The 57,671-nt window shown below is 42.0% G+C and carries 42 protein-coding genes, 1 tRNA gene and 1 other RNA gene (1 of these 44 running past the window's edge); 22 read left to right on the top strand and 22 right to left on the bottom strand.

Annotated features, from left to right (window positions below; genetic code table 11):
* Positions 1 to 148: 148 nt before the first annotated feature.
* The 5 genes from B5X60_RS04225 to B5X60_RS04205 all read right to left on the bottom strand — a co-directional run bounded on the left by B5X60_RS04225 (position 149) and on the right by B5X60_RS04205 (position 5,343).
* On the bottom strand, positions 149 to 1,063 hold the full coding sequence (locus B5X60_RS04225; RefSeq protein ID WP_079701399.1) for a sugar phosphate isomerase/epimerase family protein: 915 nt from the start codon (positions 1,061 to 1,063) through the stop codon (positions 149 to 151).
* Position 1,064: 1 nt separating this feature from the next.
* Positions 1,065 to 2,021, bottom strand: coding sequence for a hypothetical protein (locus tag B5X60_RS04220; RefSeq protein ID WP_221406196.1), 957 nt, complete (start codon positions 2,019 to 2,021; stop codon positions 1,065 to 1,067).
* A 113-nt stretch (positions 2,022 to 2,134) separates the two neighbouring features.
* The gene (locus B5X60_RS04215) at positions 2,135 to 2,563 is read right to left on the bottom strand and encodes a DUF6526 family protein (RefSeq protein WP_079701398.1); all 429 of its coding nucleotides are present in this window, start codon (positions 2,561 to 2,563) and stop codon (positions 2,135 to 2,137) included.
* A gap of 1 nt (position 2,564) precedes the next feature.
* Positions 2,565 to 4,475 carry an OmpA family protein gene (locus B5X60_RS04210; protein WP_079701397.1) on the bottom strand — a complete coding sequence of 637 codons (1,911 nt, stop codon included), beginning with the start codon at positions 4,473 to 4,475 and terminating at the stop codon, positions 2,565 to 2,567.
* A gap of 244 nt (positions 4,476 to 4,719) precedes the next feature.
* Positions 4,720 to 5,343: a 7-carboxy-7-deazaguanine synthase QueE gene (locus tag B5X60_RS04205; RefSeq protein WP_079701396.1), complete on the bottom strand. Its 624-nt coding sequence runs from the start codon at positions 5,341 to 5,343 to the stop codon at positions 4,720 to 4,722.
* Between the two features lie 85 nt (positions 5,344 to 5,428).
* Between B5X60_RS04205 and B5X60_RS04200 the strand changes: the two genes are divergently transcribed.
* Positions 5,429 to 5,758 carry a Rieske (2Fe-2S) protein gene (locus B5X60_RS04200; protein ID WP_079701395.1) on the top strand — a complete coding sequence of 110 codons (330 nt, stop codon included), beginning with the start codon at positions 5,429 to 5,431 and terminating at the stop codon, positions 5,756 to 5,758.
* Position 5,759: 1 nt separating this feature from the next.
* Here the strand turns inward: B5X60_RS04200 and B5X60_RS04195 are convergent, their stop codons facing one another.
* A complete protein-coding gene (locus B5X60_RS04195; RefSeq protein ID WP_079701394.1) occupies positions 5,760 to 6,638 on the bottom strand; it encodes a bifunctional 5,10-methylenetetrahydrofolate dehydrogenase/5,10-methenyltetrahydrofolate cyclohydrolase in 879 nt (292 codons plus the stop codon).
* Between the two features lie 91 nt (positions 6,639 to 6,729).
* Positions 6,730 to 8,517 carry a translation elongation factor 4 gene (gene lepA / locus B5X60_RS04190; RefSeq protein ID WP_079701393.1) on the bottom strand — a complete coding sequence of 596 codons (1,788 nt, stop codon included), beginning with the start codon at positions 8,515 to 8,517 and terminating at the stop codon, positions 6,730 to 6,732.
* 182 nt (positions 8,518 to 8,699) lie between these two features.
* On the opposite strand from lepA, the gene B5X60_RS04185 reads away from it, so the two are divergent.
* The 3 genes from B5X60_RS04185 to B5X60_RS04175 all read left to right on the top strand — a co-directional run bounded on the left by B5X60_RS04185 (position 8,700) and on the right by B5X60_RS04175 (position 11,646).
* The gene (locus B5X60_RS04185) at positions 8,700 to 9,827 is read left to right on the top strand and encodes a Re/Si-specific NAD(P)(+) transhydrogenase subunit alpha (RefSeq protein ID WP_079701392.1); all 1,128 of its coding nucleotides are present in this window, start codon (positions 8,700 to 8,702) and stop codon (positions 9,825 to 9,827) included.
* Positions 9,828 to 9,896: 69 nt separating this feature from the next.
* Entirely contained in the window at positions 9,897 to 10,205 is a 309-nt protein-coding gene (locus B5X60_RS04180) for an NAD(P) transhydrogenase subunit alpha (RefSeq protein ID WP_079701391.1), read from the top strand.
* 31 nt (positions 10,206 to 10,236) lie between these two features.
* Positions 10,237 to 11,646 carry an NAD(P)(+) transhydrogenase (Re/Si-specific) subunit beta gene (locus tag B5X60_RS04175; protein WP_079701390.1) on the top strand — a complete coding sequence of 470 codons (1,410 nt, stop codon included), beginning with the start codon at positions 10,237 to 10,239 and terminating at the stop codon, positions 11,644 to 11,646.
* A gap of 80 nt (positions 11,647 to 11,726) precedes the next feature.
* On the opposite strand, the gene B5X60_RS04170 is transcribed toward B5X60_RS04175, so the two are convergent.
* The 4 genes from B5X60_RS04170 to smc all read right to left on the bottom strand — a co-directional run bounded on the left by B5X60_RS04170 (position 11,727) and on the right by smc (position 18,281).
* Positions 11,727 to 13,106, bottom strand: coding sequence for a sigma-54-dependent transcriptional regulator (locus B5X60_RS04170; protein WP_079701389.1), 1,380 nt, complete (start codon positions 13,104 to 13,106; stop codon positions 11,727 to 11,729).
* A gap of 116 nt (positions 13,107 to 13,222) precedes the next feature.
* An RNA gene (rnpB, locus tag B5X60_RS04165) (RNase P RNA component class A) lies at positions 13,223 to 13,601 on the bottom strand.
* Between the two features lie 126 nt (positions 13,602 to 13,727).
* Positions 13,728 to 14,615, bottom strand: a complete 888-nt coding sequence (locus tag B5X60_RS04160; RefSeq protein ID WP_079701388.1) for a M20/M25/M40 family metallo-hydrolase — start codon at positions 14,613 to 14,615, stop codon at positions 13,728 to 13,730.
* Between the two features lie 114 nt (positions 14,616 to 14,729).
* Positions 14,730 to 18,281, bottom strand: a complete 3,552-nt coding sequence (smc, locus tag B5X60_RS04155) for a chromosome segregation protein SMC (RefSeq protein WP_079701387.1) — start codon at positions 18,279 to 18,281, stop codon at positions 14,730 to 14,732.
* A gap of 168 nt (positions 18,282 to 18,449) precedes the next feature.
* Between smc and B5X60_RS04150 the strand changes: the two genes are divergently transcribed.
* Positions 18,450 to 19,433, top strand: coding sequence for a potassium channel beta subunit family protein (locus tag B5X60_RS04150; protein ID WP_079701386.1), 984 nt, complete (start codon positions 18,450 to 18,452; stop codon positions 19,431 to 19,433).
* 156 nt (positions 19,434 to 19,589) lie between these two features.
* Here the strand turns inward: B5X60_RS04150 and B5X60_RS04145 are convergent, their stop codons facing one another.
* The 3 genes from B5X60_RS04145 to lpdA form a co-directional block, all read right to left on the bottom strand.
* Complete coding sequence (locus B5X60_RS04145; RefSeq protein ID WP_079701385.1) at positions 19,590 to 20,432, bottom strand: MBL fold metallo-hydrolase; 843 nt, start codon at positions 20,430 to 20,432, stop codon at positions 19,590 to 19,592.
* 1 nt (position 20,433) lies between these two features.
* Positions 20,434 to 20,763, bottom strand: a complete 330-nt coding sequence (locus B5X60_RS04140; protein WP_079701384.1) for a DMT family transporter — start codon at positions 20,761 to 20,763, stop codon at positions 20,434 to 20,436.
* Positions 20,764 to 20,848: 85 nt separating this feature from the next.
* A complete protein-coding gene (lpdA, locus tag B5X60_RS04135) occupies positions 20,849 to 22,237 on the bottom strand; it encodes a dihydrolipoyl dehydrogenase (RefSeq protein ID WP_079701383.1) in 1,389 nt (462 codons plus the stop codon).
* 379 nt (positions 22,238 to 22,616) lie between these two features.
* Here lpdA and B5X60_RS04130 point away from each other — a divergent pair, with 379 nt between their 5' ends.
* Positions 22,617 to 25,910: an outer membrane beta-barrel protein gene (locus tag B5X60_RS04130; RefSeq protein ID WP_079701382.1), complete on the top strand. Its 3,294-nt coding sequence runs from the start codon at positions 22,617 to 22,619 to the stop codon at positions 25,908 to 25,910.
* 132 nt (positions 25,911 to 26,042) lie between these two features.
* Positions 26,043 to 28,256 carry a S46 family peptidase gene (locus B5X60_RS04125; protein WP_079701381.1) on the top strand — a complete coding sequence of 738 codons (2,214 nt, stop codon included), beginning with the start codon at positions 26,043 to 26,045 and terminating at the stop codon, positions 28,254 to 28,256.
* Positions 28,257 to 28,380: 124 nt separating this feature from the next.
* On the opposite strand, the gene B5X60_RS04120 is transcribed toward B5X60_RS04125, so the two are convergent.
* Positions 28,381 to 29,559: an AIR synthase related protein gene (locus B5X60_RS04120; protein WP_079701380.1), complete on the bottom strand. Its 1,179-nt coding sequence runs from the start codon at positions 29,557 to 29,559 to the stop codon at positions 28,381 to 28,383.
* 685 nt (positions 29,560 to 30,244) lie between these two features.
* Positions 30,245 to 32,419: a glutamine synthetase III family protein gene (locus B5X60_RS04110; RefSeq protein ID WP_079701378.1), complete on the bottom strand. Its 2,175-nt coding sequence runs from the start codon at positions 32,417 to 32,419 to the stop codon at positions 30,245 to 30,247.
* A gap of 316 nt (positions 32,420 to 32,735) precedes the next feature.
* Between B5X60_RS04110 and purL the strand changes: the two genes are divergently transcribed.
* Genes purL through fbp form a run of 5 tightly spaced genes read left to right on the top strand, consistent with a single transcriptional unit; the run spans position 32,736 to position 37,650 of the window.
* Positions 32,736 to 34,958: a phosphoribosylformylglycinamidine synthase subunit PurL gene (purL, locus tag B5X60_RS04105; RefSeq protein ID WP_079701377.1), complete on the top strand. Its 2,223-nt coding sequence runs from the start codon at positions 32,736 to 32,738 to the stop codon at positions 34,956 to 34,958.
* A gap of 1 nt (position 34,959) precedes the next feature.
* The gene (gene gloA2 / locus B5X60_RS04100) at positions 34,960 to 35,349 is read left to right on the top strand and encodes an SMU1112c/YaeR family gloxylase I-like metalloprotein (protein WP_079701376.1); all 390 of its coding nucleotides are present in this window, start codon (positions 34,960 to 34,962) and stop codon (positions 35,347 to 35,349) included.
* Positions 35,346 to 36,056, top strand: coding sequence for a tRNA1(Val) (adenine(37)-N6)-methyltransferase (locus B5X60_RS04095; RefSeq protein WP_079701375.1), 711 nt, complete (start codon positions 35,346 to 35,348; stop codon positions 36,054 to 36,056). The genes gloA2 and B5X60_RS04095 overlap by 4 nt, the downstream gene beginning before the upstream one ends.
* Before the next feature lie 9 nt (positions 36,057 to 36,065).
* A complete protein-coding gene (locus B5X60_RS04090; protein ID WP_079701374.1) occupies positions 36,066 to 36,560 on the top strand; it encodes a metallophosphoesterase family protein in 495 nt (164 codons plus the stop codon).
* A 19-nt stretch (positions 36,561 to 36,579) separates the two neighbouring features.
* Positions 36,580 to 37,650 carry a class 1 fructose-bisphosphatase gene (gene fbp / locus B5X60_RS04085; protein WP_079701373.1) on the top strand — a complete coding sequence of 357 codons (1,071 nt, stop codon included), beginning with the start codon at positions 36,580 to 36,582 and terminating at the stop codon, positions 37,648 to 37,650.
* A gap of 153 nt (positions 37,651 to 37,803) precedes the next feature.
* On the opposite strand, the gene rnhA is transcribed toward fbp, so the two are convergent.
* Entirely contained in the window at positions 37,804 to 38,271 is a 468-nt protein-coding gene (gene rnhA, locus B5X60_RS04080; RefSeq protein WP_079701372.1) for a ribonuclease HI, read from the bottom strand.
* A gap of 165 nt (positions 38,272 to 38,436) precedes the next feature.
* Between rnhA and B5X60_RS04075 the strand changes: the two genes are divergently transcribed.
* Positions 38,437 to 38,510 (top strand) — tRNA-His (locus B5X60_RS04075).
* A gap of 56 nt (positions 38,511 to 38,566) precedes the next feature.
* Here the strand turns inward: B5X60_RS04075 and B5X60_RS04070 are convergent.
* The 3 genes from B5X60_RS04070 to B5X60_RS04060 all read right to left on the bottom strand — a co-directional run bounded on the left by B5X60_RS04070 (position 38,567) and on the right by B5X60_RS04060 (position 40,940).
* Positions 38,567 to 39,451 (bottom strand): EamA family transporter, encoded by an 885-nt coding sequence (locus B5X60_RS04070; RefSeq protein ID WP_079701371.1) that lies wholly within the window; start codon positions 39,449 to 39,451, stop codon positions 38,567 to 38,569.
* A gap of 47 nt (positions 39,452 to 39,498) precedes the next feature.
* Positions 39,499 to 40,263, bottom strand: coding sequence for a type I methionyl aminopeptidase (map, locus tag B5X60_RS04065; RefSeq protein WP_079701370.1), 765 nt, complete (start codon positions 40,261 to 40,263; stop codon positions 39,499 to 39,501).
* A 179-nt stretch (positions 40,264 to 40,442) separates the two neighbouring features.
* Positions 40,443 to 40,940, bottom strand: coding sequence for a hypothetical protein (locus B5X60_RS04060; protein ID WP_079701369.1), 498 nt, complete (start codon positions 40,938 to 40,940; stop codon positions 40,443 to 40,445).
* 446 nt (positions 40,941 to 41,386) lie between these two features.
* On the opposite strand from B5X60_RS04060, the gene B5X60_RS04055 reads away from it, so the two are divergent.
* Positions 41,387 to 43,234 (top strand): glycoside hydrolase family 13 protein, encoded by a 1,848-nt coding sequence (locus B5X60_RS04055; RefSeq protein WP_079702295.1) that lies wholly within the window; start codon positions 41,387 to 41,389, stop codon positions 43,232 to 43,234.
* Positions 43,235 to 43,336: 102 nt separating this feature from the next.
* On the opposite strand, the gene B5X60_RS04050 is transcribed toward B5X60_RS04055, so the two are convergent.
* A complete protein-coding gene (locus tag B5X60_RS04050; protein WP_079701368.1) occupies positions 43,337 to 43,861 on the bottom strand; it encodes a pyridoxamine 5'-phosphate oxidase family protein in 525 nt (174 codons plus the stop codon).
* A gap of 138 nt (positions 43,862 to 43,999) precedes the next feature.
* Here B5X60_RS04050 and B5X60_RS04045 point away from each other — a divergent pair, with 138 nt between their 5' ends.
* The 8 genes from B5X60_RS04045 (at position 44,000) to B5X60_RS04010 (ending at position 55,515) form a co-directional block, all read left to right on the top strand.
* On the top strand, positions 44,000 to 45,613 hold the full coding sequence (locus B5X60_RS04045) for a DUF6377 domain-containing protein (protein WP_079701367.1): 1,614 nt from the start codon (positions 44,000 to 44,002) through the stop codon (positions 45,611 to 45,613).
* A 434-nt stretch (positions 45,614 to 46,047) separates the two neighbouring features.
* Positions 46,048 to 47,394, top strand: coding sequence for an alpha-amylase family glycosyl hydrolase (locus tag B5X60_RS04040; RefSeq protein WP_079701366.1), 1,347 nt, complete (start codon positions 46,048 to 46,050; stop codon positions 47,392 to 47,394).
* Between the two features lie 82 nt (positions 47,395 to 47,476).
* The gene (locus tag B5X60_RS04035) at positions 47,477 to 49,381 is read left to right on the top strand and encodes a helix-turn-helix domain-containing protein (RefSeq protein ID WP_170878378.1); all 1,905 of its coding nucleotides are present in this window, start codon (positions 47,477 to 47,479) and stop codon (positions 49,379 to 49,381) included.
* Between the two features lie 133 nt (positions 49,382 to 49,514).
* Complete coding sequence (locus B5X60_RS04030; RefSeq protein ID WP_079701364.1) at positions 49,515 to 50,345, top strand: 3-keto-disaccharide hydrolase; 831 nt, start codon at positions 49,515 to 49,517, stop codon at positions 50,343 to 50,345.
* A gap of 17 nt (positions 50,346 to 50,362) precedes the next feature.
* Complete coding sequence (locus tag B5X60_RS04025; RefSeq protein ID WP_139377354.1) at positions 50,363 to 51,871, top strand: Gfo/Idh/MocA family protein; 1,509 nt, start codon at positions 50,363 to 50,365, stop codon at positions 51,869 to 51,871.
* A 5-nt stretch (positions 51,872 to 51,876) separates the two neighbouring features.
* Positions 51,877 to 54,612, top strand: a complete 2,736-nt coding sequence (locus B5X60_RS04020) for a PQQ-dependent sugar dehydrogenase (protein WP_079701363.1) — start codon at positions 51,877 to 51,879, stop codon at positions 54,610 to 54,612.
* Positions 54,613 to 54,743: 131 nt separating this feature from the next.
* Positions 54,744 to 55,145 carry a hypothetical protein gene (locus B5X60_RS04015; RefSeq protein ID WP_139377353.1) on the top strand — a complete coding sequence of 134 codons (402 nt, stop codon included), beginning with the start codon at positions 54,744 to 54,746 and terminating at the stop codon, positions 55,143 to 55,145.
* Between the two features lie 19 nt (positions 55,146 to 55,164).
* Positions 55,165 to 55,515, top strand: coding sequence for a hypothetical protein (locus B5X60_RS04010; RefSeq protein ID WP_139377352.1), 351 nt, complete (start codon positions 55,165 to 55,167; stop codon positions 55,513 to 55,515).
* Here the strand turns inward: B5X60_RS04010 and B5X60_RS04005 are convergent, their stop codons facing one another.
* Positions 55,516 to 57,671, bottom strand: partial view of a beta-galactosidase gene (locus B5X60_RS04005; protein WP_170878377.1) — the 3' portion only. Its footprint extends 433 nt past the window's final position; 2,156 of the gene's 2,589 nt are visible here — the last part of the coding sequence; the start codon falls outside the window, past its right edge — the gene reads right to left on this strand; the stop codon is at positions 55,516 to 55,518.

Genomic DNA, 57,671 nt, shown 5'->3' with positions numbered 1-57,671 from the left:
TAAAATGCAGGCAATGCCAGTGACTTAATCGGTAGTTATAACGTCATTGAACCTCGAGACCTTCAATGATGTGAACACAATCGAACAAAATCCCAATAAATTAGACGAGGTATTGAGAATTTGTGCCGATTTGCCGTTTGGCATTTTCCTATTTATAGATGTTGTTTTTTAGCCATTGAACACTTGACGCCGGATCATCAATGTTTTTTGCGCCGTCCTGTTCAATAAAAGTGTGCTCGACTCCCGAAAGTTTAGAATTTGTAAAGATGTGTTTAAAATCAACTTTTCCGGTGCCAACAGGGCAGGGCCTGCCGGTTGTTTTATCTAAGTCTTTTACATGCCAAAGCGGGAACCTCCCGGGATATTTTTTGAACAGAGCAACAGGGTCTTGCCCGGCGGCAGTGGCCCAGGCCAAATCCAGCTCCATGAATACCTTTTTCTTATCAGTATTTGTTAGGACGTAATCGAATGCGGTAACACCTTCAATCTGGTCGAATTCTGATTGATGATTATGATATGCAAACCTCATGTTGTTCTGTTCTGCAAGATCACCGGCCTTCACAAACACTTCCGCCGTACGTTTAATTTCATCGAGCGTTGAAATTGCAGAGCTAGAACAAATTACCCAGCTGCAACCTCCCTCTGCCGCGTCATCTACAATTTCCTGAATGTTATCCCTGAGATTGCGGGAACGGGGACGGGCTGCCGTCGAAGTAGCAGATGCCGCAGGTGTGCGCGGAAGCCCCCCAATATGATTTCCTATCCACTTTAATCCCGTGTCTTTGGCCATTTCTGCAAATACCTTTGGTTTTTGTCCATAGTACAAACCATTCCCACCCGTAGCGGTCTCAATTTCTTTTATGCCTATGTCAGCGATTTGCTTCAGGATAGATCGGGTGTCGGCGCCCGGAGCATTTAATAAAAATCCTAGTGTATATACCTGAAGGCCGACGGGGGGATATTTCGGAGCAATGGATGAATCACGAGCGACAATCCAATTAGGTATGCTGCTGCCAATGGCAAGCATAGCTGAGCTCTTTAAGAACGTTCTTCTGTTTGACATATTAATTAATACTGCTAAACTCGTAATTGATATTCCATTTAAATGTTTCGCCCGGTAAGGCTTTTATTTTTATAAAGGGTTCCGGACTGAGTGTTGTGGGCACAGACCAATACATAAAGTTCGATAAGGGCTTATCTGCGGTGATTCTCACACTTGCTCCGGTGCGGGAATTGGCCACGGTAAAGTCGTAATCTTCAACTCTGTCGCCCGTAAAACCTTTTGGATATTCCATTGTGCTCTCACCTTTAGTAAGCACCTTGAGGTAGTTCATTTGTTTGTTTTCAAATTTCATCAAATTCTTACCAGCAGACTGATTATTGATCTCAAAAGGTAGTGTAACTGTGAAGTCTGGTCCGGTTGGTTGTTTATCAATAACAAAGAAGTTGTGATTGAAGGTACTGGTTTCAATGAGGTTTTTTCCAATATTCTTAAGGCTATGTTCGAGCACTAATACAGGTTTATTCTTTAACAGGCGCAACGTCTTGGTATAAATATATGCATAGCCATTTGCATCGTGGAGCTCATGAACGAATGTAACTGCGTTCTTTTTCTTCTTAACCTTCCATTCTCCAGCATTTACGATCTCGAATGGGCTGGAAAATCGATAGGGATTAGCATTAATTTTTTTCAATGACCCAACTCCAATTTTTACGAACGACTCGCCAGGTTTTACAGCGTCATATCCTATCGGATCAAAGGCTTCGACTGGGCCCTGGATCGCATCATGTACTTTGGGGTCATGCTTTGCATACCATTGCCCAAAATATTCATGATTTTTATATTTCAAACTTGAAACTACACCCGCCCAGTCGAACCTGGTGGCACGGTAGAAACCATTGGTTGCATCCGGAAGATAAAGTTTCGCTTCAATAAGTCCGTTAGATATGGTCGTTTCAGGATGCTGAGCAAAGATTTCGAGCGCCGAAAGCAACATGGCCAGAAGGATTTTTATTTTCATACTAGTAAATCTAACAAAAAGACTAGAGTGAAAAGCTATGAAACAAAAAAGTTAGATGGTTACACCCGTTAGCGACATATCGCTGTAATTTCCTGTAAACGAGAAAGATAAATTTAAACACGATGATGATCCGCTTTCCATTTCTGAATAAATTGCTTGATCTCCCTTGGACGTAAATTTTCCTTAACAGCTTTATCCGAGAGATGTGGAAGTTCCTCATCTGATGCAAAACGAAGTGCAATGATCTGTCCCATAGTTAATCCTGATGGCAGTATTTTGCCGGTCAGAATGTAGTGCCTGAAATTCTCTTCAGCCCGAATTGCGCGGTCCTGTGCTTTAAGTGGAAATAGTCTCACATATGCGTACATAATAGCGCAGCAAACGAATAGTAGCATAATTAAACTCGCAGAGTATAGATTGGGGCTGTAAAGAGATTCATACAAGTTAACTCCCGATCCGATTAAACCAGCGACCAATAGGATCAATAGCACTCGATGAAATCCTAAGACGGTACGAGCGTGATTTTGGTAGTTTTGTTCCATGTTATTTTTTTAAGATTTTAAATTCCGTTCTTCGGTTATTTTTCCGATTTTCTTCTGTCGAATTGTCCATAACTGGTGCACTTTCACCATACCCCTTAAAGCTAAGTGTTGGTGCTTTTACCTTATTAAAAATCAGGTAATCATAAACCGTTTTTGCACGATTTTCTGAAAGAAGCTGGTTTGACTTATCATCACCTACATTGTCTGTATGACCTGCAATTTCAATAGTTACAGTTGGATTCTCTCGTAGGAATGTAATTAGATGCCCTAATTCCGTTTTTGATTCTGGAAGTAATTCGAACTTATTTGTCTCAAAAAATATATTATTGAGCACAACCATTCCGCCTACCTCCACTTTTTGTAGAGGCACTTCTATCAAATATGGCTTGACCGCCCCTTTTAAATCCGGAGTGAAATTTTGAGAATAAAACATGTATCCCGGTTTAGAAACATTAAGTGCGAACGAATTGCCTGGAGTCATTGTAGCAAGAAATTCCCCTGCAACACCATCGGTAAAGTCATCGAACGTGAATGAGCTGGTTTTGAGATTGATTATCTGAACTTTTGCCTCCAGGGCCTGTTTATTATTTTTATCGAATACCAGTCCTTTAACATATGTTACGCTTTTCGGACGCAAATTTTCAGGCATCTCAAACGAATAAATATCAAACCCTCCAGAACCTCCCTGTTTATCGGAGGCAAAAAAAGCAAGACAGCCGCTGCTGCTGATGCTCAAACCGCTCTCTTCACCGAAAGTATTGATAGGATAACCCAGGTTTTGTGGTTTCTCCCAAATTATTTTCTGTTCGCCCGGGTTTTTTTTACGCGTGATGAAAAGATCTTTACTACCCAGGCCCGGCCAACCATTTGAGGAAAAGTAAAGGGTTTGATCATCAGGGTGAATAAAAGGGGATTGTTCGTCGTATGCTGTGTTTATTTCAGGACCTAAATTAACTGGCACACTCCATGACCCTTCAGCCATTAGGTCGGATTTCCAAAGATCATAACCACCACGACCACCATTCCGTGTGCTCACGAAGTATAAAGTACGTCCATCGGCACTGATAGAGGGTTGTGATTCCCAGCCGGGCGTATTTATCGGGGCACCGAGGTTAAAAGGACGGCTCCATTCATTTCCTTCCCATTTTGAGACGTAAATATCGCAGCGCCCCAAACCATCCGGCCGGTTACAACCTGTAAAAAAAAGATAATTGCCATCAGGTGAAATACATTGAGCACCTTCATTAAACTCAAATGTGTTGATATTTGCACTGAGCGCTTTTGCCGCTGACCATTTTTCCTGATTTTTTACACTTGTAAAGAAATCTTCATTATTACTGGTTTTCTTGGTAAATATGATCTTACTTTCGTCGGCGGTGATGACAGGAAGATACTCATCCTGGTTCGAATTAATACCTGGACCCATATTCACAGGCTTGAAACTAACTGGTTTTTTAATGGCTTCCAGACTGAAAACACAGTCGGCTATATATTTAGCAGTTCTAATTTTACTTTCGTCACTTAAGCCTGGAAAGGAGGCATACTTTCGGAAATGGAGAAGTGCATTCGCATAGTCGCCTGTGTTTAATTCGCTTTCTCCGAGTCCGAAATATGTGAGATTATGAAATTCCGGATCGATCTCAATAACTTTTCGATAATTACTAACCGCGTTAGGGTAGTCCTCAATACGCCTGTATAAATCCCCTAGCTGCTGAAATGCTGCAGTGAATTTATTATCCTCCGACACAGCTTTTTTAAGTTCAGTAATCGCCATATTGTATGCCTTATCGCCGATATATTTATTGGCTTGCAGGTAGGATTTTTGAGCTAGTTTGTTTTGGGATGTGGTTACTTTTTGTCCAAAACACAGTGCGGAACAGAATAGTAAAGATAATAACAGGATTTTTCTCATTACAAAAGGCAGAAACGTGATGTTAGAAATATACAAATTAAAAGGTTAATAAGTATTTAACGCTTCGTTCGCTGTTTAGGTGCGTTATAATTGTAATGGAAATCTTTGCATCCCAGTCAGGCATGCTGATGTCAGCAAAGTAATTACAAGATTGAAAGCGAAATCCCGTGCTAGGCGACACCACGCAACGTTATATGAACTGAAACGAAGGAGCTTCTAATTCCAGAATTTGCGTAAATATTTATTAAGGAATATTAAGATATTTATGCGTCTGTAGCGAGATCTCCCATTTTGGGTTCTGCATTACATAGTCTATAATTAAGGGAGTCATCTCAGCAGATTTTGACCACTCAGGCTGCAAATAAAGCTTGCAATTTTCTGAAACATGTTGAGCATGTTCCTCGGCCCAGGCAAAATCACTCTTGTTAAATACGATCACTTTCAACTCACCAGCGAAGGGATTGATGTCGGGCCTTGGAGCTTTGAACTTTTTTGGAGAAAGGCAAATCCAGTCCCAGCTTCCCGACAGCGGATAAGCTCCGGAAGTTTCAATGAAGGTTTTGATGCCCCGAGCCTGTAGTTCTGCAGTAAGGTAATCAAGATTATATATTAATGGTTCACCGCCTGTGACAACCACTGCTTTTCCAGGAAATTTTTCTGCGTTTTTTACAATCTGGTCTGCTGCTGTAAGCGGATGCAGTTCGGCGTCCCAGCTTTCCTTAACATCACACCAGTGGCAGCCAACATCGCAACCCCCCAGACGAATGAAATATGCCGCTTTTCCGGAATGAAAACCTTCACCCTGAATAGTATAGAACTCTTCCATTAGGGGTAATAAGGTGCCATCTGCTGGTATTTGGTGTGCCATTTTGTAATTTAGGATGCAAATATAATTAGTTTAGCGGATCGTGAAGTGATTAATACGTATTGCGACACAGCAGTGACACACAAAAATGGAGTGGATTAAAATATTTCAAACTGACATCCTGGATGGCGATGATTTTATAAAACGGATCGAGGCTTCAGGGAGGACATTTTGTGCTGTTAAAACACAGGGTGAGATATTTGTAATCCAAAACAAATGTCCGCATGCGGGTGCCGACCTGAGTCTTGGCTGGTGTAAAAATGGGAATATAGTCTGTCCTTATCACCGGCATGAATTTGATTTAAATACAGGGCGCGGCCTGTTAGGCCAGGGTAACTATGTGCATACATATCCCACCGAAGTACGTGAAGATGGAATATATTTAGGTCTTAAAGAAAGCTGGTGGAAATTCTGGTGATCTAATAGATTTCTTTTTTGGCTGATGCTAGCGTATTTTTAAGAAGACCCACAATCGTCATCAATCCAACTCCGCCAGGTACCGGTGTGATCCAGGATGACTTTGGTGCTACATTGTCGAAATCAACATCGCCATATAATTTATAACCCGACTTCGTTTCGTTTGAGATTTCTCGGTTCATTCCCACATCAATAACTACAACACCTTCTTTTACCATATCCGCGGTGATGAAGTTCTTCTTTCCAATCGCAACTATGAGGATATCGGCATCAAGCGTGAATTTTTTTATATCCGGAGTTCTGCTATGGCAGATCGTTACTGTACAATTACCAGGATTTGTGTTACGTGCCATCAGGATACTCATTGGTGAGCCCACAATATTGCTTCGTCCTACAACGACACAGTGTTTACCGGCTGTATTTATGTTATATTCAGCAAGCATCAACAGTATGCCGTAAGGGGTAGCCGGAAGAAAGGAGGGAAGGTTCCGTTGCATACGCCCAAGATTTATCGGATGAAAACCATCCACATCTTTTTCAGGAGAAATACGCTCAGTTACGTTGTCGGCTGAAATATGTTTGGGTAAGGGAAGCTGAACCAGAATGCCATCTGTATTGGGATCGTTATTTACTTCTTCGATCTTTTGTAAAAGAGCATCTTCAGTGATATCATTTTCAAAACGATAAAGCGTGGAATCAAATCCAACCTTCTCACAATTTTTAATTTTGCTGGCCACATAGGTTTCAGAACCCCCGTCATGCCCGACAAGGATAGCGACAAGATGTGGTTTCCGACCAATTTTTTGCCGGATATCTGCGGCTTCTTCTGCGATTTGTAGTTTTAATTTTTCTGAAACAAATTTTCCGTCAAGTAATTGCATTCGTAATAAAATCTTAGTTTATCCACATTTTGCGGCTTTTCAACACAGTTTTTTCGTTAATCGCGAAAAACGATAATTAGCGCATTCAGCATTAGTCAAGCTTCAAAACAGCCATAAATGCTGTTTGAGGGATTTCTACGTTACCAACCTGGCGCATACGCTTCTTACCTTTCTTCTGCTTCTCCAAAAGTTTCCGTTTACGTGAGATATCTCCTCCATAACACTTGGCAGTTACGTCTTTACGCAGTGCTTTAACGGTTTCGCGTGCGATGATTTTTGCACCGATAGAAGCCTGAATAATAATCTCAAATTGCTGGCGCGGAATAAGCTCTCTTAATTTTTCACAGATCTTCTTACCGAAGTTATATGAATTTGTACGATGGATAAGTGATGACAAAGCATCAACAGGTTCACTGTTCAGAAGGATATCCAATCGAACCAGGTCAGATTGCCGGTAGCCGATTTGATGATAGTCGAATGAAGCGTACCCTTTTGAAATTGTTTTTAACCTGTCATAAAAATCAAATACGATTTCCCCCATTGGCATTTCAAAGATGAGTTCAACCCGGTCTGATGTTAAATATGACTGATTTATAATTGTGCCGCGCTTTTGGATACACAGCGACATAATCGGTCCGACGAACTCAGACTTAGTAATAATGTTAGCTTTTATAAAAGGCTCCTCAACATGTTCCAGCTTACTTGGGTCGGGAAGATCAGAGGGGTTATGTACATCAATTTCAATTCCTTTGGAAGTGAATGCTTTATAAGAAACGTTCGGGACGGTTGTAATGACAGTCATGTCGAACTCACGCTCCAAACGTTCCTGGATGATCTCCATATGAAGCATTCCAAGGAAACCGCAACGGAATCCAAATCCTAATGCAGCCGACGACTCAGGTTCAAAAACAATTGAAGCATCGTTAAGTTGCAGCTTGTGCATTGCTTCACGCAGCTCTTCATATTCATCCGTATCTACCGGATAGATCCCGGCAAAAACCATCGGCTTAACTTCTTCGAAACCTTTGATTGGTTCGCTGCTAGGTCGTTCTTTATGAGTAATCGTATCACCTACCTTTACTTCACGCGCTTCTTTTATTCCAGAAATGATGTAGCCTACATCTCCGGTCTTAATTACATCCTTAGGTTTCTGTGTGAGTTTCAGGGTTCCCACCTCCTCAGCGATATAATCTTTTTCAGTGGCAACGAATTTTACTTTATCGCCTTTACGGATCTCTCCATTCAAAACTTTGAAGTACGCAATGATACCACGGAAAGAGTTGAAAACAGAATCGAAAATCAGTGCCTGTAGTTCACCATCTGGATTTCCTTTTGGAGCCGGTACACGTTCAACAATAGCTCTTAAAATGTCATGAACACCGAGTCCAGTTTTACCGGAAGCCGGAATAATTTCATCACGTTTACAGCCAATCAGTTCTATAATTTGATCCTTAACCTCCTCTGGCATTGCACCGGGCAAGTCCATCTTATTAAGGATTGGGATTATTTCAAGGTCATGCTCCAAGGCAAGGTAAAGGTTGGAAATAGTTTGAGCCTGAATTCCCTGAGAAGCATCTACGATTAAAAGAGCACCTTCACATGCAGCAATTGACCTCGAAACTTCATAGGAGAAATCCACGTGCCCTGGGGTGTCGATGAGGTTGAGAACATACGCTTGGCCATCCTGGATATAATCCATTTGGATAGCATGGCTTTTAATTGTAATTCCTCGCTCACGCTCAAGATCCATATCATCGAGCAACTGAGCCTGCGACTCCCGTTGTGTGATCGTATTTGTATACTCAAGGAGACGGTCAGCTAAGGTACTCTTACCGTGATCAATATGTGCTATTATGCAAAAATTACGTATGTGCTTCATTGAGGCGCAAAGATACGGTTTAAGTTGACAGTTGAAAGTGGGCAGTTGTCAATTACGACCGGAAAACTATCCTCTGTCCACCGTCAACTTTCGACTGGTTTATTGTATTTTTTTTGATGTTCTGCCGACCAATAGCTCCTTTTTGCTATTTTAGACAATAACCACTTAACAGCAGAACATTCATGACAATTGGTATTTTGTGTGAGCCTTCGCCCGAAACACGGGTTTCTTTACTTCCTGAACATATCTCGACTCTTAAAAAACAAAAGATCGACGTGTTGATCGAATCTAATGCTGGCTCCAAAGCATTTGCTTCAGATTTATTGTATCAGCAGGAAGGTGCAGAAGTTAAAACCAGAGAAAATGTCCTCAAATCGTCAGATATAATCCTGACGATCCATCACCTATCCGACGATGATCTGAAGGTTGTTAAAAATTCTGCAGTAGTTTTGGGGATGTATAATCCACTGTCGCAAGGTTCAATTATAGACAGTTGGGCTAAAAGTGGATTAACAACATTCAGCATGGATATGCTGCCAAGGACTACACGGGCACAAAGTATGGATGTGCTTAGTTCGCAGGCAAATATTGCCGGGTATAAAGCCGTGCTGCTGGCTGCCATGCAACTACCAAAGTATTTTCCAATGTTTATGACAGCAGCCGGTAGTATCGCACCTGCGAAAGTGATGATATTAGGGGCTGGAGTCGCCGGTCTTCAAGCGATCGCTACCGCAAAACGATTAGGGGCAGTTGTCGAGGTCTTTGACACGCGACCAGCGGTTAAAGAGGAGGTGATGAGTCTTGGAGCCAAATTTATTGAAGTGGAAGGAGCTAAGGACGCATCGGGTGCTGGAGGCTATGCTGTAGAACAGTCAGAAGAGTATAAACAGAAACAGCAGCAAAGAATTGCTGAAGTGGCTGCAAAAGCAGATGTTATAATAACCACTGCGCAGATCCCTGGTAAAAAAGCGCCGATACTTTTGCCAGATAGTGTTCTCGATACAATGAAAACGGGTTCACTGATTATTGATCTTGCTTCGGTCACAGGAGGTAATACAGAACAGACGAAAGACCGGGAAACCGTTACTTATAAAAATGTAACCATCATCGGCAATTCAAACCTGCAGGGAACTATGCCGGCTGATGCGAGCAAGCTCTATGGCAAAAACATCCTGAATTTTCTGCAGCTGATCATAAAAAAAGATGGGGAACTTAATCTCAACTTTGAAGACGACCTGGTGAAGGGAGCATGCATCACCCACGGCGGTGAGATATGTAATGAACGGGTTATGGGAATAATTAATAATTAATAATTACGAATTACGCGATTCCTGCAACTAACAACTCAAAAACTTACAACCAATAACACACAACTAAATATGGAAACAGCATTTGATTGGATCACGCTACATCAGGATATGATATATATTGTGGTATTAAGCGTTTTTTTAGGTATTGAAGTTATTGGCAGGGTGCCAAGTGTATTGCATACCCCACTAATGAGCGGTGCCAATGCAATTCATGGCGTGGTAATTATAGGGGCCATAATTGTTATGGGCAAAGCTGATTCAGGAAATTATACGGCATTAATCCTGGGATTTCTAGCTGTTATCTTAGGTACATTAAATGTTGTCGGAGGGTTCGTGGTTACCGACAGAATGCTGGAGATGTTCAAGAAAAAGAAATGATATTATCGTATAATCAAGAAAAAAACTAACGATGGAATTGAATATTCTTACAATCTGTTATTTAATAGGATCAATAACGTTTATAGCCGGTTTGAAGATGCTGAGTCATCCGGAAAGCGCGCGAAAGGGTAACCTGGTAGCGGCTGCTGGGATGTTTGTCGCCATAATAGGAACCATCTTCCTTTATGAAGAAGAAGGTGTTAAATTGGGTAATTATATTTGGATTTTTGTTGCCCTGTCCATTGGTACCCTTCTTGGTACCATGGCAGCCAAGAAGGTGAAAATGACGGCTATGCCCGAGATGGTTAGCTTGTTCAATGGTATGGGAGGAGCGTGTGCCGCGCTCATTTCTATTGTTGAGTTCAATCACTTGATGCACAGAGGTGCTGAAGGTCAGTCCGCGGATGGTGGCACATTATTAATAATTTTTGCTGGCTTAATTATCGGAACAATATCTTTTGCTGGTAGTATGGTTGCCTGGGGTAAGCTCAATGGCAGTATTAAAGATTTTTCATTCAAGGGACAGCACATTGTCAACCTTTTAATCTTTGGGGTGATCATAACCTTATCAGCCTACCTGATCATTTCCGGAGATCCGGCAGCGAGCAGTCTATTCTATGTCATCTTTGTGCTTTCAATCGTATATGGTCTGTTCTTCGTTCTCCCAATTGGGGGAGCTGATATGCCGGTGGTAATTTCCCTGCTAAATTCATTTACGGGCGTGGCGGCTGCTTTTGGCGGCTTTTTATACGATAACCCAGTAATGCTGACTGGTGGAATTTTAGTAGGTTCCGCGGGGACTATCCTCACCATACTGATGTGTAAAGCCATGAACAGACCCCTGAGTAATGTGTTGATCGGCTCATTCGGTGGCGGCGTTTCTGGTGGGTCGGGCAGTAAAGATCAGGGGGCTTACAAAGAGATAAGCATTACTGATTCTGCAGTTGTTATGAGTTACGCAAAAAAGGTAATAATTGTTCCTGGTTATGGTTTGGCGGTTGCCCAGGCACAGCATGTATGCCATGAGCTTGAAAAATTATTACTTGACAAAGGAGTAGAGGTGAGTTACGCTATTCATCCAGTTGCTGGTCGTATGCCGGGGCATATGAACGTACTTCTTGCGGAAGCTGACGTAGATTATGGAAGTCTGCAGGAAATGGAACAGGCAAACGATGAATTCCCATCTACCGATGTTGTTTTGATACTGGGTGCAAATGATGTGGTGAATCCTGCGGCCAAAACCGACCCTTCATCACCGATCTACGGCATGCCGGTACTTGATGTAGAACTGGCAAAACTAGTGATTATCAATAAACGAAGCATGAATCCCGGATATGCTGGAATTGAAAACGAACTTTTCTTCCAGCCGAAATCTTCGATGCTGTTTGGAGACGCGAAATCGGTGTTACAGCAATTGGTAACGGAGATAAAGTCTTTGTAATGTTGAGGTATGAAGTATGAGGTACCAACTCTCAACTCTTAACCTTCCACTTTCCACTCTCAACTCTCAACTCCTCCCACTTACTCAGCTCTCTTCAACCCGTATTTCTCAATTTTCGAATAAAGGTGACTTCTCTGGATATCGATGTCGTCTGCAGTTTTTGAAACGTTCCAGTTGTTTTTCTCCAGCTTATACTTGATATAATCACGCTCAGCGTAGTCTTTATACTCCTGGAAGTTCGTGAACTGGTCGAAGTTGGTAGTTGACCCGTTTGTTGCCGTCTCGCTTACAGGAGCTGCAGCTGAAGGATTAGCAAATGTCTTAACATCCTTATCTGTAATCGTTTTGTCGCTAAGGATGATCAAGCGCTCTATCATATTGCGAAGTTCCCTGATATTACCCGTCCATGGCATTGCCTGTAAAGCTTCCATAGCAGCATCATTGATCTTTTTAACGGGAATTCCATAATCCTGGCAGATTTCATCACAGAAATTCTGCGCGATTAAAGGGATATCATCTTTACGTTCAGTCAGATGAGGAACGTGTATTAGAATAACACTTAAGCGATGGTAAAGGTCCATCCTGAAGTTTCCGGCTTCAATTTCTTTTAGCAGGTCTTTGTTAGTTGCAGCGATAACACGGACATCAACATCTATTTCTTTTTCGCCACCAACACGGGTCACTTTATTTTCCTGTAGTGCACGTAAAACTTTAGCTTGAGCCGACAAACTCATATCACCGATCTCGTCGAGAAAAAGAGTTCCACCGCTGGCCTGTTCAAATTTCCCTATACGTTGTTTTATCGCTGACGTGAACGAACCTTTTTCGTGCCCGAATAGTTCACTCTCTATTAATTCTGAGGGGATCGCTGCACAGTTAACTTCAATAAGCTGAGAATGGGAGCGATTAGATTTCTCATGCAGCCACCTTGCAACCAATTCTTTACCACTACCATTTGCACCGGTAATCAGCACTCTGGCATCAGTAGGGGCCACACGTTCAATAGTATCTTTTATACGATCAATAGCCACAGAGTTACCCAGCATTTCGCGAACCTTGCTTGCCTTCCGTTTTAATACTTTAGTCTCGGTGACAAGGTTTTTACGCTCCAGTGCATTTCTTACAGTAATAAGAAGGCGGTTTAGATCGGGTGGTTTCGAGATAAAATCAAAGGCACCTTTCTTACTTGCTTCAACCGCAGTTTCAACAGTGCCGTGCCCCGATATCATGATAAATGGCAAATCTGGCTGTATATTAAGTCCTTCTGTGAGAACTTCCATACCATCCATTTTATTCATTTTGATATCACAGAGAATCAGGTCGTACTCGTTCTTTTTAATAAGCTCCAGTGCGTCAGGACCATTATCTACATCTTCAACCTGGTATTCTTCATATTCAAGAATTTCCCGCAGTGTATTGCGGATTGCCCTCTCATCATCTATTATCAAAATTTTTGCCATATAGTCTTGTATGATCCTCCTTTATTCTGCGAACATAACCCACGAATATAAGGATTGTTTGAACATTAGTAAATGTTTGAAAAAAACCCCGGATTAAATCCGGGGCCTGATTCGTTTAAAAAAGCAAGCCTGTAAGCCGGGTTCTGTGTCCGCCAACGGCGGTACCTATCATTTATCTAGCCGCGCAATCGCTTGCGAGGTCTAACGACCTACCCATTCCGGATATGCCGCAGATGCGGCATTGTAAGCGGGCAGCCTCACTTCCGGAACCTATTTGGTCTTTCAACTCCTGGGGTTTACCGTAATCCCGGTCGCCCGGGAAGACCGTGAGCTCTTACCTCACGTTTTCACCTTTTCCCGCCTAGGGCGGGTAGTTTGTTTTCTGTAGCACTTTCCGTCTCTGCCAAAGCAGATCCTTCCTGTTAGGAAGCAGAATGCCCTGTGTTGCCCGGACTTTCCTCCCCGATGAATCGGGGCGATAGATCAGCTTGCAGGGCAAAGATAGGCAATAAGTTGAAAATTGAGAGTTAAGAGTTGACAGTTTGCACAACTACAAGGAGTTGTGGCCACGTACCTTAGCTCACAAATCCTAAATATGATCCTTGATTCAAAGTCTTAATTCTAATTGAGCTTCTTATCTACCTTAATAATGCTTTTCAGGATAGCTGTTGATGCACCGTAGTAAAAATCCTGGTTTATGTTTGCGAAGGTGTCTGTGGGCTTGTGATAATCTTTATGATCCTCTACTCCGAAGTAGATGAAAGGAATATTTTCCTTCGCAAACGGACCCTGATCACTCTGCATGGTCCAGTCTTCAGAGCCTGTATTCGGCAAATCGTGGCCAAAAAGGATTTTTATACCTGTATTTTTGTCTTCTCCCTCAATGATCGATTTTAGATAAGGGTTTTTATATGTGCCTGATGCATACAACTCTCCCTTGTCATTATGGGCAATCATATCCATGTTAATGTTCAGTATAATCTTGTCTTTGGAAACGGCGGGCTCTTTAACAAAAGCAGAAGCGCCTCTTAAGCCCGACTCTTCGGCATCAAAAGCAATGAATAATAATGTATGCTGTGGTTCATTCTTTTGAAAATACTCAGCAAATGCCAGCAAGGCGCCTACACCAGAAGCATTGTCATCAGCACCATAATAAATATCATTGCCATTAACTCCCACATGGTCGTAATGAGCGGAAATAACGATCACTTTATCGCTCTTACCCTTGACAAACCCTATAAGATTGTTTCCCTGCCTTTCCTCATTCTGCCTTGTTTTAAAAGTAAATGGATGAGTATAGTTTTTTTCATACGAACTCAACCCAATGTCATTGAGCCGTTTAATAATGTAGTCAGCAGCCAGTTTATTGCCGGGTGTACCGGTTTTCCTTCCCTCATACTTTTCAGAAGAGAGGGTCTGAATATCGCCCATCAACTTTACGCGGTTTATTGTTTGTGATTGCCCTGCAGCAGCAGTCAGGAAGAGTGATAGAAAGATAATTTTTTTCATGTATCGCTTTTTTATTTGTTGTCAGATGTCGGAATCCGGAGGTATGAAGTCGGATGTCCGAAGGCTCCAAGTGTCGGAAATCAGTCATACTCATTCCTAAGACCTCAGTCTCCGCTAAGCCACCTCCCGAATATCCACAGCCACAACCCGCGAAACACCTTGCTCCGCCATCGTCACGCCGTAAATTATGTCAGTGCTGGCAATTGTTCTTTTGTTGTGAGATACGATAATAAACTGCGATTGCCCGGAAAATTCCCTGATTATATTATTGAATTTATCAATATTGGTGTCATCAAGCGGGGCATCAACCTCGTCGAAAATACAAAACGGTGCAGGTTTCAATAAATAGAGAGAGAACAGTATAGCAGTAGCAGTAAGTGTCTTCTCTCCGCCAGATAATTGATTGATGGAAAGAGGCCGTTTGCCTTTTGGCCTGGCCAGGATATCAATATCCGATTCAAGCGGATTATCCGGATCAACTAACACTAGATCACAGCTGTCTTCCTGGTTGAACAAAGACCGGAAAACTTTTATGAAATGCTCTCTAACCTTTATGAATGCATCCATGAATTTCTCCTTCGCAGTATCATCAATCTCCTTAATGGTCTGCAATAGCGAAGCTTTCGCTTCAGAAAGATCTTTCTTTTGATTTTGAATAAAGGTGTAACGCTCATCCATTTCCTGGTACGCCTCCATTGCCATAGGATTGATTGCGCCGAAATCATCAAGCTGCCGCTTTATCCGCTCAGTTTTATCCCGCAGATCCTGTTCGCTGTCGTTTTGATGTTCAGTGGTATTTTCCTCATCAAGTAAATTAGCGATATCGATAGAAAACTCAACCGCCAGTCGTTCCTTTAGTGCATTCAGTTCAAGCTTGATATTGGTTTTCTGATCTTTTATTTCGTTGGTGATGATGTCTGATTGCTCTTTATTTCGCCTAAGATCCGAAATATTGGTCTCAAACTCGGTGATAGCGCCCCTCGAAGCATAATAAGCTTGTTCGGCCTCTTGAACAGCCTTCTCAAATTCTTCTTTTTGCGCATACATTCCGATAAGGTCATCATCAGAATGGTCAGCATGCTGCAATGTTTCCAAAATACTGATCTGGGTAATCTCAAGCTCTGCATTATTTGTCGAAATCCGAGTTTCCAGATTAGTTTGCTGGCTTTCGCGATACTCGAGATCTTTAACAATTCCCGAAACCTTATTCTGCTGCTGATGAAATTTAATATTCTCCTGATTATAGGCAGATGACTTTGAGCTCAGATCTTCAGCAAGCTCATTGTAGGTTTGCTGATCGGCAACAAGCTGCTCCTGCTTAAGTTGCCTGGCAGTCTTTAGTTCCTGCAGTTGCGGTTCAGATGCTAAAAGTTCATTAGTAATGCTATTTATCCTTAACTCAATGTCCTGCTTCCGGGTCTGGCTATTTTCTATAAAAGCCAAATACTGTTCTTGTTTTGTTTTTACTGAAGTATATTCATTGTTCAAGCGGTTAATCTCAAACTGGAGTTTTTGGATCTCCTCATGTTGGGATGAGCCTTTCAGGCTATTTAATCGCAGCGTTTGTTCCTCAACAGAGTTTTTAAGTTTGGCAATCACAGTTTCGCCTGTACTGATTTCTTTCGACAGCTTTTCGAGATTTTTTGCACGCCCAATACGTTTACCTTCAAATAAACCAACTGATCCCCCAGACATCCCGGTCCTAGTTTTGGAAAACATCCCCGACTTACTCAGCAATACGACCTGTTCTGATGGGAGCGGGGACTTCAATTCGTCGTCTTCACCCGATTTGATAAGAAAAACATTGTAAAGCAGCATTTCACAAAGCGACCGGTACTTAGCGTCGGCATCTATTATGTCCATTGCTGGAATTAAGTCGCCGCCATTTGAGCTAACTGTTGGTCTGTGGGGGATGGATTTCAGTGCGTCAAGTACAAAGAAATTAGCGCGACCACGGGAGGCTTCGCTTAATAAACGAATTGCCTGTACAGCATCCGCCTGGGTCTCTACTACATAATGGTTCATTACCGGTTCCAGGTAATTTTCAATTGCAATTCGGTATTCTTCATTGCAAAAAAGAATATCTGAAAAAAGCGGAGCTTGTTTTGTCCAGCCTGCGTTTTTCTTGAGAAATCGAATAGAATCAGGGAACCCTTCAAGATTGTCAACCATTGACTTGGTCAAGTTGTACTCATTCTGTTTTGAATCTACCTTTCTGCTTTCCTGATTCAGCAGTTCCTTTTCATAGCTTAGCTGCTCAGCAATGGTTATTAATTGTTGCTGGAGTTCTTCCTCTCGCTCTTTAGCGATATTGAACTCAGTTTGCTTACTTCCAATTTCTGCCTGAAGTGCCGTGATGACTTTGTTGAATTCGCCAAGTTCACCTTCCTTGGCTTTGGAGTCTGCGACATTTCGATTGCTTTCCTGAAGAAGCGCGTCACGCTGAATGTTTAATATGGCAATATCTTTCTCAAGTTTGTAAACCTGGTTCTGAAGTTCGTTGTTCTCACGGCTAAGCCCGTCCAAACCAGATTTCGCTTTCTGTTGAGCTATTCGCATTTCTTCAACCTCACCGTGTTTCGATTTTACCGATGTTTCAAGAATTTCGAGTAATTCCGTTTCCTGTAAATGCTCTTCATTCAGTCGTTTTTGGTTATAATAAACATGATTGAGCTGGTTTTTATCTTTGTCGAGCTCTTCATTCAAGCGGCGTTTTTTATCCTCAAGAAACCTCAGCTGCTCATTTTTGAGCTTTTTGTCGCTTTCATAAGCGCGGATCTTTGTTATAAATTCATTGGTAGCCTTCTGTTGTACAGAAAGATTTTTTTCCAGATTAAGACTGTCGAGCTTTTGCTGCTGAAGCTGGGCCTCAAGATTTGCAATTGCAGTGCTGATACCAGAATTATCAATCAATTGCTGCTGCTCACGATCTTCAAGTCGTTCCAATACATCACGAAAACCGATGATTCGGAATGATGCCAGGGCAATACTCATGTTTTTGTACTGGTCTTTGAGACGGTAATATCGCTCCGCTTTTTTTGCCTGATTTTCGAGAGTCTTAAGATTCTTCTCGATTTCAAACAGTAGATCGTCGACGCGGCTTAGGTCAGCTTCAGTGTCTTTAAGCTTATTGAAAGTTTGCTTCTTTCTGAGTTTATATTTTGAAATGCCGGATGCTTCTTCGAAAAGCTGCCGCCGTGAATTCTCTTTATTTGCAATAATCTCGTCAATCATCTTTAACTCAATGATCGAATATGAGTCAGATCCTATCCCCGTATCAAGAAATAGATCGGTGATGTCTTTCAGCCGGCATTGGACATCATTCAGCCTATACTCGCTATCGCCCGACCGGTACAGCTTTCTTGTAATTGTAACCTTTGAAAAGTCTGTAGGCAGTATATTTTTTGTATTATCAAAAGTTAATGATACTTCTGCAAGGTTGGAAGGTTTACGGGTTTTGGTGCCGTTAAAAATAATATTCTCCATCTTTTCAGAACGGAGCATACGTGTGCTTTGCTCACCCAGAACCCAACGAAATGCATCTACTACATTAGATTTCCCGCAGCCATTAGGACCCACAATGGCAGTCACACCCTCGTTGAAATTGATAGTGATCTTATCGCCAAAGCTCTTGAAACCTTTGATTTCCAGTTGGGTAAGCTGCATAGTTCTGATTTCCGCCCGATACGGAGAATAATAATTTGATGGGCTTAATTTATAAAATTATACAGACCTATGTAAAGTTTTTAAAGATCAGTGGACAACTATTATTATTCCGGATACAAACACTAATTTTATTCGAAATAGAAACCCAAATCTTAGATATACAATACTATGGAATACAGACGTTTAGGTAAATCGGGTCTGAAAGTGAGTGCTCTTTCTCTCGGAAGCTGGCTTACATTCGGCAATCAGATAGAAGATAAAGTAGCTGAGGAGCTTATGGATATGGCTTACGACAGCGGTGTGAACTTTTTCGATAATGCAGAAGGTTATGCCGGTGGCAAGTCGGAGATTGTGATGGGCAAGATCCTGAAAAAGAAAAACTGGGATCGCAGCTCGTACATCGTATCAAGTAAGATTTATTTCGGTGCAGAAGAGAAGAAGCCGAACATGATCGGCTTGTCGAAAAAACACATCTTCGAGGGTACCCACAATGCCTTGAAACGACTGCAGGTTGATCACCTCGATCTTTTATTCTGTCATCGTCCCGATCCTGAAACACCAATCGAGGAAACAGTTTGGGCAATGCACCAGCTGGTTCAGCAGGGAAAAGCCTTGTATTGGGGAACATCCGAATGGAGTGCATCGGAAATTATGGAAGCACACTATTTTGCAGAGAAAAACCACCTGGTTGCGCCTGTAATGGAACAACCTCAATACAGCATGCTTTGGAGAGATAAGCTCGAAAAGGAATTCCTGATGCTGTTCCGTAATTTTGGAATGGGCACCACTATCTGGAGTCCGCTTGCGTCAGGTTTATTGTCAGGTAAGTATAACAACGCCAATCCTAAGGACACCCGGTTTGGAATGGAGAGTCTGGGCTGGCTTAAAGACAGATGGCTTGTTGAGGAAAACCTGAAAAAGATCAATCAGTTGAAAGACCTTGCCGACCAGCTGAATACTTCTATGCCTAAACTCGCTATAGCCTGGTGCTTGAAAAACCCTAATGTGAGTACTGTTATCCTTGGAGCCTCGAAAACTGCGCAGCTTAAGGAAACGTTGACATCTTTGGAAGTTGTGCCTTTGATCACCGATAAGGTAATGGAGCAAATTGACCAGATCACTGGAACCAAGCCGCAAACAATAGTTGTATAACCGCCTTAGTGATGCGCTCACACTGCTTCAAACGTAGGCTAATCGTAGGCTAATCGTAGGATAATCGTAGGATGAGGTCTCCTTGGTAATGTTTAAAGTAATGGAGCACTCAAATTATCCGCCCAGACTTATAACGTACAACCTATAACGTACAACTCAGATATCTTCCAACTTAAAGGTATCCTTAACCCGGATACCTTTTTCAGTTTCCTGCAAGGTACAGCACTCGTTCACAGGGTCGTGCTCGAGGTAAAGAATGTATTCGTTTTTCACAGCTTCTTCCAGGAACTTTCTCTTTTCATCAAGGGTTTTCATCGGGAACATATCATAAGCCATTACATAAGGCAGGGGGATATGACCGATAGACGGCAACATATCTGCCATGTAGAGAATAGTTTTGCCTTTAAAAGTGATATGGGGCAGCATCATAGAGTCGGTATGACCATAGGCAAAACGGACTTTAATGGTGTCGGTAAATTTAATACCATCTGTGTTGTCAATGAACTTTAACTTGCCGCTTTCCTGAATCGGAAGAATGTTTTCTTTTAAAAAAGACGCTTTTTCACGGGCGTTAGGATTCACCGCCCAATCCCAATGAGCTTTGTTGCTCCAGAAAGTCGCATTCTTAAAGGCAGGCACTAAGCTCCCTTCAGAATTTCGTTCAATTGATCCCCCGCAATGATCGAAGTGCAGATGAGTTAGAAAAACGTCAGTAATGTCGTCTTTAGCAAATCCATGCCTTGCAAGGGACTTCTCCAGCGTGTCATCTCCGTGCATGTAATAATGCTTTAAAAACTTTTCGTCCTGTTTGTCACCAATACCGTTATCCACCAGGATAAGCTGATCACCATCCTGAATAAGAAGGCAACGCATTGCCCATGAGCACAGATTATTCTCGTCAGCAGGATTAGTCTTCTGCCATATAGATTTCGGCACAACCCCAAACATAGCACCGCCGTCGAGTTTGAAATAGCCTGCATTGACTGTATATAATTTCATATCAGTGTTTGGTTGAAAGCTTTAGGCCTATAATCGACGAGATCAGCAAAAACAAAAAGAACATTCTCCAGAAATCGGTTGGTTCTTTAAAAAAGATAATTCCGGCAACGACAGATCCTACCGCGCCGATTCCAGCCCAAACCGCATACGAAGTACCCATAGGCAACGTTTTGCTGGCGAGAAATAACATGTACATACTGATGGAAACACTGAACAGAAATGCCACTATCCAAAGCCAGAATTCAGAACCCGTAGAATCTTTAGCCTTTGCCAGGGAGCTGGTAAAGCCAACTTCGAAAAGTCCGCCGATGATTAGGTATAGCCAGGCCAAAATCTATAATTGAGGATTAAGAATTGAGAATTGAGAGCGGAGTATAATAGTTTTCAATTCTCCACTCTCCATTCTCCACTCTCAATTATAAGTGTATAACTTCACCGTACGCATCCGCGGCAGCCTCCATAATAGCTTCGCTCATTGTAGGGTGTGGATGTACAGTTTTAACGATATCCATACCGGTAGTTTCCAGCTTACGCGCTACAACAACTTCTGCGATCATTTCGGTAACATTTGCACCGATCATGTGTGCGCCAAGAAATTCGCCATATTTCGCATCAAAGATCACTTTAACAAAGCCATCTTTCGCACCGGCAGCACTCGCTTTACCAGAGGCTGAGAATGGGAACTTACCGACTTTAACTTCATACCCTGCTTCCTTAGCGGCTTTTTCAGTATAACCAACTGAAGCTATTTCTGGCGAGCAATAGGTACAGCCCGGGATATTATTATAGTTTAACGGCTCTGGATGATGGCCTGCGATCTTCTCAACACAAATTATACCTTCAGCGGAAGCTACGTGAGCAAGGGCTTGTCCCTTAACAATATCGCCAATGGCATAAACTCCATCAATATTTGTTTTGTAGAAGTCATCTACGATAACACGTCCTTTTTCAACTTTTACACCTACTTCTTCAAGCCCGATGTTTTCAATATTTGGGGTAACACCTACAGCAGATAGCACGATATCACATTCCAAAGTCTCTGTTCCGGCTGCGGACTTGACCTGAACTTTACAGGATTTTCCGCTTGCATCAACTGATTCAACATTAGCGCCGGTCATGATGCTAATTCCGGATTTCTTTAAGCTTCTTAGCAATTGCTTTGAAACATCTTCATCTTCCACAGGTACGATATTATCAAGGTATTCTACTATCGTTACTTTAGTCCCGATAGCATTATAGAAGTAAGCGAATTCAACACCGATGGCTCCTGATCCTACAACAACCATTGATTTCGGCTGCTCTGGTAATGACATTGCCTGACGGTAACCGATTATCTTTTTACCATCCTGCTTCAAACTAGGTAATTCTCTTGATCGTCCGCCGGTAGCGAGAATAATGCTTTTAGCTGAATATTCAGTTGCTGCACCATCTGCTCCTTTAACTTCAACCTTGTTGCCTTTTTTAAGCTTTCCAGTGCCCATGATGACGTCGATCTTGTTCTTCTTCATCAGGAACTGAACGCCTTTGCTCATTCCGTCAGCAACGCCACGACTTCTTTTTATAATTGAATCAAAATCAGCTTCAGAACCTTGAACCTTTATTCCATAATCGGCAGCGTGTGTAATATATTCAAATACGTTGGCACTTTTTAGCAATGCTTTGGTTGGGATACAACCCCAGTTAAGGCAAATTCCACCTAAAGATTCACGTTCTACAATGGCTACTTTTAAGCCTAATTGAGAGGCGCGAATAGCCGCTACATATCCACCTGGTCCGCTTCCGATAACTATAATGTCGTAATTCATATGTCTAATTTCTGGTACTTTGAGAATTCATCGCAAACTTAGATAATTTGTTTTATAATGGGAAACGAGAGGTGAGAGAAGAGAAGCGAGTGACGAGAAGCGAGAATTGAGATATGGGTTATTTTAAAACGCACACATCTAGTTTCTTCATTCCGAACGGTTAAATATCGCTTACAAGAAGTTTGTATCTCGAATCTCGTTTCTCGCTTCCCTCAAAATGTGGATAAAAAAATACCTCGATCTATCACAGATCGGCGTGAAAATCAGCAGATTTAATATTATCTTAACATTGGAATTGTTACAGTCTGATAAAAGCTGATTATCTTTGCCGCAATTTCAAACAACCAATTCAATTCAATCTCACATTAAAGGAAAATTTATGAAGAAGTTTTTACTCTTAACACTTGTTGTTATTGCAGGTGCATTCGGCGCAAATGCACAGGTAACAACAAGTAGCTTAACGGGTACCGTCCGTGATTCGAAAGAAACACTGATAGGAGCCACCATTAAAGCTACACACCAGCCTACAGGAACTGTATACGGTTCTTCTACAGGTGCGGATGGTAGGTTTAATATCCCTAATATGCGTATCGGCGGTCCTTATTTGGTTGTCGTGAGTTATGTTGGGTATGAAAATCAGACCTTCAATGATGTCGCACTAAAATTGGGAGAACCGTACGTATTGAATGTTACCATGTCTGAAAGCGGTCGGCAATTGCAGGAAGTAGTAATTACTGCTGCTAATCCCAATTCCGTTTTAAATGCTGACAGGAGTGGTGCAGTTACTTCTATTTCAAGAGCACAGATCCAAACGCTTCCAACAATCACAAGAAGTGTTAACGACATTACCAGATTAACTCCTCAGGCAGGTGGTCCAAACGGATCAATTGGTGGTGGTAGCTATCGTTCTAACAACTTTACGGTGGACGGAGCAAACTTTAACAACCAGTTTGGTATCGGTCAGAATATCCCGGCAGGTGGGTCACCAATTTCTTTGGATGCGCTCGATCAGATTTCCATCAATGTTACACCATATGATGTTCGTCAAAGTGGTTTTACAGGTGCTTCTGTGAACGCGGTAACACGTTCAGGTACTAATACTTTTTTCGGAACTGGTTTCTATTCATTTAGAAGTGACAGCCAGCAAGGTGGTAAAGTGGATGGTGTTAAAATCACGAAACAACCTTATCGTCAGAATCAGTTCGGTGTAAGTCTTGGAGGACCAATTGTTAAGAACAAATTATTTTTCTTCGTCAATTTGGAAAAGAATGATATTACACAACCAGGACCGGCTAAGATCGCATCGACACCAGGTACGCCTTGGACAGCAGCAAATCCGAATGTTGCGCGGCCTACATCAGACTTCCTGAATGGCGTGAGGTCATATTTACAAACAACCTATGGTTATGATCCTGGCATTTATCAGGGATATAGCAACTTGAGTAATAACGATAAGTTTCTTGCCCGTTTAGACTGGAATATCACCGACAAACACCGATTCAATATTCGTTACAACCAAGTTGAAAGCAAGTCACCGAGGACACTAAGTACTTCAGTAACTAATTCCGGCTATACTTATACTAATAGTCGTACAAGTAATTTTGCCCTGCATTTTGCAAATTCGAATTATTATGAAGACAATAATTTATATTCTTTAACAGCAGAGGTGAATTCAAGTTTCGGGAAACTAACCAATTCGCTTCGTGGATCCAGAACTAAGCAAAATGATCCTAGAAGTTCTGACAGCGATGTGTTTCCATTTGTAGACATCTTAGAAGCTGGAAACCCAATCACTTCTTTTGGTTACGAGCCTTTCACGTACGGAAACTTAAGAGATGTTGAGAACTACACATTCAACAATGATTTGACTGGTAGCTTCGGTAAACACCTTATGACTTTTGGCCTTCAGGCAGAGTTCAGTACTACTAAAAATGGATTTCAGCGCTGGGGAACTAGTCATTACACCTTTGCGTCATGGGCAGATTTTGTAAATAAAGCAAAACCTACCAATTTTATGGTGACATATCCATTGACTGCTGACGGATCTCAAGTTTTCCCAAGTTTTAAATTCGCGCAGTACTCTGCATACTTACAAGACGAGTTTACTTTAACTGATCAGTTTAAATTAACGCTGGGAGCTCGTTTTGAGAGAGCATCTTACCCGGATGCTGACGAGATCAAAACCCATCCTTTAGTTGCTGGCCTGACATTTGCAAATGGCCGAAAGGTTGATACAGGAGTTTTGCCAGAGAATGTTATTACATTTTCACCTAGGTTAGGGTTTAACTGGGATGTGTTGGGTGATCGTTCACTTCAGTTACGTGGTGGTACAGGAGTGTTCGTAGGAAGAATTCCAAATGTTTGGACAGTTGCACAATCTGGAGATTCTGGGCTATTGCAAGTTTCTCAAGTTTTTAATGGCCAGGCTAACACGCCAGGGATATTCAACCCGTCTATCAATGCATATGTTCCAACAACTAAACCACCAGCTGGAACAAGTATTCCGAGTGCTGGTATCAGCGTTCTTTCACCAGATCTTAAAAACCCAAGAGTTTGGAAATCAAGCCTGGCAGTTGATACTAAACTTCCTTTCGGTATAGTGGGATCATTAGAAGGAATTTATGGTAGAGATCTGCAATCAGCATATGCATACAATGCTAACCTGGATGCAACAACACCATTGACTGTGACAGGTTATCCGGATAACAGACCTGTATTCGCTCAGGCTACTGCTGCCAAATTTATTAATAAACTGACTCCAGCTGGCCTTCCTTCGGCAACCGGAACGGTTGGTTTCAACACGATTGTAATGGACAACGTTGAAGGCGGACATTACTGGTCTGTGACAGCTCAATTGAACAAGCAATTTTCAAGAAGCCTTGGTGTCAACTTATCATACACTAAGAGCGGTGCAAGGAATTATGGTGACTTAGGTGGAGATCAGATATTAAACCTTTGGTCATATCCTTACACCATTACAAATTCGAATACGCCAAGTTTAGGATACACAAGTAATGTTATTCCTGATCGTGTAATTGCTTCTTTGAACTATCGAAAAGAATACCTGAAGAATCTTGCTACTAGTATTTCATTATTCTATGAAGGTGGTGTTCAGGGAAGATATAGCTACTATTATTCATCTGATTTCAATAGAGATCTTCAAGTAAATGATTTGATCTACGTTCCTCGGGATCCATCAGAGATTACTTTTGAAGCGATTCCTGCGAACACCAATGGCTACCGCTCTGCAGGATATACAGCACAAGAACAAAGTGATATCTTCTTTGCATTTATTGAGCAGGATGATTATTTGAAAACTCGTAAAGGACAATATGCGGAACGTAATGGAGCTACTACTCCATGGAGAAATCAAGTAGATGTTCGTCTTACGCAGGAAGTTTTCAAGAATTCGAAAACAAAGAATTCATTTGAATTCAATGTCGATATCTTTAACGTTGGAAACTTGTTAAACAGCGAGTGGGGTAACATCAACTTCGTGAATAATATGGGAATTCTTATTCCGCGTAACACTGCTACTATGGGAGGTGCTACCAGACCTACATTCAGATTAGCTGCCAATAGCGGCGATGCTGTTAGGACATCGTTTGGTACGGCTCAAACTATTTCCTCTACGTATTACGCACAGTTTGGCTTCCGATATAAATTCAATTAATTATAATATTCATTGGAAAACCCGTTCTCAAAAGGAGCGGGTTTTTTTGTATCCAAAATTTTAGCCTCATTTTAAAACATTTAGCTCTCTGGTCGCTTATATTTGCTGCAACCAATTAAAAAATCAAATTTTATGAACAGATTAAAATACAGCTTAGCATTGCTGTTGGTATTTGCTTTGGGTTTTAATAACCTGGCAAAGGCTGATGAAGGTATGTGGCTGCCGATGCTCATTGGTAAGAACTATGAGCAAATGAAAAAGCAGGGTTTTAAGCTAACCCCTGAAGACTTATATAGTGTTAATAAAGCGAGCATCAAGGATGCAATCGTGTCCTTTGGTGGTTTCTGTACAGGAGAGATCGTTTCGAAAAACGGATTGATCTTTACCAACCATCATTGCGGATATGATGCCGCAGCATCAAATTCAACGCCTGAAAATAACATTCTCGATAACGGGTTTTATGCTAAGTCATACCAGGAAGAAAAGCCAATCCAGGGTTTGTTTGTTCGTTTCCTTGTTCGTATGGAAGATGTAACACCTAAAGTTATGGCTGCTCTTGCAGGAGTACAGGATAAAGACCGTGCTGCAAAAATTGCTGAAATTAGCAGGACCATCACCACTGAAGCTACCGCAGGTACTTCAATGGAAGCCGATGTGCGGGATATCTACAAAGCAAACCAATTCCTTTTGTTCATTTACGAGCGCTTTAATGATGTTCGTTTAGTGGGTGTGCCTCCTCAGTCAATCGGTAAGTTTGGTGGAGATACAGATAACTGGGAGTGGCCGCGTCATACCGGCGATTTTTCTATCTTCCGTGTCTATGCTGATGCAAACAATAAAGCTGCGGCATATTCTGCTTCAAACAAGCCATATACTCCTAAAAAGTCTCTGCCGGTATCAATCAAAGGGGTGAAAAATGGGGACTTTGCAATGGTTTATGGTTTCCCGGGACGTACTGATCGTTATCTGACCTCGTATGGAGTGCAGACAGCAACTGAGCGCTCTAATCCAACGACAGTAAAACTTCGCGACATCCGCTTGAAAGCATGGAAAGAAGAAATGGATAAAAATGTAGACGTTCGTCTTAAAATGTCATCTCAGTACGCAAATATTGCAAATTACTGGAAGTACTACATCGGGCAGACGGAACAATTGAAAAGATTAAAAATTTACGAAAATAAGCAAAAAGAAGAGGCTGCATTTACTGCTTCATTGGCTTCAAACCCGGAGATGGCCAGTTTAATGAATCAGTACAAAGCTGCCTATGAAATATATGATCCATACGTGGTACATTATACATATATCAACGAAGGATTATTAGCATCACCCTGGGTTAGAAATGCTTCCCAACTTGGTGCTGCACTTAACGCAATGACCACCCGTAAGGATGATGCTGCTTATATCAAAATGGTGAATACCAATTTAAATAATATGGTAAACACTTACGAAAACACGTATCTCGAAAACGCTGATAAGAAAATTTTTGCACAAATTCTGACGGGCTTTTATACTGATGTTCCTAAAAATCAACATCCTAAATTTATCACACTTATTGCCGAGAACTATTGGAAAGGATCACCGCAGGCAACTTTCGAGAATTATGCTGATTATTTATGGAAGAACAGCAGCCTCATCGATCCGGCTAAGCTTCGTACATTTTTATCTAATCCTACGAAAGAGGCTTTAGAAAAAGATCCAGGTTATATGTATGCAGTTAACTTGATTCCTGCTGATTATGTAAAGAACAATTTTGGGACAGTATTAAGCGATTTTCAGGCGACTAAGACCCGTCTGGACAATTTATATCTAAAAGCACTTCTTGAAAAGAACAAAGGAGCACTGATCTACCCAGATGCAAATTCAACCATGCGGATCAGTTACGGTCAGGTTCAGAATTATAGCCCTAAAGACGGTATAACTTATGATGTTAAAACAACCATCGATGGAATGGTTGCTAAATATCAGCCGGGTGATGACGAATTTGATCTTCCTCAATCACTACTGGATGCATATGCAAAACGTGACTTCAGGGAATACGGTGAGAACGGAACTCTTCCTGTAGGGTTCATAAGTAATAATGATATAACAGGAGGTAATTCAGGTTCACCTGTATTGAATGGCGATGGAGAATTGATCGGCCTGGCATTCGATGGAAACTGGGAAGCTATGAGCGGAGATATTGCATTTGATAAGCAATACAAACGTACAATCTCAGTTGATGCCAGATTTGTTCTTTGGTGTATCGATGTTCTTGGCGGGGCAAAAAACATCATTAATGAATTGGACATTAGAAGAAATAAATTACCTGTGCCGAAGGATAAGTTAATAATGAAGAAGACGGAGTAGACATCTGCGCTACACTCGCAATGAAAACTTACAATGAGCTTGTACTTGCGAGGAATTACGACGACGAAACTACCCTTCATAAAAAAGCCTCGCTGAAACCAGCGAGGCTTTATTAATTCAACATTTAATAATAAATAAAATCCCCGTACGGTGACTTGATCGTCACCTGCTTTTTGTCGGACGATTCAACGCGGCCCACTACCTGTGCATCGACATTAAATTCCTGTGAAATACCAATAATGTATTGGGCAATCTTCTCCGGAACATAAAATTCCATTCGGTGCCCCATATTGAAAACCTTATACATTTCTTTCCACTCGGTCCCAGACTGTTCCTGAATCAATTTAAACAGGGGAGGGATATCAAGTAAATTATCCTTTATAATATGCAGATCGTCTATAAAATGCAGGATCTTGGTTTGAGCACCCCCGCTGCAATGAACCATTCCATGAATGTCCTTTCTATATTTATCCAGGATCGTTTTTACAATTGGAGCGTAAGTCCGTGTAGGTGAAAGTACCAGCTTACCCGCTGTAATGCCTTCAAATCCAGCAATGCTAATCTCATCGGTTAGCTTTTTACTTCCCGAAAATATCAAATCATAGGGTACCGCCGGATCATAGGCCTCAGGATACTTCTCTGCGACATATTTATGAAATACATCATGCCGAGCCGAAGTTAGTCCGTTGGAACCCATTCCACCATTGTATTCCTGTTCATAGGTAGCTTTCCCATATGATGATAGACCCACTATCACATCACCGGACTGGATCCGGTCGTTCGATATAATATCAGAACGTTCCATTCTGCAGGTAACCGTTGAATCTACAATTATGGTACGCACAATATCTCCAACATCAGCAGTTTCACCACCAGTCGAATAAATGCCTATCCCTAGCTCTCTAAGCTCCTGCAGGATGTCTTCAGTTCCATTTATGATCTCTGCGATAACTTCGCCGGGAATGAGGTTCTTATTTCTGCCGATTGTAGATGACAGCAAAATGTTATCCATTGCCCCGACACAAAGCAGGTCATCAAGATTCATAATTATAGCATCCTGCGCAATTCCCCTCCAAACAGATATATCTCCGGTTTCTTTCCAGTAAACATAAGCAAGAGATGACTTTGTTCCTGCACCGTCAGCATGCATAATATTGCAATATGCATCATCCTGGCCGAGTATATCGGGGATAATCTTACAGAAAGCTTTCGGAAAAATACCCTTGTCTATATTTTTGATGGCATTATGCACATCTTCCTTATCGGCAGAAACGCCGCGCTGGTTGTATTTGAGATTGGACATCGATCAAAAATAAGGAATTTTGATTTCATTAGTCAGCAGTTTTTTACTTAGATATGTAGGGGTAGATACTGCCATTTGCTAAAGACCCCCAAAACTATTTTTTCCATATTTATCAATAAATCTTTAAATTTACTTTATTCAGCGCAGGGCACAGATGCTCCAAAAAACATCTTGTTTTGTCCGAAATACGCTCGGGGTAGTTCTTCAGTCCAATTTCCATTAGACTTGATACTTAACTTAAAGTTAAACTGCGGACGGGCCGATTTTTGCTAACTTAATCACCAACTTATCACCTTTGTTCTAAGCCACTTCTCTTTCGGGAATGGTAGGGGAATGCTCTATGCCTGCTTCGTACCAGTTCCGGGACAGTTCCGGGACAGTTCCGGGAAGGCTTCGGGAAATTTCCGAATGCGTCACGGATCTTTCTCCCTTCTTTCTCTCATCTGTAACGAACCTGGTAAGAATGATTCTGCCATCGTTCTTGAACAATAACTCTAAACAATAAGAATGATTTAAATGGTAGAAATGCAGGCGGCTGCCTCGATGAATTTCGTTAAACGAAAATAAGAAAAAGCATTTTAAATGCAAAAAATTAAGTTAGTGACAAGGTATTATCTGTAAACGTGAGATGATCCAATAAAAAAGCCCCGCTATAAGCAGGGCTCTTGATTCTTGTTTCTTGACTCTATTTAATAAAAAGCAATTCTCTAAACTTCGGTAATGGCCATTTAGCATCGTCAACTAACTGCTCCAGTTTATCAACATGGTAACGGATTGGGTCGAAGTAAGATTTCACTCTCTCATCATACGCAATTGACTTATCTCTGATATCTTCGATATTGTTAGCTTTCTTACGCTCATCAATCATTTTCTTATTATTCGTTTTGATGAAGTTAACATGCTCAGAAATCTTTTTGATGATGTCCATTTGCGCTTCGTAGGTATCAGCACCTAGGCCAATATCTTTTAAACCTTTTACGTTTTCAATAAGAGTTGTCTGATAACTGATAGCAGTAGGAATAATCACATTATCAACAAGTTCACCCATTACACGAGCTTCGATCTGAAGTTTCTTGAAATAGCTTTCAAGAAGAATTTCATGGCGTGCATGCGATTCACGTTTGCTGAAAACTCCGGTTTCTTCAAATAACTTATCAGTTTTAGGATCTAGCAGAACGTCTAGAGCCTTTGGAGTAGTTTTAATATTGCTTAAACCTCTCTTTTCAGCTTCCTGAGCCCACTCATCGCTGTAACCGTTTCCTTCAAAGCGAATGGCTTTAGATTCTTTGATATAGCGTTTGATTACCGTCATCAGAGCTACATCTTTCTTGTCGCCTTTTTTAATAAGTTTATCAACTTCTGTTTTGAATTTGTTCAGTTGATCAGCGACGATAAGATTTAAAATCGTCATCGGGTTTGCTGAGTTTGCAGACGAACCAACGGCACGAAGCTCAAACTTATTACCTGTGAATGCCAGGGGAGAAGTACGGTTACGGTCAGTATTATCCAAAAGTATTTGCGGCACCTTAGGAATACTTGTCCATAAAGACGGTTCCTGTTTCATTTTAGATGTAACTCTTGAAGTCTCGATCTCATCTAAAAGGTCATTTAACTGGCTTCCGAGGAACATTGAAATGATAGCAGGAGGTGCTTCGTTAGCTCCCAGACGGTGATCGTTGTTTACTGAAGCGATAGAAGCTCTTAACAGGTCAGAGTATTCGAAAACCGCTCTGATCGTATTTACGAAAAACGTAAGGAACATCAGGTTGTTCTTAGGCGTTTTACCCGGAGCAAGCAGATTTTTGCCTGTATTAGTTATCAACGACCAGTTGTTATGCTTTCCTGATCCGTTTATACCAGCATAAGGTTTTTCATGCAACAACACTTTAAAGTTGTGTCTGCGTGCCACCTTATCCATCAGATCCATTAATAATGAATTATGGTCGATAGCAAGATTTATTTCTTCATAAATTGGAGCACACTCAAATTGAGAAGGCGCAACTTCATTATGACGGGTTTTCAAAGGAATACCAAGTTTGATCGATTCAATCTCTAACTCCTGCATGTAGGCAAGGACTCTATCCGGAATAGATCCGAAATAGTGATCATCCAGCTGCTGATTCTTAGCCGACATGTGGCCGAATAAAGTTCTGCCAGTAAGGTATAGGTCCGGACGCGCATTGAATAGAGCCAGATCAACCAGGAAGTACTCCTGCTCGATACCTAGTGATGCATTTACTTTCTCAATACCTTTATCAAAATACTGTGCTACAGCTACAGCTGCTTTGTCCATGACGCTTAAAGCTTTCAGCAATGGTGCTTTATAATCGAGTGCTTCTCCAGTATACGATACAAATACAGTTGGGATACAAAGAGTGTTCCCCATAATAAATGCAGGTGATGATGGATCCCATGCTGTATATCCGCGAGCTTCGAATGTACTACGGATACCGCCATTAGGGAAGCTCGATGCATCCGGCTCTTGTTGCGACAACGCTTCGCCTGAAAATTTGTCTAATCCTTGTCCGTCAGATCCTGGCTCAAAGAACGAATCGTGCTTTTCAGCTGTAGACCCGGTTAGCGGTTGGAACCAGTGTGTGTAGTGAGTAGCTCCTTTACCAATAGCCCATGCTTTCATTGCTGATGCAACTTGCTCAGAGATTGCTCGGTCGATTGGAGTACCCGAATCAATAGAATGTACAATACTGTTAAAAGCTTCTTTTGATAAACTGTCTTTCATCTTCTTTTGATTGAAGACATTTACGTTGAAATATTCAGAAGGCTTGGCTGAAGGCGCTTTTACTTCAGTGGTTGTTCTGGAAAGAACTGCATTTAGTGCTTGAAATCTTAAAGATGACATCGTTTTGCTCAGTTTTTGATTAAATTTTGCTAAAAGTAGTGTTTTGTCTTAAAAAATAAAGGCGATTTCCGAAAAATGTGCAAAAATTTACACCTTTTTCGGAAATTTCTCCATTTGGAGCCGAAAAGTAATAAGTTGTATGTGCTAAGTCTTTGTGTTGTTCTACGAATTTTGGTATTCAGCTTTATGTAAAGTGATATCAAAATACATTGCGCCTCATCATTTTTAAGTTACCGGTCGTTGTAACTTATTACTTAGAACTCATAACTTATAACTTTTTTCCTACTTTTGACCATCCCAACAAAAAACCGATACATTGGAAAATTCGCATTTAACTACCGTAGAAACAGCTAAAGATTTAGGCCTTCTTCCCGAAGAATTTGATAGAATAAAAGAAATACTGGGGCGCACTCCAAATTTTACAGAGCTTTCGATATTTTCTGTCATGTGGAGTGAACACTGTTCTTATAAAAACTCAATAACCTGGTTAAAGACCTTACCTAAAGACGGTCCCAGGATGCTTGCAAAAGCTGGTGAAGAAAATGCGGGTATGGTTGATCTTGGCGACGATATTGCCTGTGTCTTTAAAATTGAGTCTCACAATCATCCATCTGCTCTCGAACCTTACCAGGGAGCAGCTACCGGTGTTGGTGGTATAAACCGGGATATATTTACAATGGGTGCGCGTCCCATTGCTCAACTGAATTCGCTTCGTTTTGGTGACCCGGAGCAGGAACGTACAAAATGGCTAATTAAAGGTGTCGTGAAAGGAATCGGACACTACGGTAATGCTTTTGGTATACCAACGGTCGGTGGGGAACTGTTCTTTGATGAGTGTTACACAGTTAACCCACTTGTAAATGCAATGTCTGCAGGGATTGTTAAACCTGGAGAGACCGTTTCTGCAACTTCGTATGGTGTTGGAAATCCTGTTTATATAGTTGGGTCAGCTACAGGAAAAGATGGAATCCACGGTGCTGCATTTGCATCAAAAAATATAACTGAAGATTCGATAAATGATCTTCCTGCTGTCCAGGTTGGTGACCCCTTCCAGGAAAAGTTATTACTTGAGGCGACACTTGAAGTTATCAAGACCGGCGCTGTAGTTGGTATGCAGGATATGGGTGCTGCCGGTATAATCTGCTCAAACTCTGAAATGTCCGCAAAAGGCGAACATGGGATGAAAATCAACCTTGACCTTGTCCCGGTGCGTCAGGAGAATATGAAACCCTTTGAAATCCTTCTTTCAGAATCGCAGGAGCGTATGCTTATTGTGGTGGAGAAAGGCCGCGAGAAAGAGGTGGAAGCAGTCTTCGATAAATGGGATCTGAATTGTGCCATCATTGGTGAAGTTACAGACACGAAGCGCTTGCATTATTATATGAATGGTGAGTTGGTAGCTGATGTTCCAGCGGATGATCTGGTTCTTGGTGGAGGAGCCCCTGTTTACAAAAGGGAATTTAAAGAGCCAGCGTATTATCAGGAAAATTTGAAATTTAATATCGATGATATCAAGGAGCCCTCGGATTTAAAAGCGGTCGCTGATCATTTGATTTCTCATCCAAACATTGCTTCAAAGAGATGGGTTACTGACCAATATGATTCTATGGTTGGTACGGCTACGATGACTACAAACCGTCCAAGCGACGCAGCAGTAGTTAGCGTCAAAGGTACCGACAAAGCTATCGCCTTATCCGTCGACTGTAACTCCAGATATGTTTATGCTGATCCGGAGAAGGGTTGTGCTATAGCTGTAGCGGAAGCTGCCCGTAATATTACCTGTGCAGGAGGGGAGCCTGTTGCTATAACTAATTGCCTGAATTTTGGTAATCCCTATGTTCCTGAAGTTTACTGGCAGTTTGTTGGTGCGATCAAGGGAATGGGCGCAGCATGTACGAAGTTTGAAACTCCGGTAACAGGCGGAAACGTGAGTTTTTATAACCAGTCATCCGATGAAGGGCCGGTTTTTCCAACTCCTACAATTGGTATGCTGGGAGTGCTTGATGATTTAAGCACATTCATGACGTCTGATTTTAAACAAGCCGGCGACCTGATATATATGGTAGGTGAAAGTGTGAATGATATTTCATCTTCCCAATATCTGGCATCTTATCATAAGATAACTGCTTGCCCTGCACCACACTTTGATCTTGATAAAGAATATGCGATGCATCAGGTGATAAAACAGTTGATCAGGCAGAATCTTATTCAATCCGCACATGATGTTTCCGATGGTGGTCTTTATATCGCCTTATTAGAATCATCGATGCCTAATGGTCTTGGTTTTGAGATTGAAAGTGATTCCGGTGTTCGTAAGGATGCATTCCTGTTTGGCGAAGCACAGGGCAGGGTAGTCGTATCGGTAAAGGTAGAACAGCAGGAAGAGTTTATTGAATTACTTGCAACCTCCGAAACCGAATTCAGCCTTTTGGGCAAGGTTTCGTCCGGAAACCTGAATGTTGATGAAATAAGCTTTGGATCGGTTAATGATTCGCAATCCATTTACAACAACGTTCTACATAACATACTGGGGGAATAAGATGCTGAAACTTAACCGCGTACACCATATAGCAATTATATGTTCTGATTATGCGGTTTCAAAAGCCTTCTATACAGAAATTCTTGGCCTTGAGGTCGTACAGGAAGTATACCGAGCTGAACGGAATTCCTACAAACTTGATCTCGCTGTAAATGGAATCTACCAGATCGAGTTGTTTTCTTTTCCTGAACCTCCCTTACGAGCCTCCAGGCCTGAGGCCCGCGGTTTGAGGCACCTTGCGTTTGAAGCAGATGACCTGGATAAGGCAGTCGATGACTTGAGCTTTCATGGTGTAGTTGCAGAAGATATTCGAACTGACGAGCATACCGGAAAGCGTTTTGTGTTTTTTAAAGATCCCGACGGACTTCCTCTGGAACTCTACGAAATATGACTAAGGTTTTCCAGTTCAAACAGTTCAGCGTTGACCAGACCAATTGCGGAATGAAAGTTAATACCGACGCTGCGTTATTGGGGGCAATTGCTGAAAATGAACGCATTGAGCGAATACTGGAGATCGGTACTGGTACGGGAGTCATTGCCCTGATGGTCGCACAGCGATATCCTGATGCAATAATTGATGCCGTCGAGATCGACGATGGGGCAGCAGAAACGGCAGGCCTGAATTTCCATAACTCACCTTTTGCAGATAAAGTCAACCTCGTTAAATCTTCTATTGAAGATTATTTCTCCGGCTCTGCAATCAGGTACGACCTTATAGTTTCTAATCCTCCATACTTCATAAATTCGCTGCACTCGACCGAACCGTCAAAACAACTTGCTAGACATACCAATGAAGATTTCTTTCGAAATCTCATATCACAAGCGGCTGATCATTTAAGTTCTAAAGGTCTGCTATACCTGATATTACCGCTTGACACTGCCGAATTAATCAAATGTCTGCTTGGTTCTAGCACCTTAGAAATAAACAAGACCATATTCATTCATTCTTTTCACCATTCCAAACCCTATCGATGTATATTGGTTATTGGTTTTACAGAGGTGGCTGACAATACTCAAAAATTCGTGATCTATGATAGGCAGAATGTTTATACGGAAGAATATCGAATGCTTCTGAAAGAATATCTAACAATTTTCTAGTTTGTTTATATGACAAGGATAGGCTTGATATCAGACACTCATAGTTATCTGGATGACTCGGTCTTTAAGCATTTTGAGAACTGCGACGAGATTTGGCATGCGGGCGATTTCGGAGATAGCAAGGTTTCGGATGCCTTAGCTGAATTTAAGCCGCTTAAAGGAGTCTATGGGAATATCGACGGGCGGGAAATTCGATCCCAGTATCCTGAGGATTTGAAATTTATTTGTGAGGATGTGAAAGTATGGATGACCCATATAGGCGGTTACCCTGGAAAATATGATGGACGGATACGGTCTGATATACTACTCGAAAAACCCGACCTATTCATCTGCGGGCACTCGCATATTCTTAAAGTGATTTATGATAAAAATATTACCTGTTTACACTTAAATCCCGGCGCGGCAGGTAAGTACGGTTGGCATAAAGTTCGTACATTGCTTCGATTTTGCATTTCTGAGGATAAAATTCTTAATTTGGAGGTCATTGAATTAGCGAGTAGGTAATGTATAAAGTACACTAAGTATGTCTGGAATTTTAACTTTAGGCCAGTTTATAATTGAAAAACAAAGCGATTTCCCCTATGCAAAAGGAGAGTTGTCGCGCCTCCTTCGGGATATTGGAATTGCAGCCAAAATTGTTAACCGCGAAGTAAATAAGGCCGGATTAATGGACATCCTCGGAGAGGTAGGAACGATAAACATCCAGGGTGAGAATCAGAAGAAATTAGATGTATTTGCAAATGAGCAATTTATCTCAGCCTTAACAAGCGGTGGAGAGTGTTGTATCGTTGCGTCAGAAGAAAACGATGAGTTCGTGCCAATCGACGCAGAAGTTTCTAAAAATGCACGTTATATTGTAGCAATTGACCCACTTGACGGCTCGTCCAACATAGATGTAAATGTGGCTGTAGGAACAATCTTTTCGATTTATAGACGCAAGTCAACGGATGGAAAGGCTACTCTGGAGGATGTACTTCAGCAGGGAACAGAGCAAGTTGCGGCTGGATATGTGATATACGGATCTTCAACCATGCTAGTTTACACCACCGGTAAAGGTGTGAATGGATTTACACTTGATCCCTCGATTGGGGAGTTTTGCCTGTCGCATCCAAATATGAAAATCCCGACGGATGGAACTATTTATTCCATCAACGAAGGGAATTATGTACACTTCCCGGATGGGGTAAAGAAATATCTGAAATATTGCCAGATTGAAGATGAACAAACATCTCGTCCTTATACATCTAGATATATCGGATCGATGGTGGCGGATATCCACCGTAACATGATAAAGGGCGGTATTTTCATCTATCCGACAACTTCGAGTGCACCCAATGGTAAGCTGAGGCTTGTCTATGAATGTAACCCAATGGCATTTATCATTGAACAGGCCGGAGGAAGGGCTACGGATGGTTATAATCGAATATTGGATCAGCAAGTGACCTCTTTGCATCAGCGTTCAGCCATATTCATCGGCTCAAAAAATATGGTTTTAAAAGCTGAGGAACTTATGCAGCAGTATTCGGCATTGACGCCCGGTGAGAAGGCGGAGCGGAAGTTGGAAGGACTGGGGATAATTGGAGGGATAGATTGAGGGTCGTTTTAGCGGTAATCAGTAATCGGTAATCAGTAATCGGTGCAAACGTACACACCTGGTATTCTGATTACAAAACCCTGCGTTGTTAACCGAGCAGTACCGATTAACCGATCACCGTTTACCCGATTACCCGATCTCTAACACTCCAACTCAAATTCCTAATTTCAATTCCTCACTCTCAAACACCGTATCCACCAACAACTCCTTCTGCTTTCCAGCCATCACTGCAAGCTCGTCGCAGCGTTCGTTTTCAGGATGTCCGTTATGACCGCGCACCCACGTGAATTTGATCTTATGTAATTTATAGACTTCGAGGAAACGCAGCCATAGATCTTTATTTTTCTTTCCTTTGAATCCCGTCTTTAACCATCCGAACACCCATTTCTTCTCAACAGAATCAATTACATATTTAGAATCGGAGAAGATCATCACTTCCTGTCCCGGCTTTTTTATACTTTCCAAGCCTTTGATCACTGCAAGTAATTCCATCCGGTTATTCGTTGTTTTACGGAAACCTTCGGATATCTCCTTATAGTGCTGGCCTGAGCGAAGTATAGCACCATAACCTCCCGGTCCGGGATTTCCGCTCGATGCACCGTCAGTATAAAGCTCAATCATGTATATTACTAATGAGAGGCAATTATAAGGAATTTGTTTCAAGCTCAGGTTCTTAGACCCCGCGTTCTTAAATAAATGTTATAAACGCGCAAATTATATCATCAGATGGATAAAAAAATTTGCAGAGTATAGTGAAATTCTTACTTTTGCATACACAAAAAAACGGTGGCTGTAGCTCAGTTGGTTAGAGTATTGGTTTGTGGTGCCGAGGGTCGTGGGTTCGAGCCCCATCAGCCACCCAAGTTTTGAAAGCAGTTCTGAAAAGAGCTGCTTTTTTTGTTACACTATTTCCCTCTTACTTGGATAGTCGCGAAAAAATTTCCCGTACCTGTTTCTCAAGCTGATTGAAAACTAAGCCTGCCATGATGATAATGCACGCGATAATCTTCCATAAGGGCATTTCTTCCCCTAGAACCAAAGCAGAACTTATTAACCCTACCACAGGCACGAGCAGAGTATAGGGAACAACAACTGTCGTAGAGTAAGAATTCAAAAGAAATCCCCACATTCCATAGCCTACAGTCGTCGACATGTAGACAATGTACATTACGGATATAATCGTTTCTGCGTTGATATGTGCAAAAGATGTAACGATGGATTCTGGGCCTTCCAAACAAAGAGAAATTACCATCATGAATGGAAATGCGACAAGATTTCCCCAGGCAACGAGGGCTAGGGACGACTCTGATGCGACCTTCTTTGAAAACATATTACCAACGGCCCACGACATTGCAGAAAACAGCGTTAGTATAAACCCTAATAACGTCGTACCTGCACCTACATGAATTGCTACCATCGCTAATCCTGCGAAAGCAATGAGGGCACCAATTATCTTCCATTTACTCGGCCGGTCATGAAATACCACTGCGGCCAGACCCATAGAGAAAAACACCTGTACCTGTAATACCAGTGAAGCCAAACCCGGTGATAGCCCTAAATGCAGCCCTGTAAATAGTAATCCGAACTGCAACACAAAAATAAAGAAACCGTATCCGAAAACAAGCTGCCATGAAGCTTTGGGTTTGGGAATAAAAAATACAAAAGGGATAGCAGCGAGGCCGAATCGTACTGCGCATAATAAGAATGGCGAGAACGTTTTCAGGGAATAATGTACAGCGATGAAATTGACTCCCCAGATGGTGACAGTAAGGAGAGCTAAAAGGATATGCTTTAATTTCAAATTAGGGACCGGGAGTAAGAACAGTTGTTGTTATTAAAGTTTGAATATTAGTCCCAGATTCCGTTAGCGGCAGTAAGAATTATTGGTGTGCCTTCGGTCACCATGATCGTGTGCTCATGTTGTGCCACATGGCCGCCGCGATTGCCAACTAAGGTCCAGCCATCTTCCTGCTGGTCAGCATACGTGGAATCTGTGGCAATAAACGTTTCAATTGCCACAATTGAATTCTTTTTAAAGCGGGTAGTATTGTGTCGGTCATAACAATTCAGGATATCGTGCGGCTCTTCATGAAGGCTTCTCCCCACACCGTGACCTGCCAGATTCTTAATGACTTTATAACCCGATTGTCTGGCCTGTGTTTCAATGAGTTTCCCGATGTCTGCAATTTTTACACCTCCTTTGATATGGCTTATAGCTCTTTTCAAAATCTGTTTGGAAATATCAACCAGAGGCTGGAGTTCATTTAAATCCCGGCCGAGAATAAATGAACCGCCATTATCCGCCCAAAAGCCATTCAACTCTGCAGATACATCTATGTTTATCAGGTCGCCCTCTTGTAAAACCCTTCTTGCCGAAGGTATGCCGTGTGCAACTTCATTGTTGACACTGATACATGTCCAGCCAGGAAACTCATAAGTAAGTTTTGGTGCTGACTTAGCGCCCATGGCAGCAAGGATATTTCCTCCAAAATCATCAAGTTCTTTAGTCGACATACCTGGTGAGGCATGTTCCCGCATTTGTTTTAAGGTTTCAGCAACAGCTTTGCTCACCTGTTCCATTCCGGCAAATTCGTCCTGAGTTGTGATTGACATATTATTCTTTTGAACAAATATAGGCCTTTTAAAATTATTGGCAGACTAGCCAGCCTATTCAACAGCCTACATGGCTTATCCGCTAAATAGGGTAGCTTTAAAGCAAATAACCTCGTAAACCCACGGCAAGATTGCGCGAGATCACGAGGTTCATTCTCTTTTGATTATATACGCTGAGCTTATTTAGCTTTAGCGCTGGTTTTTTTCGGAGTAGCAACTTTTTTGGCTGCCGGTTTAGAAGGTGCTTTCGCCGTCGCAGGCTTTTTGGCAGCGCTTTTCGGTGCAGATGCAACAGAAGTTTTAGTGTCAGCTTTTTTAGTTGAACCCGATGCCTTCTTGGCATTTGCAGCTACGGTTGGTTTACTGGTTGTTTTCGTTGTCGTTGCTTTTTTCGTTGCTGTGTTTGTTGTTTTCACAGCCGGAGCTGCTACTTTTTTCACAGCTTCTGGTTTCTTAGCAGCTGCATTTGTCTTAGGAGCCGCTGCCTTGGCCGTGCCGGCCTTTTTTGCAGGAGATGTTTTTTTAGTGCTCGCTTTAGATGTCAGTGAGTCAAACTTATTTTCCGCAGACTCCTGAAGGTCTTCAGCTACTTCTTTTGTCCCTTCAAAAAATTCTCCGATGGTTTCCTTTACTTTTTCGAAAAATCCCTTTTCTTCTGGTTTAGAATTCTTGCTCATGGTTTTATGTTTTTAATTACCGCTTTTATTAACCAACAGATTTATGATTTGTTTCGGCAAAATAATTTACACCATGAGATGCCCGATGATTTTTTGTTTGTCGATTTTATAGTAATGATGTGCGGGTTTGCCTCGCATTGGATTTAATCAATCAAGCGGGGGGATATAATCTGATCTAATAGGGGATGGGATTATCTGCCTGAGCAAAACGAAGGATATTGCTATTGAGCAGAAATCTATATTTTACGGACCGGCAGCTTTAGTTAAATATTTGATAATAAGATAGATAAAAAGGGTGTCGAAATCTTAAATTCTATATCGTCTATCTCGACCTGATTGATTACCCATCAATTATATTTTCCTTTATATCTATCATTTTGCTTGAAAATGATGGATCAAAATTATTAGCAGAATTACAAACCGATTTCTATCTGACATTTAATAAGATGAATAAAGCACTACTTTCAATTCTATTTTTTCTAACAGTTCTACAAGCCAGCGCACTTGAAATAACCCGCATTGAACCTGCTTCATGGTGGGTTGGTATGAAAAATACAGAGCTTCAAATCCTTGTTTATGGACAAAATATTTCTAAATCGAAAGTTAGTCTAAGCTATCCCGGAGTCAAGATTAAGGACGCAGTGACAGTTGAAAGCCCCAATTACATATTTATCTATCTGGATATCTCCGCAAAAGCAAAACCGGGTACTATGAATCTGGTTTTTACTTCTGGCGTTGAAAAGTTAGTGCAGGCTTATCCGCTTATGCCGCGTGCTAAAACTCCGGGTGCAGCTGGTTTTACTTCGGCTGATGTGCTGTACCTTATTACACCGGATCGTTTTTCAAATGGCAACCTGACTAACGATATTCTGGAAAACTCAACAGTCAATAGAAAGAATGCTAATTCCCGTCATGGCGGCGATCTGCTGGGTATAGAGAACCATCTCGATTATATAAAAGATCTGGGTATTACAACAGTCTGGCTTAACCCTGTCCAGGAAAATCATATGCCTGGAGGATCATATCATGGGTATGCTATTACTGATTTCTACAGAGTGGATCGCCGCTTCGGTACAAATGAAGAATATCGTATGTTCATTGAAAAGGCACATAGCAAAGGGTTAAAGGTAGTGATGGATATGATTTTTAACCATAGTGGTAGCGCGCATTGGTGGATAAAAGATCTGCCGTCCAGAGATTGGTTAAGCTCACCAGACGTTTACATGGGTAGTAACCACAATAGATGGGCATCACTGGACAGCCACGCCCCCAAAAGCGAAAAGGATAAACTTATCAACGGTTCCTTTGTAAGGACAATGCCCGATTTAAACCAGCAGAACCGGCATCTGGGTACTTACCTCATCCAAAACAGTATTTGGTGGATAGAATATTCGCGTATAGATGGTATTCGCCAGGACACGCATTTTTATGCTGATTTTGATTTCATGGCGAGATGGTGCAAGGAGGTTGAAGCTGAGTATCCTGATTTTAATATTGTCGGCGAGACATGGTTCCCCGGCGGTACAGCAGCAAGTGCATGGTGGCAGCGTAACTCTTCTTTGAATAAAAAGAATTCACACCTCGAAACAGTGATGGACTTCAATCTTGTCTTTAGAATGCAGAAGGCTTTTGATGAAGAATCTAGAAGTAGTGACGGAGATCAGGCAGGTTTGTTCACCCTCTATGAAATAATAGCCCAGGACTTCCTTTATGCCGATCCAGATAAGGTGCTTATATTTCTGGATAATCATGATATCAGTCGATTTATAAGAAAAGATGAAAAGGACCTGAATCGCTACAAACAAGCATTGGCATTTTTGCTTACAACCCGAGGAATTCCCCAATTATTTTATGGAACCGAGCTCCTGATGAGCGGAACAAAACAGGAGGGCGACGGTCAGATGCGAAAAGACTTTCCGGGAGGATTCCCTGGTGATACAGTAAATGCCTTTACTCCGGAAGGTCGTACCGATATGCAAAATGAAGCATGGAACTATATGCAAAAACTCCTGCTATGGCGCAAATCAAATTCGGCAGTTACAAGTGGCTCTTTGCAGCATTATATGCCAGAAAGCAATGGCGTGTATGTTTACGCAAGGATAAAAGACGAGCAGCGGGTACTTGTTATACTGAACGGAAGCAACGCAGATAAGTCCTTACAGATGGAGCGATTCAAAGAATCTACTGGCAAATATACTGCAGGTAAAGATATTATTAGTGGTAAAAGTGTTGATATCCAAACACCGGTGAGTATCCCGGCCCGTGGTGTAATGATTATTGAACTAGGTAAATAGCGATGAATCAGGAAACAAGAACCAAAGCTGGGGCGCTATCTTCACGAGCATGAAAGTTCACCATCCAGCGTCTTGATTCCTGGTTCTTGTATTAATATTTGATTAGCTCACATCCAACCTGCCTTCAACGCTGTCATCCATGGCCTTACCGGTTACTAATGAAACCGCTATCTTGAGAAATGCCACCGCTTTACCGTGTTTTGTATCCCAGTAATATCCCTGGGTTGGATCGACTTTGATCAAACTGATCATTGGGTCGTTCTTACCCTTCTCAAACCAAACTTTAAACATGGGCTGCCAAAGTTCGTCTATTTTTTGCTGGTCATCTATCGTTTCGGCGATACCATAAATGCTTATATACCCCGTGTGTTTGTCGGCCTGAAACAATAGTTGTACGAAAGGATCTTCAGCGATCTCCGCATTTTTGCCGCTGTCTTTTCGGCTCAGAAACCAGATACTGCCATCTTCATCTACTAATTGTTCTGACATCGGCCGGGTTGAAAACGGCAATCCTGTTTTTATTCCAGAACAGAAAAAGCAATTTTCAGCCTTTTCCACTAATTCTTTCAATTTTGCTTTTGCCTCGGGACCTTCGAGGTTCTTAAGGTGATCTTCTGCGTGTTCCATAGGTGATTTATTTTATTGATAACCCCGAAAGTCCGGCCGATGTTTTTAAGTTTTGAAATGAACCTCTTTAATAGGTATTCGTTTTAAGAATTAATCATAAGTTTGGAACGAGGAATAGTTGAAAATTGGCATTTGAAGATGAAATATACTGTCGTTTTACTAGGGTTTCTGTCCATCAGTTTTTCGGGATTTTCTGATACTCCAGGTTTGCTTAATAAACTTGATAAGGCTTTAGCCAAAAAAGACAGCTTCACGAATTCCAAACTCACCAAAATAGAAACCCTTAAAGACAGATTAAGGGTTGGGGGGGATGCCGTATTAATCTTCAATCAATACCTTGAGATTTTCAATGAATATAAAACCCTGAATTTTGATTCTGCTTATGCATATCAGAAAAAAGCATATAATACTGCAATCAAACTGAATGACACATCAAAAATAAATCGCTCCAAAATTGATCTTGCATTCATCCTGCTCTCCTCTGGAATGTTTATAGAAACGAAAGAGGTGATAGATGCCATCGAGATAAGCAGCCTGGATCAAAAAAGTAAAATTGAATATTATGGACTAAAGGTGCGTTATTATTACGACTTATGCGATTTTGTAAAAGACAAATCATATTGTGATTCATACCTGAATTCCGGGAATCAATATGCTGACTTGGCAATAAATCTTTCAACATTTGGATCGTACGATTACTTTTTTAACTCAGGTCTCAAAAATTTACAACAAGGTAATCTCCAACGAGGGATATCGGATTATAAAAGCATAATTAATACGCCCGGGCTCGATGGGCATCAGTATGCTATACTGGCAAGCACGTTAAGTTACATGCTTTACAGCACCGGGCAAAAATCCGAAGGCTTTAACTTTCTGATTCGGGCCGCCATTGCGGATATCGAGTACTCAACAAAAGAAAATATAGCTTTATTTAAACTTGCTGATACGCTTTTCCATGCTGGTGATAATGAACGAGCCTATCATTATATGCAGGAAGCTATGGCTGATGCTGAGTTTTATGGTGCACGGCACCGACAGCTGCGTGTTGGAACCATGCTGCCGGTAATAATGGGTAAGCAGCTCGCCCTTGTTGAAGAAAAGAATTCTCTTATCTACAAATATGCTTTGAGTGTGACGGTACTTAGTTTGTTGATTGTTGCATTCATTGTAATCATTTTTATCCAGTTGAAGAAGCTAAAAGCTGCTGAGCAATCGCGTTCGGCAGCCAACGCGGCGCTGCTTCACACGAATAAAACTATCACCGAAACTAATACGGCCTTACGTGATGCGAATCGTATTAAGGACGAATATATTGGCTACTATTTCAATATTAACTCTGAATACATTGATAAAATAGAGCGTTTTAAAACCTCTATATCGCAGAAACTGGAGATGGGCAGATATGACGATATTAAAAAGAGCATCTACAAGATTGACCTGAAGAAGGAGCGTGAAGACCTTTCACAAAGTTTCGATCGTGTTTTTATTAAGCTGTTTCCTGATTTTGTCAAAGAGTTCAATTCATATTTTAAAGATGAAGACAGAATTGAACTTCCACCTGATGTATTGCTTAATACCGAGCTTCGGATCTTTGCGCTGATCAGACTAGGTATACACGATAATGACCGTATCGCCAAGATTCTCGATTATTCTGTCAATACAATCTATTCTTACAAAACCCGCATCAAAAATAAATCATTTGTTCCAAATGATGAGTTTGAAGATAAGATTATGGCTATAAAAGCCCATTAAAAATCAATATTCAGCTTCTAAATTATATCAGGTAACATTCTGATAGTCAGATTATTTCCTGAACTTACTTATTATTACTTTCTATATTCCTCAAGTTTTGTGTTGTTTCGGACGATCAGAAAGACTTCATTTGTTTAGCAAACCAACAAAAACCCCGCTAGAAGCTAATTTTCGTGAATTAAATGCAAATTGTAATTGGAAATTTTTTAAGCATCCGGGCTTCAACATCTTTTGGGATATTGGGTTTAGTTCTCATTGCACCAGCCTTAGATTACAAATGGTTATGTAAGCTTTCGGCTTATTTACACCGGGAATCCATCGCTGACATGTCAGGCATCCGATCCAGAAATTTCTGCGTTCGAAGCACCTCGGTTATTGTCCAACCGCACAACAACTTCCTCATAATTTGTCCCAATCGCTAAGCTAATCCGAATATGAAAAGAAACTTTACTATCCTTTTATTCACTATCCTTTCAATCTGTTGCCCAATCATTACGCTAGCGCAGGTACAGCCAGTGCAATATGGAAAACCGTTTACCAAAGTTCCGGATCGACGGGATGTATCTATTTATCAGGTAAACATAAGAACGTTTAGCAAGGAGGGTAACCTGAAAGGGGTAGCCTCAAGACTGGATTCAATCAAGGCCCTGGGTTTTAACGTAGTTTACCTGATGCCAATATTTCCTGTAGGCAAAATAAAGGCCGTAAATTCACCGTACTGTATCCAGGATTACACATCAGTTAATCCTGAATTCGGTACGCTTGACGACCTCCGTGCTGTAGTTGACGGTGCGCATAAACGAGGCATGTCATTGATTCTGGACTGGGTTGCCAATCATACATCCTATGATCATCCCTGGACTAAAGACAAATCGTGGTATCTCCAAAATTCAAACGGTAACATTATTAGTCCGCCGAATATGGGCTGGAATGATGTCGCCCAGCTTAATTTTAACAACCCCGAAATGCGCCTTGCATCTATCGCGGCAATGAAATACTGGGTATTGGCAGCAAATGTCGATGGGTACCGCTGTGACTACTCGGACGGCCCTCCCTTTGATTTCTGGAAGCAAGCTTTGGATACGCTCAAAAATATCAAATCCCGTAAATTGATCCTGCTTTCTGAAGGGCGACGAAGTGATCATTATGCTGCCGGGTTTGACTATAATTTCGGTTTCCGGTTCTTTGATAACTTGAAAAGAATTTACAAAGGCAACCGTTCGGTACTGACTATCGACAGCTTAAATGTAAGCGATTATGCTGGTGCTGAAGGCGGGCAGCAAATAGTACGTTACACATCCAATCACGACGTTAATGGCTCAGACGGAACTCCCCTCGATCTTTTTAACGGGACGAAAGGTTCACTTAATGCATTTATGATCGTCGCGTACATGAAAAGCATCCCTATGCTTTACGGAGGGCAGGAGGTAGGTCTGCCTTATCGTCTAACTTTTCCATTCACGGGAAGGAAGATTGACTGGAACTTAAATCCGGATATTACCGCTCAGTATAAAAAGATCATTGCTTTCCGCAATAGTAGTGTCCCAATACGCCGCGGAACTTTGACCTCTTATAGTACAGCCGATGTTTGCGCATTCACCAAGGAAGCAGGTAATAAGCGTGTTTTCGTGGTTTCAAATCTGCGCAATACATCGCTTAGTTACACTATTCCCGAAAAAATTGTAAATTCCAAATGGGATGATGCCTTTACAGGAACCAAAATTAAACTGACCAATACGATCACCCTTGAACCTTATTCTTACTTTGTTTACAAAAATTAAGAAATGAATCCCATCCAGATTTCACCTACTTTCCTGATATACTAACGCAGTAATGGGCAATACCAAACAATATTTAAGTACTATGAAAAAGCTAAGACCACTTCTGGCTATCATGTTCCTTTTGATAGGAAACGCTGCCAGCTACGCTCAGATAAGGATTGAAATTGCAAAAATGCCTGCTCTCCTGGCACCTGAACAAGGCTTATATTTTGCAAGCAACATAAACTCGTGGGATCCTGGAGATCCCGACTACAAATTTCAGAAGACTGCAGATGGTAAGTATTTTATAGAACTTCCTGATTCATTAAACTCCTTTCAGTACAAAATTACCCAGGGAACATGGGCCGCAGTAGAAGGCGATGAAGATGGTAAATCAAGGCCTAATCGCACGTTTAGTGTTGAAAATGACCCTAAACACCTTGCAATAGAAATCGCCCGCTGGGAGCAGGGCATTGCCTATAAATTTCAGATAACTGAGATTCCGGCCAATACGCCCCATGACGCCACCCTATACATCACCGGCTCGTTCAATAACTGGAACCCCAGAGATGAGCGATATAAGTTAACAAGGCTTAAAGACGGCACTTACAGGGTCAAAGTGCAAACTGAACTAAGTAAAATCGAATATAAGTTCACCCGTGGTACATGGTCTTCAGTCGAAGGGAGGGATAATGGTAAAGGATTGTCTAATCGTGTAATTTCAACAGACAAAGCAGGAGCAGAAGCAATACAGGTGAATGTTAAAACCTGGGAAGATCTGCCGCGGAGTGCCAACTCGCTATCTTTTTATGAGGTTTTACTATTATGCTCATCAATTATTGGAGTGCTGGCGGTATTGATTATCAGGAATATTGATAATTATGATAAAGAAGCCAACCGCTGGCTGATAACCTTGATATTGATGACTTCGGGTTTCACAGCTGCCAGGGTATTGACAGCAAATAAGGATTTTGTTGAAATATTTCCTAAAATGCTATTAGCCCCCGATTTTATTTTGTTCACTTACGCTCCGGTATTTCTCTTCTATGTTCAAAAATTGCTTTTCAATGCGGTAACACCACCGGCCAATTGGAGATGGCATTTCGTTTTGTTCGTTTTACAAACTATAGCTTATGTTCCTTTATTTTTAATGGATAACACTGAACTTGTACTCGGGCTTATCAATCAAACTATACCGGTCCGGACCTTATTTGCCGTAATTGGAGGACTTGCTGTACTTGTTAATATAGCTTACTGGCTCAACATCCGTGGAGTCATTAATCAATATAAAAAGCAATCTCATTCAAGCTATTCCTATGATGAAAATTTAAATTATTTGAATACGGTAATGACCATTAAGGCTGCCTGTCTCATCCTTGGTTTAGCCACGTCCATTATATTTATCTATGGCTGGATGTATGGTGTGGATGTTTATTCAGCTGCAGAGAGGTGTATCAACTGGATATGGTTCCTTTTTTCGAGTACGTCATATGTTTTAGGATATTTTGCGATCTACAAGTCTAAGATCATCAAGCTGAGTACCAGTCCGCTGTCGGCGAACCATTCCCAATCTGGTGATTCGCCGGTTCATTCCCCCGACAAACGAAATGATGATGCGATGGACGAAGTGGTGATGCAACAGTTTAAGGAAAAATTAGAAAGTTATATGGAGCGCAGCAAACCCTATACAAATCCCCAACTTTCGATAAACGACCTGGCTGGAAAATTAAAAATCCAACCGCATGTCCTTTCCAGAGTGATCAATGAATGCTATGAAAAGAATTTCTTTTACTTTATTAACGAATACCGTATTGATGAATTCAAGCGGAAACTTGAGGATCCTGAGTACAAAAAATATAAACTGCTTTCAATAGCCTATGAGGTAGGGTTTAACTCGAAGAGTGCTTTCAACCGTTCGTTTAAAAAACTCACAAAATATTCGCCGAGTGAATATTTTGCCTCCAGGAAAATGGATCATTGCGAGCTCAGTCAGGAGACAACTCCATGATCCTTTCGACTCCTCTTCTTGAAAGACAATAAATTTGCTAAATCGATTTAATTCTTTTGAAACACGTATAATATTTCTATCTTGGAACGTTTAAAGTGTGCAATCACAACATAACAAAACAAAAACCATCTAAATGAAAACAAGCAATATCCTTAAGGCTGCTTTCAGCATGTCTATGGTCATCTTTAGCGTGGAACTAAGCGCGCAACAGCCAGCTCCTAACGCTGCCAGTCCTGCTCGTCCCCCTCGTGCGAACCCTGCAGATACGGAGGTATGGGAACCTTTACCACCCGTTGTTACACCTGGTAAAACGTTGAACGAAGTTCCTTCTGACGCGATAGTGTTATTTGATGGTAGCAATCTGGACGAATGGATCACGGTTAAAGACAAATCACCTGCGAAATGGACGGTTGGTGGAGGAATGTTCACTGTAAATAAAAAGACAGGTGGCGGGAATATAGAAACGAAAAGGTCGTTTAAGGATTACCAGCTTCATATAGAATGGATGGTTCCTGCTTCAATACAGGGTGCTGGTCAGGGACGTGGAAACAGCGGACTCTTCCTGGCCTCAACTGGCGGAGGTGACGCAGGGTATGAGCTGCAGATCCTTGACTCATATAATAATGAGAATAAGACGTATGTTAACGGTATGGCGGCCAGCATTTATAAACAATTTGCACCGGCGTCAAATCCTGCAAAAAAGGCAGGGGAATGGAATGTTTACGATATCAGCTGGAAGGCTCCGACCTTCAACGAAGACCGTACAGTGAAATCACCAGCCAGAGTAACAGTTCTTTTCAATGGCGTATTGGTACATAACAATGTCGAGTTGCTGGGCGAAACCGTATTTATAGGAAAACCATCCTACAAACCCTATGTATCCGCACCAATTAAGTTACAATCGCACGGCGACCCGAGCGAACCAATAAGTTTTCGCAATATTTGGGTGAGGGAATTAAATTAACCGAAAGAAGAAATAGAATGAAAGAAAAAGACACATTGAAAAAGGAAAGTGGCCAATCACGCCGTAATTTCATTAAAACCGGTGCATTAGGCGTGGCTGGTTTTACGATTGTTCCCCGCCACGTTTTAGGGAGAGGATATCTTGCTCCAAGTGATACGTTATACATCGCCGCAGTTGGAGCAGGTGGCCAGGCAAATACCGACATAGGTGCATTTGATCGGAGCGGAAAAGCCAAAATTGCGTTCTTATGTGACGTTGATTTTGATCGTGCATCTGCTAACATCAAAAAATTCCCGGACGCGAAGAAGTATGTCGATTGGCGTGAGATGTTTGACAAGGAAAGTAAGAACTTTGACGCTGTTTCTGTGACTACTCCCGATCATACTCATGCAGTCGTAGGTTCGGCTGCAATGTCATTGGGCAAACATATATGGATCCAGAAACCACTGGCTCATGATGTATTCGAAGTACGTCACTTAACTGAAATGGCGAAAAAATATAAGGTAGTTAGCCAGATGGGTAACCAGGGATCCTCTAACGACAGCGTCCGCAGCATGCGTGAATGGTATGATGCCGGCCTGATCGGAGATGTTCACACGGTTTATTGCTGGACAAACCGCCCGGTATGGCCGCAAGGAATTGCTTGGCCGACAAAAAGCACAACACCACCAGCTTCACTAAACTGGGATCTATGGCAGGGAACAGCTCCTGCTAAACCCTTTCCAATAGGATTTGCTGAAGGAGGAATTAAGCTTGTTCCGTTTAACTGGCGCGGATGGTGGGATTACGGAACCGGAGCATTAGGTGATATGGGTGCTCACATTATTGAGGCTCCAATGCGTGTTCTTGACTTGGGTTATGTATCTGCTGTAGAAGCCAGTATTGGGTCAACATACGTAGATGAATTTAGAGAAGGTATATTTCCTGATAGCTGCCCGCGTGCCAGCTATGCAATTATGACATTTCCTAAAACCCCTAAAACTCAGGGTCCTGTTAAGCTCCACTGGATGGACGGCGGAATTATGCCTGAGCGTCCGGAGGAATTAGGTCCAAATGAGGCTTTCGGAAATGGTGACGGCGGAATGCTGTTTGTGGGAACTAAAGGTAAGATACTTGCGAATTGCTACGGTACTGCAGCACGTTTACTGCCAACATCCCGAATGAACGAAATTGATGTTCCTGAAAAGTTAGCTCGTGTTAAAGATAGTATGCAGGGACACTGGGCACAATGGGTTGAAGCAAGTATTGCCGGATACGGTAAAATGGAGACCAGCTCGCCATTTGAGAAAGCAGGTTTATTATCCGAAGCTCTTGCGATGGCTAATCTTGCAATCCGCGGATATAATATGCCGAAGACAGTTCAGGGGCCGGCTAACGCAGACGGTACACCAGGACGTGTACGGACGACTTATCCGGGTCGGACCAAGATCCTTTGGGATGCAAAAAACATGAAAGTTACAAATGTTCCTGAATTGAACCAGTTTGTTAAACGTGAGTATCGTGCACCGTGGTCACTTAGTTCTTAATATTAATGAGTGTTAAAAAATCCGTTATAATATTATCTGTTGCTGGATTGTGTGCTTCCATCGCATTCAGCGACCGTTTCAACACCTTTCAGGCTAAACCGGACGAAAGCCGTTTTACGCCTGTAACCCTTACTCAACCTGGCGACCTCGATGAGCCCAACACTTTCGAGGTACTCAAGGACGGGCGGGTATTGATAAGCGAAAGAAAAGGTGATATAAAGTTATTTGATCCTGCTACCGGTGTAACCAGCGTAGCGGGATCAATTGCTGTAAACACCAAGTACACCAGTGCTAAAGGTGTAGTCACTGAAGCAGAAGAAGGCTTGCTGGGCTTGACTGTAGATCCGGACTTTGAAAAGAACCACTGGATATACACATTCTATTCGCATCCGACCCAAAGTAAATTTGTGCTCAGTCGCTGGGATTTTAAAGACAATAAGTTGGTTCCTGGAACGGAGAAAGTGGTACTAGACTTCACCACCCAACGTGAAACTTGCTGCCATACCGGCGGGGGAATGACCTGGGACAAAGAGGGTAACCTATATTTGACTGTAGGAAATAACACCGGTACCTCGCTTTCTTCATCAACTGACGAAAGGCCTAATCGGGTAAACTGGGACGATCAGCGGGGAACTGCAAATACAAATAGCCTGATAGGAAAAATACTGCGTATTAAACCCCAGGCTGATGGATCATATAAGATTCCTGCAGGAAATCTGTTCGCTCCGGGAACGGAAGGAACCCGGCCTGAAATCTATACCATGGGACATCGCAATCCATGGAGACCATCAGTGGACAGTAAAACGGGATTTTTGTATTGGGGGGATATTGGCTCTGATGCGAACGAAGACACAGATATAAGCCCTAGGGGTTATGATGAACTAAACCAGGCACGCAAACCAGGATTTTACGGCTGGCCATACTTTGTAGGGCCAAATGCTGCTTTCAACATCTTCGACTACAAGGAGGGTGAACTGCTTGATCCGAAAGATCCTTTAAAACCGGTGAATAATTCGGTCAATAATACCGGTTTGAAAACATTGCCGCCAGTTGCCGCACCGTTTATATATTACCCTTATGGAGTGTCCGACAAGTTTCCACTGCTTGGCAGCGGAAGCCGTAGTGCAACCGGTGGGCCTATATATCGCAGAGCTGATTTTAAGGATCCAAAAAGACCATGGCCTGCGTACTACGAAGGTAAATGGCTCGCGACAGATCTTGCCAGAGGCTGGATAATGTCAATTTCCATGAATGAAAATGGCGATTACCAATCGATGGAACGCTTCCTGGCTGATTACCGCCCGGTCGAACCAATTGATATGAAATTCGGACCCGATGGAGACCTTTACGTATTAGAATACGGCAGCCTTTGGTTTGCAAAGAGCTCAAGTGCTAAGCTTGTACGGATTGAATATAATTCAGGGAATCGTAAGCCGGTGGTGGCTATCGCTGCTGATAAAATTGGAGGAGCTGTGCCACTTACGGTTAATCTATCATCTAAAAATACAAAAGACGCTGATGGCGATCCCTTACAGTATACCTGGAAGATTAGCACGCCGGGTGTAGCCGACCGTATCATCAAAACCGCTAATCCTGTATTGAAACTTGATAAGCCAGGCGTGTACACTGCATTGCTGACGGTTAGCGATGGTAAAACTTCTAACAGCAAATCATTGAAGATAACGGCAGGCAACAGCCCACCGGATGTTCAGATTAAGCTGACAGGAAACCGCACGTTCTTTTTCGATAACACTCAGCTAGATTACGCGGTATCCGTTGCCGATAAAGAAGACGGTAGCCTTTCAGCGGGAACGATTGACCCCGCTGCTGTTTCAATGAGCATTGACTATGTTTCCGATGGCTTTGATTATGCTGAAATCATACAAGGGCAGCGGAGTGTTGATGCAACCGTGCAGGTTGCAGTAGGAGAGGCGATTATGAAAAAATCCGACTGCTACAATTGCCATACACTCAATACAACCAACATCGGTCCGACGTTTACTCAAATTTCTGAGAAATACAAAAATGATTCGAAAGCGGAGGAGTACCTTGCCGGTAAAATCCGTAATGGAAGCAATGGTGTCTGGACTAAACTGATAGCCATGCCGGCTCACCCTGCAATAACGGAAAATGATGCACGGTCAATTGCTAATTACATACTCAAAGTTAGCTCACAATCAGCTAAAACCTTACCAGTGAAGGGAAGTTATGCAATTAAACTTCCAAAAGACGACGGTGGGACAGGTTCGTACCTTATACGTGCAGCTTATACAGACAAAGGAAAGGGAGCTATTCCGAAATTGACCACAGAGAATACCGTAATTCTGAGAAAACCATCCTTCAATCCGTCTGTAGCAGAGATTAAAGAAAAGGTCACAGTGAAGGTGAATGGAATTGATGGAATAACTAACGTAGTGCCCGTGAACAATGGCATGATTGGGTTCCGGGATATTGATCTTACTGGAATAAAGCAAATTGAACTGAAGGTTACCACTAGTGTGCGCGAGGAAAATCCAGGTGGTAGTATTGAAGCGAGGCTTGATTCACCAACAGGCATTTTATTAGGTACTGCTCAGGTTAGTCCTGTTGCCGATGAAGTATTAGGTGACGCTTCTGCTCCCCGAAAGATAGAACTGAAGCCTGTAACAGGGAAGCATACTATTTATTTCGTATTTAAGAATGCTGGTTCCTCTCCATTGATGCCTTTATTTTCGGTAAATAACATTAAATTTGTGAATTAAATGACATTAGTCAAACACAATAAATAACCACCAATGCAGTTTTACTGTAGAGGTTTTATACAACTCAATTAAAATATTTTGCCCTGCCACGTGCAGGCAGGTCATTACCACTAAAAACAAATTAAAAGAAGATGAAAAAATTACTCACTACATCTGGCGCATTACTACTAATCATGGCTCTTTTCGTAGCTGCAACTGTTGATGGTGCATGGAAAGGTTATGTTGAAGGACAATACAATGTTACTGCAGCGCTGAAAGTAGAAGGAACAGCTTTAACTGGCACTTTTTCTATCATTGATAATAACGCCAAATCTGAAAATCCAGATGATAGCGGTTATAGCCCTTACGTAGCTGCGCAATTGGGAAAGAATGTTATTGAAGATGGTAAAGTAGATGGTGAGAATATTACGTTTTCAACCAAATTTAACGGTAAGCCGGTAAATTACAAGGGAAGCATTGTTGGAGAAAAACTTGTGCTGACCACCACATTTAACGAGCAACCAGTAAAAATCACCCTGAGCAGGGCGAAATAATAACCAAAAACGGAAAGCTATGAGAAGAGGGATTTATGCAATATTAGTTTTAAGTCTGTTAATTTCCTCCGTATGCTACGCGTCGATGATTCAGGGGCGCTGGGCAGGAAATATTGAAGGGCACTTCGATGTGACAGTGAATCTCAAGGAAGAAAACGGAAAATTATCCGGAACCATTAATTCTGAATTGGGTGAAGCTCCCCTTACCGGTGGAAAAATAGTAGGAAATGACATCTCTTTCAAAGAAATGTCCTACAAGGGCATTGCAGTTTCCTACGTTAAAGGCAAGCTTGCGGGTGACAAGATAAACCTCGTCGTTGGTTTCCAGGGACAGGATATGAAAGGCACCCTTGTTCGTGTGAAAAAATAATCAGTATTCAGCAAGCAGGAAATTATCCCTGCTTGCTTCTTTTTCTGCCTCTATGGCCACCTTCCCGGGATTAGTTCCATCTTCGTCATAAATCACTAACGTATTTTCACCTTCTTTCAGCCACGATTCTGGAATATAAAGTCCTGAGACCTTTATCTTTTCAGGATATCTGCCGAGGTTATGACCATTGACCCAAACAGATCCATGTCCCATGGTTGTAACATTAACTCGCCATATTATTGTCTTGCTTTTATCCTGGCGGGGCAATGTAAATGTGGATTTAAAAAATGCGGGTCCCGCAAAATCCCCTGGTGGCAGTGATGTCCACGCATCAGGGGCAAATGGATCTCCTGGTCCGCCCTTCAATTTCCAGTTTGAAATAATTTTGACATTGCTACTATCCCTTTCAAGTGTTACAGGGCCAGCTATCCCTTTCATATCGATGGTATCCAATCCACCGAGAAAAAATAATTGCTTGTTTCGCCCGTTGTGGGCTGTAAATATACTTACAGTGTTAACCTTGCCAGCGTTCAGGTTAATTGTAAACGATTTATCGGTCAGCTCCGCATCCTGTTTTACTCCGTTCACAAAGATGGTGGCCCTTTCTTTCACGTTTTTAAACCTCATGATGTATGTTCCGCTGGTATCAACCTGCACCTTGGAGCGATACCAGGCATTTGCCGTTAAATCGCCATCTGCACCCATTTGTAATGGGTTGGTACTGTGTGTCCAGGCCGAATCATCAAGTTCTGGTAATGCAGCTTCTACTGCTGGTTTTATCTGCCATTTATCAGGATGTAACTGCAGCGTAGCAGCGCTAGACGGAACTGTTGAAGCTGCCAGGGGAAAGCTTGTTTTTTCAGTGTAAACTCTGGTCGGCATTGGGTTTTTATCATTCCATTGACGTTCTGCTGAAACCATGATTTTCCCGTTCTTGAGGGATGTTTCTTTTATATAAGAAGGTCCTGTAATCAGGTAATTGTCTTGTCCGATTTGCTCGATCCAGGTTTTGGCGGCCAATGCACTTTGCACTACCAGTATTCTAACCTGATTAACGCCTGCTGAAAATATATATTCGGCGGGTGGGCCTTTGACTACTGAAGAGAACACCAGTTTCGTGGATTTATTAACAAAATTCGCGTTTCCTTTCAAAACCCTAAAAGAACTGTCAGAGGAGAAGTAGAGCTGCACAAGTGAGTTGAGGTCCCCATATACAACTACTGTGCTTGTTTTTCCCTGAGGAAGAATAGTATAAATTCGTGTTGGCGCCCAATCCAAACTTATAGCCGGCGCAATTTTGAAATTCTGAATGACTGGCATTATTTCGCCGGCGGCAATTTTAACATTTGCTGATAAAGCCCCGCTGAGCCCTTTTGGTGGCTGAATGACTGCTTTTTTCGCTATTTTTCCGGGATTATCGAGAAACGTGATTGTGCCCGCAGGGCTTACCCTGGCGTTAACCTTGATCGCTGTATCCCGGATCATCCAATGGGAGATTTTCCCTCCATCTGTGCTATTAGCAAGTACTTCCTGAAAGCTCCTGGCAAACCAGGCAGCCCTTTTATAAGCAAAAAATATAGGCCGGAGATCGCCGGCCTGGCCCACACCTGCACCATAATCGTATGATGCTGCCATATCCCGGTCATTATTATATCCGAAATTACTTCCTCCGTGTGCCATGTATACATTGTAACCATTTCCTCCGCCGGCGATGATTTTCCAGGTGCGTCGATCGTAAATGGTGGAGTCCTGGGGCTGAGGACCGTAATTGAAAAACCAAACCCCCCAGAATTCGGTCGAGAACCATGGATTCGGGCGCTTGGGATCATCGAGGTTTTTCAGATTCCCTGCAGGGTCATTTCCTGGATGCAAACCGCTGAAAAAGTATGGTACCTCTAGCCCAAGTTCATTGGCTTTTTTAATAAGATGGCTGAAATACGGATTGGGCACTTTGGTTCCCCAACTTTCAGGGTGCTCATTCTCCAGCTGTACCATAATCACCGGTCCGCCCTTGTGTATTTGATTTTTCGAAACAATAGGGATCAGTTTCTCAAAGAAACGGTCAGTTGCTTCAAGAAAGGGTACATTATCTTTGCGGGCAACGAGCCCTGGCTTGAACTTCAGCCATATTGGAAAGCCGCCAAAATTCCACTCCC

Origin of the sequence: Daejeonella lutea (genome assembly GCF_900168015.1) — a bacterium.
Classification (GTDB): Bacteria; Bacteroidota; Bacteroidia; order Sphingobacteriales; family Sphingobacteriaceae; genus Daejeonella; species Daejeonella lutea.
Note: the sequence above shows the minus strand (reverse complement) of the source record. Positions and strands in the feature narration are given on the sequence as shown.

Bases quoted from the DNA above. Each gene is read 5' to 3' on its own strand.
- B5X60_RS04220 (WP_221406196.1), bottom strand. From the start codon at position 2,021: ATGAAAATAAAAATCCTTCTGGCCATGTTGCTTTCGGCGCTCGAAATC.
- B5X60_RS04025 (WP_139377354.1), top strand. From the start codon at position 50,363: ATGAAAGAAAAAGACACATTGAAAAAGGAAAGTGGCCAATCACGCCGT.
- gloA2 (WP_079701376.1), top strand. From the start codon at position 34,960: ATGCTGAAACTTAACCGCGTACACCATATAGCAATTATATGTTCTGAT.
- B5X60_RS04040 (WP_079701366.1), top strand. From the start codon at position 46,048: ATGAAAAGAAACTTTACTATCCTTTTATTCACTATCCTTTCAATCTGT.
- smc (WP_079701387.1), bottom strand. From the start codon at position 18,281: ATGCAGCTTACCCAACTGGAAATCAAAGGTTTCAAGAGCTTTGGCGAT.
- B5X60_RS04120 (WP_079701380.1), bottom strand. From the start codon at position 29,559: ATGTCCAATCTCAAATACAACCAGCGCGGCGTTTCTGCCGATAAGGAA.
- B5X60_RS04090 (WP_079701374.1), top strand. From the start codon at position 36,066: ATGACAAGGATAGGCTTGATATCAGACACTCATAGTTATCTGGATGAC.
- B5X60_RS04095 (WP_079701375.1), top strand. From the start codon at position 35,346: ATGACTAAGGTTTTCCAGTTCAAACAGTTCAGCGTTGACCAGACCAAT.
- B5X60_RS04170 (WP_079701389.1), bottom strand. From the start codon at position 13,106: ATGGCAAAAATTTTGATAATAGATGATGAGAGGGCAATCCGCAATACA.
- B5X60_RS04020 (WP_079701363.1), top strand. From the start codon at position 51,877: ATGAGTGTTAAAAAATCCGTTATAATATTATCTGTTGCTGGATTGTGT.
- B5X60_RS04130 (WP_079701382.1), top strand. From the start codon at position 22,617: ATGAAGAAGTTTTTACTCTTAACACTTGTTGTTATTGCAGGTGCATTC.
- B5X60_RS04180 (WP_079701391.1), top strand. From the start codon at position 9,897: ATGGAAACAGCATTTGATTGGATCACGCTACATCAGGATATGATATAT.
- B5X60_RS04225 (WP_079701399.1), bottom strand. From the start codon at position 1,063: ATGTCAAACAGAAGAACGTTCTTAAAGAGCTCAGCTATGCTTGCCATT.
- rnhA (WP_079701372.1), bottom strand. From the start codon at position 38,271: ATGATTGAGCTTTATACTGACGGTGCATCGAGCGGAAATCCCGGACCG.
- B5X60_RS04150 (WP_079701386.1), top strand. From the start codon at position 18,450: ATGGAATACAGACGTTTAGGTAAATCGGGTCTGAAAGTGAGTGCTCTT.
- B5X60_RS04010 (WP_139377352.1), top strand. From the start codon at position 55,165: ATGAGAAGAGGGATTTATGCAATATTAGTTTTAAGTCTGTTAATTTCC.
- B5X60_RS04015 (WP_139377353.1), top strand. From the start codon at position 54,744: ATGAAAAAATTACTCACTACATCTGGCGCATTACTACTAATCATGGCT.
- B5X60_RS04050 (WP_079701368.1), bottom strand. From the start codon at position 43,861: ATGGAACACGCAGAAGATCACCTTAAGAACCTCGAAGGTCCCGAGGCA.
- lepA (WP_079701393.1), bottom strand. From the start codon at position 8,517: ATGAAGCACATACGTAATTTTTGCATAATAGCACATATTGATCACGGT.
- B5X60_RS04110 (WP_079701378.1), bottom strand. From the start codon at position 32,419: ATGTCATCTTTAAGATTTCAAGCACTAAATGCAGTTCTTTCCAGAACA.
- B5X60_RS04195 (WP_079701394.1), bottom strand. From the start codon at position 6,638: ATGCAATTACTTGACGGAAAATTTGTTTCAGAAAAATTAAAACTACAA.
- fbp (WP_079701373.1), top strand. From the start codon at position 36,580: ATGTCTGGAATTTTAACTTTAGGCCAGTTTATAATTGAAAAACAAAGC.
- B5X60_RS04035 (WP_170878378.1), top strand. From the start codon at position 47,477: ATGAAAAAGCTAAGACCACTTCTGGCTATCATGTTCCTTTTGATAGGA.
- B5X60_RS04210 (WP_079701397.1), bottom strand. From the start codon at position 4,475: ATGAGAAAAATCCTGTTATTATCTTTACTATTCTGTTCCGCACTGTGT.
- B5X60_RS04215 (WP_079701398.1), bottom strand. From the start codon at position 2,563: ATGGAACAAAACTACCAAAATCACGCTCGTACCGTCTTAGGATTTCAT.
- B5X60_RS04160 (WP_079701388.1), bottom strand. From the start codon at position 14,615: ATGAAAAAAATTATCTTTCTATCACTCTTCCTGACTGCTGCTGCAGGG.
- B5X60_RS04200 (WP_079701395.1), top strand. From the start codon at position 5,429: ATGGAGTGGATTAAAATATTTCAAACTGACATCCTGGATGGCGATGAT.
- lpdA (WP_079701383.1), bottom strand. From the start codon at position 22,237: ATGAATTACGACATTATAGTTATCGGAAGCGGACCAGGTGGATATGTA.
- B5X60_RS04205 (WP_079701396.1), bottom strand. From the start codon at position 5,343: ATGGCACACCAAATACCAGCAGATGGCACCTTATTACCCCTAATGGAA.
- B5X60_RS04175 (WP_079701390.1), top strand. From the start codon at position 10,237: ATGGAATTGAATATTCTTACAATCTGTTATTTAATAGGATCAATAACG.
- B5X60_RS04045 (WP_079701367.1), top strand. From the start codon at position 44,000: ATGAAATATACTGTCGTTTTACTAGGGTTTCTGTCCATCAGTTTTTCG.
- B5X60_RS04030 (WP_079701364.1), top strand. From the start codon at position 49,515: ATGAAAACAAGCAATATCCTTAAGGCTGCTTTCAGCATGTCTATGGTC.
- map (WP_079701370.1), bottom strand. From the start codon at position 40,263: ATGTCAATCACAACTCAGGACGAATTTGCCGGAATGGAACAGGTGAGC.
- B5X60_RS04125 (WP_079701381.1), top strand. From the start codon at position 26,043: ATGAACAGATTAAAATACAGCTTAGCATTGCTGTTGGTATTTGCTTTG.
- B5X60_RS04145 (WP_079701385.1), bottom strand. From the start codon at position 20,432: ATGAAATTATATACAGTCAATGCAGGCTATTTCAAACTCGACGGCGGT.
- B5X60_RS04185 (WP_079701392.1), top strand. From the start codon at position 8,700: ATGACAATTGGTATTTTGTGTGAGCCTTCGCCCGAAACACGGGTTTCT.
- B5X60_RS04055 (WP_079702295.1), top strand. From the start codon at position 41,387: ATGAATAAAGCACTACTTTCAATTCTATTTTTTCTAACAGTTCTACAA.
- B5X60_RS04060 (WP_079701369.1), bottom strand. From the start codon at position 40,940: ATGAGCAAGAATTCTAAACCAGAAGAAAAGGGATTTTTCGAAAAAGTA.